Raw genomic sequence first — 57,671 nt, forward strand, 5'->3', positions numbered from 1 at the left:
ACTTCCAATTCAATTTCCTTGTTGCTTAGAAGCTTACGTAGTATTCTATTTTCTTCTTCTGCCTGTTTATGTTCTTTACTTTTAGTATCATAAGTGACTTTTAAGCCGGCTTCTCCTTGGCTCTCATGTTTCTTCTTCCAACTATAAAAAGTACCCGTACTAACTCCGTATTTACGACAGGTTTCTACGATACCTATCGCTTCTGAACTGGAGAGAATTTCTAACTTCTGATCTAAGGTCCATTTCTTATATTTCATATCTCAAATATATTAATTTTGAAATTTAAAATATCACTCCGATCTTATTGGGGGCTAAACTACCAACGATAAAATTTCAATTTACAATTACGATTGTATTCTTTTAGATATTATGTTACCAAATGGAAATGGATTAGATTTACTAGCAAAATTAAAACAGTTGGGAAAATCTGAAAATGTTATTATTATTTCAGCAAAAAACTCTTTAGAAGACAAACTAAATGGTCTTGCAATGGGTGCCGACGATTATTTAACAAAACCATTTCATATTGCAGAGCTTAACGCAAGAATTAATGCGGTATTGCGCCGTAAAAATTTTAATGGTAAAACAAATGTAGAAATTGGTAATTGCGTTATAGACATTCAAGAACGTACATTAACAGTAAACCAAAAGCTTATTCATTTAAACCGGAAGGAGTTTGATATTCTTAATTATTTTTCATCAAATTAAAATAGACTTATCACTAAAACAGCTCTTGCAGAATACGTTTGGGGAGACCATATTGATCAAGCAGATAATTTAGATTTTATTTACTACCAAATTAAAAATTTACGTAAAAAACTAGAAGATTCTAATGCAAATATGGGTATAGAAACCGTATATGGTATTGGTTATAAACTGACTGAAAAATGAAACTTTTAAACCAATCTTTAATATATTTATCGACTACTTTTCTTGTTATTATTGGAGCGTGGTCTATTATCTTTTACATTAATATAAAAGATGAAATACGAGATAGTATAGATGATGGTTTAGAAAACAATAAATTACTAATTATTCAAAAATCAAGAGTAGATTCTACCTTGCTTTCACAACATGAATTTGGTGGTAATAATTTTGAAATTCATCCCATTTCAAAACAAAATACATCGTTTAAAAAAGACGTGTATAAAGATACTTTAATGTATCGACACAACGAAGATGATCTAGAACCTGTACGTATTTTACACTCTGTGTTTAAACATCAGAACACCTATTATCACTTAAAAATAATATCATCTTTAATAGAAGAAGACGATTTAATTGAAGATGCTTCTTATAGTGTTTTTTGGCTTTTTGTTATTTTAATTTCTAGCATCTTTATTATAAACAATATTGTTTTAAGAAAAATATGGCATCCGTTTTACAGCATACTTAATAGACTAAAACACTACAAATTAAACGCCTTAGAATCGCCAATAAATGTAAATACAAAAACAAAAGAATTTATACAGTTACAAGATGCTTCTAATACATTAATACATCATACAAAAAAGGTATTTACAGCACAAAAACAGTTTACAGAAAATGCATCGCATGAGTTACAAACCCCAATTGCTATTATTACAAATAAACTAGAATTACTGTTAGAATCTAAACATCTAAATGCTGATGATGCCAAAATAATAGCCGAAGTGATTAACATGACCGATCGCTTAAAAAAACTAAACAAAACCTTACTCCTACTTACTAAAATTGAAAACAAACAGTTTTTACAGCAAGAAAAAGTGTCTATAAATACCATAATTAAAGACATCGCTAAGGAATATACAGAATATGCGGAGTTTAAAAATATTGAAATTAAAATTGAAGATGTTGGACATTTAGAAGTAGAAATGAATAGATCTTTAGCAGAAACACTAATTTCTAACTTAATTAAAAATGCTATTTTTCATAATATTGAACGTGGAAAAATTACCGTTTTTGTTTCACGTCACACCTTTTCAATCATAAATACAGGTCCTTCTGAATCACTAGATTCTAAAACAATCTTTAATAGATTTACAAAAGACGATTCTAAAACACAAAGCACAGGTCTTGGGCTTGCTGTTTGTCAGGCTATTTGTGATTTATATAATTATAATTTAAGCTACCAGTATATTCAAAATGAACATCACTTTTCTATAAACTTCAAAAATTAGTAGACTTTAGAATAAATTCCAAATTCTTTCCAGATTTACACGCGACATTTGTTTTGTAATTAAAAAAAATGCAATCAAATTATGTTGAAAAAGATGGGCAATACATGTTGCGTCTGCTTTCTCCAGAAATGAAGTTAATAACAATAAAAAAGATTTCAACTATGATCACAAAAATGAAAACAACAGTCGCATCAATTTTCATCGCTTTAATATGTTTCTCGTCATGCAGTAGTGATGATGATAATAATTCTAATGATGTCCTTTTAGAGGAAGATGAAATACCTACAGAAATTACATCTTATGTTTCTACTCATTTTGAAACCAATTCTATATTTAGAGCAGAAAAAGAGACAGAGAATAACAAAGTAAACTACAATATTTATTTAGAAACAAGTTACGAATTAGAATTTAATAGTGATTTTGAAATTATAGAGATTGATGGAATTACACAATTACCAGATTCTGTAATCCCTGAATTAATATTAGATTATGTCACTGAAAATTACCCAGATAATGTAATTACAGATTGGGAATTAGAAACAAATTACCAACAAGTAGAATTAAATAACGGATACGAATTAGAATTCGGCTTAAATGGAGATTTTATTCGATTAGATTTAGACTAAAAAACAGTCTAAAACAGACAACACTTTATATTACTAGTACACACTTTTTTTTTAAGCTTACAATTTCAAATCTTTGAATTGTAAGCTTTTTTTTATGACGATTTTAGAATATCTGTTACTCTTTATTTTATACCTAAAATTATAAAGTGTACCTTTAAGTACTGAAAATGTATTATTTACACTCATATACTATTAATATCATAAAATTAAACCACATTCTGTAATAAGATAAATTCAACTTAGCCCCATTCTAAACAAACTATGTATAACTCGAAAAATCTTATAATTCCTATATTAATCCTTTTAATTAGTTGTTCTAAGAATACATCTGAATCAAAAAAAACAAACCAAGAAAACACAACAGAATGGGTTTTATATAACACCAAAGATTCTATCCCTAGACTAATGATGTTAACATTAAAACAAGCTCTAAAAAATGATTTTAGTATAGCTAATCCAAATGAAGAATTTAACAGAACAGATGTTATAATTAATGATACAATACCAAGAAAACAACTCCGGCTATTGTCTAGAAAAGGCAATTTTTGGAGAATGACATATATACAGGGTGGAATTGGGTTACATTATGTTTATACAGAATGTAAAATAATAAAAGATACGATCTCTGATTTTAAAATTTCTCAAACCAATTTGAAGATAGAAAACAATGATACTATTGATTTCTATTTATATAAAAAAAGATTAAAATTAAATGATGTAAAAATTATTATGAAATAAATACTTCTAAATATCATAGCAAAAAAAACTTTAGTTTATTAATTCCATAAATGATAAAAGTTCTATTAATTACTTTACACATCTCTTATCTTTGACGATTTACAACACAAATAACCAATATGCTATTAGTCAAAAAAATAAAACAAACCACATGTTAAAAAAAACGATCTTTATTCTTATGCTCTTTATCTTTTCTAATGCAACATTTGCACAAGAAGACTTAATAATAAACACCTATAACAGACCGTCTACCTCCTTATCTGGAAACTGGAATTATATTGTAGATCCTTATGAAAATGGTTATTACAACTACCGTCACGAACCCTTCGATTTACAGGCTACACCAAGTAAAAGTGCATTTTTTACAAATTCGAAACAAGAATCTCCATCAGAATTATTAGAGTATGATTTTGACAGTATGGACACTATTGCTGTTCCTGGCGATTGGAATACACAAAAAGAAAAACTCTTTTATTACGAAGGTACTGTATGGTATAAAAAATCGTTTGATTATGTATTTATGGAAAAACAGAATAGATTATTTCTCTATTTTGAAGCCTCTAATTATAAAACAGAAGTCTATTTAAACGGAAAAAAATTAGGAACTCATGTTGGTGGTTTTACACCTTTTAATTTTGAAGTAACTAACCTTATAAAAGACACCAACAATTATCTTGTAGTAAAAGTTGATAATAAAAGATCTAAAGAAGGTGTCCCAACATTAAGTACAGATTGGTGGAATTATGGCGGACTTACCAGAGATGTTAAACTTGTAGAAACAAGTCCTACTTTTGTACAAGATTATTTTATTCAGTTAGACAACTATAATTCTAATAAAATTAAAGGATATGTCACTTTAAATGGAGAAGATAAAGCTACTAAAAACATACAAATTTATATTCCTGAACTAAATATTAGAAAAAACATTGTTACCAATATCAACGGAAAAGCAACTTTCGAAATCATTTCAAAAGACATTAAATTTTGGTCTACAAAAAATCCGTATTTATATACTGTACACATTAAAACAGACGAAGAAAACATAACAGATCAAATTGGGTTTAGAAGTATAAAAACTAAAGGAAAACAAATACTATTAAACAATACTCCAATCTATTTAAAAGGCATATCTATACATGAAGAAAGTCCGATAACTCATGGTCGAGGTTCTACTCTAGAAGATGCAAAAACACTTTTAAATTGGGCTAAAGAATTAGGCTGTAATTATGTACGCCTTGCACATTATCCTCACAACGAACACATGGTGCGCTTAGCAGACAAAATGGGAATATTAGTTTGGGAAGAAAATCCAGTGTATTGGACTATTGCTTGGGATAATGCAAGTACGTATGCAAATGCAGAAAACCAGCTTGCAGAAGTTATTAATAGAGATAAAAACAGGGCCAGCGTTATTATTTGGTCTATGGCTAATGAGACACCTACAAGTCCGTCTAGAAATCAATTTTTAACTAAACTCGCAACATACACAAGAGCAAAAGACCCTACTCGACTTATAAGTGCAGCACTAGAACAAAGCGATTATAATGGTAATAAATTTGTAAGAACTATAAATGATCCCTTTGCAGATGTTGTAGATATTTTAAGTTTTAATCAATACATAGGTTGGTACGACGGATTACCAGAAAAATGCTCGCAAATTAGTTGGGTTATCGAACAAGATAAACCGGTCTTAATATCAGAATTTGGAGCCGGAGCAAAACAAGGTTTTCATGGAGATAAAAACACACGATGGACAGAAGAATTTCAAGAAAATCTATATGTAGAGACCTTAAAAATGTTAGAAAACATAGAGCAACTACAAGGCTTTTCTCCTTGGATATTAGTCGATTTTAGATCTCCAAGAAGAGTTTTACCAAAAATTCAAGATGGATGGAACAGAAAGGGACTAATATCTGAAGATGGTAAAAAGAAAAAAGCTTTTTTTGTACTTCAGAACTTTTACAACAATAAAAATTAAGTAATTCCCTTATAAACATTAATGTGGCGGCCATAGAAAAACCAATTGTACGAAGCAAATTAAGACAAACTTTAGGAAAAGAATACTTTATCTTAAAACGCAAATGGCATTGGTTATTCTCTGATAAGCAATATGCAAAACATCGTTTAAAAACCAATTTTAAACATTCTGTATTCAAACACAAATCGCTTATTTTAAGACCTCTTAAAGATGTAGACATGTATTTGCAAGAGAATAAAAGAACAAATCTAAAACTAGCGATACAACACCTTAATCAAATTGAAATTAAACCCAATGAATACTTCTCACTTTGGAAATTAGTTGGCAGACCAACAAAAGAAAAAGGCTATTTAGAAGGCTTGGTTTTAAATAATGGCAAGATGGATAAGGACATTGGTGGCGGCCTCTGCCAATTGGGAAATTTACTGTTCTGGATTTTTGCACACAGCCCATTAACAATAAAAGAACGCTACAGACATGGTTTTGATGTCTTTCCAGATGTAAAACGAAACGTACCTTTTGGTGCTGGAGCAACATTATCTTACAACTACATAGATTTACAAATTAAAAACGAAACCCAGAATAGTTTTGTTATTAAGTTATGGTTAGACAAGACCCATTTACATGGTGAATTATGCGCTAAAAACGAACTAGAAGAAACTTATAAAATAGAAGAAAGAAATCATCATATAACCCAAGAGTTTTGGGGCGGATATTCTAGACACAACCAGATTGTTAAACTAACCTCTAATACAGATTCTGAAACAGAAACCATACTCGTAGAAAACCATGCTATTATGATGTATAACCCGTTTCTTGAAAGTTAAAACTCTTAAGACTATCTTCTTTAATTTAAGTAAAAAACATTAATAATTTCCCCCTAATCTATTTATATTTCAATATTAAAACAACACATATAAAATGCATAAATTTTTAGTATTCTTAACATTAATTTTGTTTTCCTCTACACTTACTGGACAAATAAGCATGAAAGATTCTACCGTGCAAGTCATTGGATACTGGAATAAACTAGAGACACAATCTTATAATATTTCTTATCAAAAATTAAAGATAAAAAGTAATGACACTATTTCTAGAGAATTAGTGACTTACCAAGTCGATGTTAAAATAATAGACTCTACAGAAAATAGTTATACTATAGAATGGTTTTATAAAAACTACAACATAAATACAGAAAATAAATTAGCTAAAAAGCTGTCTAAAATGTCTAACGATATATCTGTTAAAATAAAAACAGATCAGTTTGGTACTTTTATAGAAGTTGTGAATTGGGAAGATATTAAAACCTATCTAACACAAGTTTCAGACACATTGAAAGTTGAATTAAAAGACATTCCAAACTCAGAAAAAATAATAGACAATGTTATGAGTTTATATGCAACAAAAGAATCTATTGAAGCAAATGCAATTAAAGATGCACTACAATATTATCAATTTAATGGCGTAAAATATAAATTAGGTGAAGAGTTACAAGGCACGATAGAAACTGCAAACAATTTTGGAGGCGCCCCCTTTCAAACCAATGTAAGTTACAGTTTAGATAAAATAAACGAGACAGAAGGAAATGCTGTATTTCGGTCTAATCAAATTATAAATTCACAACAATTAACAGATGAAACCTATAAGTATTTAAAAAATTCAGGAGCTTTTAGTGAAACTTTACCCACTAGAAGTGAGTTTCCAAACTTAACAAATGAAACCAATACAGCATCAATAATTCATGCTGCTAGTGGTTGGGTTATTTATAGTATTGAAAGTAAAAAAATAGCTGCTGCAGATACAACTAATATAGAAGAACGTATTATAGAAATACAATAAAAAGTTTGTTATAAAATAACTGGAATATTAAAAATGAAATCTAATACGGAATTTCATTTTTTCAATAATTCATTAGGAAAATCACGTGAAGTCTACTACTTTTCAATAACAAATAGATTCTTCCTATTTAAAAAGTTATTATCGAACTAAAGCTTATAAAACAAATAGCTAAAGGCAACTAAAAAGCCTTTAAGGAATTATACCTTTTGTATAAAAACAAAGTGTACAATACAGCTTTGGGCTATTTACAAAATATAGAAGAAGCCGAAGAAATTACGCAAGATGTTTTTCTTACCATTTTTAAAAGTGCGAGTACGTTTAAAGGAAAATCAAAAGTAAGTACTTGGGTTTATAGAATTACCATTAACAAGGCGCTTAACCACCACGAAACGATAAACAGTTACCTACAAAAGAAGAGGTACTTGCTAAAATAAAGGCTAACAAAACACCTCAACACATTTCTGAAAACAGTTTTATACTTACAGCTACAGGACAAACAAAAACCTACGATGCCACAGGACAAACAGTGACTAATTTAAAATCTAGTGATTCTTTTTATGGGCAGGATGGAAATTATCAAGCAGGTAAAAAAATGTCTTACACAGATAACGAAGATGGTACTGTTACCGATAATGTAACTGGATTAATGTGGGCACAAGACCAATCAGAGCAAAGTAAAGGTTGGGAAGATGTGCGATAGCCTTAAACTTGGAGGTTATACAGATTGGCGTATGCCAACTATAAAAGAGCTTTGGTCTCTTAGAAATCAATCTAAAGGTTGGCCTTATGTAGATACTAAATATTTTCATTTAGTAAGTAAAGATGGTAAATCACAACGCGAGCAACACACTTGGTCTAGTAATTTTTATTTAGTAAATACAGAACATGCTAAAACACGAGTAGCTTTTCTTGTTAACGATTGGACCGGACATATTAGAGCATTAGATGGTAGCAGATATGTACGTGGAGGCACATACGGTATAAATAATTTTGTAGATAATGGAAATTAAACGATTACAGATAAAGCGACTGGATTAATGTGGTCTAAAAACGATAGCGGAAAAGGCATGAATTGGGAAGCTGCTCTTAAATATGCAGAAACATCTAATTATGCAAGCTATTCCGACTGGCGTTTGCCAAATGTAAAAGAGCTACAAAGTATAGTAGATTATTCTGGAGTATTTCCAGCATTAGATACTAAAATGTTTAATATCTCTGGAATTACTAATGAAGCCGGACATAAAGATTACCCCTATTTTTGGTCAAGTACATCTGCAGGTGGAGAGAAAGCAATGCCTTTTGCAGATTATGTTGCCTTTGGTTATGCCGTAGATCCGAAAGGTGAAGATACACATGGCGCAGGAGCTGTCCGTTTTGATACTAAAATGAAGGATGGTCCTAACAAAGAAAACGAGGAACGTATTAATAATTATGTGAGATTAGTTGGAGATTCAAAATAATATGAGGTAACCAGTTCTAGTTGCCTTAATTAAGGGTAACTAAATATTTTAAACAAAAAAGCGAGACCAAAATTGGTCTCGCTTTTTTTATGATTATTTTAGTAAACTAAACGTTTAATATATTATTTTATAATCTGTTTAATAAATCTGTTTTTTTACTATTAAATTCATTTTCAGTAAGAATACCTTTGTCTTTTAAACCTGCTAATTTTTCAATTTTAGCGAAGATATCTTCTTCTAATTCTGTAGTGTTCGTATTTTGAACATCTTGAACTTGAGGATTCATTTCTATAGGTTGTGACTGATTTTGGATTGGTTCTTGAACTATTGGTGCTTGTTGCTGCTGTGGTTTGTTTTCTCCTCCAGAAACAATAGGTAATGTGCTTAAGTCTACCATACCATATTGACTCGTGAATGTTACCGAGTAATTTCCGCCTTGTTGTTGTCCTACACCTCCAATTTGGTTATCTAATGTATCGAAAACAGTAACTTTACCATTTTCTTGTATTGCTAAACGTCTAATATTTGAAAATATAGCATAGCTCGTTCCGTTTTGGCTACCTGTAGAATTAGGAAAACCTAAATCTCCCCACCAATTTCCAGAAGACATAGAACCATTTTGGTTTTGTATTTTAGGTAAAGGCTTATATTGAATAGCTCCTTGATTAATTAAATTAGATAACTCGTAGCAAAGTCCGTCTACCGTAGATTTTAACTGATTGTTAAACATATCCCCTACCATTGTCATTCCGCCTTGCATCCATTGGCCTCCGCCTCCTAATTCAGGAATATTAAATTGTGCCATTGTACCATTGCTAAGCATTAGTGCATGTGTTAAGTCTGTAACCGCATTAACACTTATACCGTAACGATTTGCTACATTCGTCATGTTTTGAAAACTAGCATCTGTGAATATTGCATTCATAATCTTTTTCTTTTTTTGTTAAAACTTACTTTAGCTAACAATTTTGCTGCAAATGTAATGCTAAGTCTAATCAATAGTTCATTTTTAAGTATAAGTTTTCTTTAATTCTTCAAAATAATTTAGCGTAAAACATTGATTAATAATTATTTTAAAAACGATCCCTCATTATTCTGCTTCATTTATTAAATACATTTCATTCAAATCTAGCAGCCTTATTCCTTATAAAAACAGAAGTCAAATTCAGAAAAAGATGATATAACAATCTATGGTATAAATTATAAATTTTATTCTATAAGCTAGAAATATCAAACTTAAAACGTAATATATAATTAGAAAGGAAAAACACAGTTAATATCTTCTTCTGTATACTAACTGTACTTTATTAGTATTAGGGATAACACAAATTATTATAAAAAAAATCACTCCACAGGTTATAGCAGAGTGATTAAGGGGGATTTAAAAATTAAAAAACGTGTACTAATTATTTTCCACCAGCGGGTAAATTTTCTTTCCAGTATTTTTCCATAGTTTGCCATAAATGATACTGTGTGTTTTCTCTTTCGTGTATAGAATGAGAACGCATCGGGTAAGACATCATAGAGAATAACTTATTATATTTTATTAATCGATCTACTAGCATTTCGTAACTCTGGTAATGTACATTATCGTCTGCAGTACCATGAATAACCATTAAATTTCCTTCTAAATTTTGTGCATAGTTTATTGGAGATCCATCGTGGTATCCTTTTACATTATCTTCTAACAAGCCCATATAACGCTCCTGATAAGTTGCATCGTACAATCTCTGATCGGATACAAAAGACACTGCTAATCCTGATTTATAAATTTCTGGATATCTAAACATACAATTTAAAGTCATTTGGCCTCCACCACTCCATCCCCAAATACCAACACGCTCTGGGTCTAGAAAATTATATGTTTTTAAAATTTCGGTAGCTGCTTTAGATTGATCTTCTGAAGCTAAAATTCCTATTTGTCCGTAAATAGATTTTCTCCAATCACGACCTCTTGGTGTTTTTGTTCCTCTATTATCTAAACTAACCACAACATAGCCTTGCTCTGCCATATAATGATGCCATAAACCACGGCGTTCCCATTTATCTTGCACAGTAGAACCAGCAGGTTCTCCATAAACATAAAAGAAGAGTGGGTATTTTTTAGTTGCATCAAAATCTTTTGGTTTAATCATCCAAGCATCTAAAACATCGTCTCCGATATTCACTTTTATAAATTCTTTATCATTAATAGCTAATGCATCATACTTTTGCTTTAGTTCGCTATTATCTTCTAGTACTCTTACCTCTTTATGGGCAGGTAAACTCACTAACGAATATCTTGATGGTGTCGTTGTATTTTGAAATGTTTGAATCGCCCATTTCGCATCTGAAGAAATCTGATAATTACTTTGCCCCATATTACTTACTGGCGTAATTCGTTCTGCTTTTCCTTTACCATTAATTCTACTTCTATATAAATAACGTTGTGTAAAATTATCTGGAGAAGCTATGTAATACACATAACCTCCTTTAGCATCTATATTATTAATATTTATAACATCAAACTCGCCTTTAGTAATGGGTTGAATCTCTTCACCATTTCTAGACACTTTATATAAATGTAACCAACCATCGCGTTCGCTAGACCAAGTGAAATATTTTTCATGATCTAACCAACGAATATCATCATGTATATCTAGAAAAGCATCATCTGTTTCTGTTAGTATATTGTTTATCTTCATAGACTCAATATCTCCAACCCAAACTTTATTTTGATTTTGCGGACGGTTTAATTGCTGTACCATAACTTCGTTAGAATTTGGAATAAAATCCATACGAGCTAAATAATTATTTCTAGGATCTCCAGGAATATCAAACCATTTTGTTTCTCCTCCTTTTACTGGTAATACACCAACTTTTACTGAAGATAACGTTGTTCCTACTTTTGGATATGGCATAGGAATAGGTTTAGAATAAAGAGAATCTATATTATTAATCATATAAAACGTACCAACACCTTCTGTATTAGATTGCCAATATGCAATATGTTCGCCATCGGGACTCCATCTAAATCCGTCTCTACAACTCAGTTCTTCCTCGTAAACCCAGTCGAAAGTTCCGTTTATAATATGGTCTCCTCCATCTGTAGTTAACTGTTCAACCTTATTTGTTTTTAAGTCTTGAACAAAAATATTCAATTCACTTACAAATGCTACTTTAGATGCATCTGGTGAAAATTTAGCAAACATTAAAGTAGATTCTGGTAAGTCTGCCCCTAATTGTTTTAATTGATTAGTGACTAAATCTAAAACCCAATAGTCTCCTTTAGTATTATATCTCCAAACGCGTTTTGTATTGGTAAATACAAGAAGTTTACTATCGTCTGTGCTCCATTGGTAATCAGATATTTCTAAAGCTTTAGTTTCATCTTTAGGAATTAATTGCGAAGCAGAAACTAAAACGGTTCGTTTACCCGACTTTGCATCGTATTTTACAATATCCTTACCTTCTATTTCTGTATTAGATTCTAATGTAGAATAGCCCCTATTATCTTTCATCCATCTTACTGGACCAAAACCTTTTTGATTATAGGTTTCATTTTTATAAATGTCTTCTAAAGTCAATGTCTTAAGTGTTTGCGATTGTGCCTGATAAGCCACTAAAAAAACGGCAAATAGTGCAACTATATTTTTATTCATGAATTAAGTTAATTTATGTTTAATTTGATATAAAAAAAAATAAGCTCTGTTTATTAGAACTTATCAGTAAGTAAGCCTATTTATAAGCTTATTTACAATAACAATATTAAGATAATATCTACTTTTATTTTTTGAGTATACTAACCAATATTGATACTATATTAACCAAAACACTATAAAGTAAAGTAGAGATAGATAACTTTTATTCGATTTAATTTATAGTTTTTTTACTTAAAACTATTAAAATTTAGCGTTGTAAGATTCACATAAATAGACTAAAAATGAGCCTTTTAAAATGATGAAATTAATGAGGACATTCATTTAAAAGCACTAATAATTTATGATTTAATCTTGAGTCTATTTCATTTAAAGGCTCTTTGCATTATTACGACATCTAATCTTTTAAATAATCATGCTTATTAATTTGATAACGCCTATCTGTACATTGATCCCTTTCATTAAAAAACTCTTTTATAGGTGACATAAATTTTTCTAGAATTTTAATAGAACCTGAATTTGCAATATTAGCATCTGCCATAACTTTATCTACTTGCATCACTTTAAAATAGTAATCTAACATGCCTTTAGTGGTTTCTGTAGCATATCCTTTTCCCCAATACTTTACTCTAAAGCGATATCCTAATTCGTGAGTGTTGTCTGCTTTCATTAAAAATAAACTCAGCCCAATAAGATTTGGATTATGTTTTTCAAAAATTCCGAGAACACATTTTTCATGGTATAATTGACTCACTTTAAGATTCAAGTTTTTATTAAATCTATTTAAGATCTGATTTTCTGTAAATGGGATTTGCGGGATGAGTTTTAAAATTTCAGGATTTGTAAGTAATTCTGTGAAGTATACTTTATCTACAGGTTCTAATCCTTTTATAATTAATCTTTCGGTTTCAAATACTATCATATTTCATTTAATTAGAACTCGTCTCAAAATTAAAACAGCCTTTAGAGTCTTAAATATACAGGATTAAAATGAAGTCTATTCAACAAAAAAAGCATTCATTTAGCCAAGACTAAACAAATGCTTATTAAATATAAATTAGGTTATAAAACTAGATTGCCTTTACAGGACAACCAATAGCTTTTGTAAAATTAGGTTCTGGTTTAGCTCCTTGCTGTAAGGCTTTGATAGCGTCTTCTACATATTTTACTTTTACGTCTGTTGCAGATCTTGCATTGTCGTCTATTGTACCAATATATTGTACTTTTCTATCTTGGTCTAATAAAAATACATGTGGCGTTCTTACTGCACCGTATTGCGGAAATATTTTTTGTCCTTCATCTGCTAAATACACATAAGGGAATTCTTTATCTGATGCTCTTTTTTGCATAGTAGCAAAATTTTCCTTTACGTTATCCTCACTTACATTCGGGTTTATGGCCACAACAGAATAACCTAAAGGCGCGTATGTGTTATGTAATTCTATTAAACGATCTTCATACATTTTTGCAAAAGGACATTCGTTACATGTAAAGACCACAATGTATCCTTTAGCATCTTTTATATCTGATAAAGAGAACATCGTTCCATCTACATTTTTAAGTTTAAAATCTGTTGCAACCTCTCCTATTTTATATCCGCCAGCTTCTTCTAGTGTTTTAGACTGCACAGGACTATGTCCGCCTCCTGGAGGTGGTCCTTTTTTATCTTGAGCATTAGCATTAAAAGGAATTAGTAAACTACTCATTAAAAAGGCAATTGCAAATACAACGTTTTGTGTTTTCATTCTTATCAATTATTATTTGTTATTATTAATAGTGTTATTTATTTCTTGTTCTAAATCTTCTATATTTTGAAAAGCACGCTCGTGAAAGGAACGTTTTTCAGCATTAAAAATGATGGTAAAAGGAATAGCACCCGACCAATTTGGATCTATTTTGTCTATCCAAGAGTTAGCATCTGGGTCGTCTAACATCACAACCTTAGATGTAATGCCTTTTTCTTTTAAAAAAGGTTTAAGGTCTGTTTCTATATTTTCAGGAAAATCCATGCTTACTAATAAAATCTCTACGTTTGGATGTTTAGCTTCGTAAGCTTTAAGTATTGGCAATTCCTTTACACAAGGTGCACACCACATAGCCCAAAAATTTACAATATGAATTTTATCTGAATTGGTATATAATAAAGGTTCTATAGATTCAAAATTATAAACTGTAATATCTTGATCAGATTTTTTAGACTGTCCATATATAAAACCATGACATAACGGAATAAAGAAAATAGCTAATAGTAAGATGTACTTTTGTAACTTCATTTTAAAGCAATATAGTTAAGAGATTATATAAACAACTAGGATAACTAAATGATATAAATGTTTAATTGAAACCTATTCTTTTAAGTAATATTTAACAACACAAAGCTAAAAACCAATATTAGCGTTAATTCTAACAAAACTCTTTTGTTTATGTATTTTCAATAAACATCCATTATTTTACACGTTTTCTTATTAAAACATTGCTTATTTTAATAATTTAATATATTTTAACCCTGTATTTATAAATACACACTTAATAAACATTAAATTAACTAAATACATTAACCATAATGAAACATCTATTTTTTCTACTTTTAATTACTTTAAGTATCACTGCTACGGGGCAAACAATTATTGGACAATGGGAAACCTACGACGATAAAACCAATGAAAAAAAGGCACTTATAGAAATAACTAAAACCGATAATATTTATTCTGCGAAAATAATAGACAAATACATCGGAGAAAAAAACTCGGTTTGTACAGCGTGTGAAGGAGATAAAAAAAACCATCCTATGATTGGTTTAGTTATTATTGAAGATATTAAGAAAGACGATGACGAATATAGCGACGGAACAATTCTAGATCCTGAATCTGGAGATGTTTACAGTTGTTATTTAAAACTGGTAAATAGTAATAAACTTAAAGTAAGAGGTTTTTTAGGCGTTTCTCTTTTTGGAAGAACTCAATATTGGCTTAGAAAAGAATAATAAAGTAACGTTTAATACTAAAGGTTGAAATTAACTTGAGTTGCGATTTTTAAAATCTGTCTTGTTAGTCTCAACCTTTTATATTTTATACTATTAAAAGCCAACAATATTACTTCTTCGCTCTAACAACAAAGTATCTCTCCATAAACCATCAAGTTTTGCTATTTTTTCTCGGCGTCCGATTAATCTAAACTTAAATTTTTCGTGAAGTTTAATGGTACCTTCATTCTCAGGAAATATACTTGAATACAACGTCCAGATCCCATTATCTTCAGAAGATTTTATCACTTTATCCATAAGCAACGAGCCTATTCCTCTATTAAGGTAATTCGCATCTAGATAAACACTAACTTCTGCAACACCTTGATACATTACTCTACTAGATACTGGAGATAAAGCCACCCAACCTAAAACTTTATTATTTTCTTCCCACACAAATCTAGAATGTTCTAGATGTTTTGAATCCCAAGTAGACCAAAGCGGTACATTAATTTCAAAAGTGGCATTCCTAGAATCTAATCCCATTTTATAAATATCAAGAACTCTAGAACTATCTGCTTCAGTCATTTCTCTTATCATATCGTTTCTATTTTATTTATCTATACAGAAATAGAATAGACAAAATTATATGTGATTAAAATTAAGTAAATTACATTAATCCATTTCCTAAAACTTTGATAAAAATAAAAGCACTACATATCCAATCTTTTTATGCTTCTTCCTCTGGGTTCATTACCTTTTTCAAGTACTATTTCTGAATGTAAAAATTTTGCTGCTGCTGCAGAATCTTTTACCTTGGTAGCACTACGTGTAATCATTTCGGTTTCAAAAGCAGTTAATACACTTTTTCTAATTCCTTTTGCTCTCCAGTTTTTTTCGGATCTACATGCACTTGTAATTTCACGAGCTAAAGACAATGCATCTAACAAGGCCTGATTTGCACCTTGCCCTTTAAACGGACTCATGGGATGAGCTGCGTCTCCTATTAATGTAACATGCTCTTCTTGCTCTAGTAATTCTGAAGTTAGCAAAGCACGATCGTATACAGGGTAACCAGAAACTTGAGTTATTTGAGTAGCCGCCATAATCTGAGGAATTGGATCGTGCCATTGTGTTCTGCGACAAGCTTCGTCTTTAAGAGCCTGAGCTCCTTGTAAACTTAATGCTTTAGCATCTGCTTCTTCCATAGGAAAACTGAGTTGCCACATAACTGTATCTGTAGTAAAAGGCATCATATAAATACGTTCTTTACCGTTTGCGGTTTGAAATACAGTAGCTGAATCTAATAAAGGACTTTCTAATCCGTTTAAAGCTTCCAACGGACAAATCCCTAAAATAACAATACAACCTAAATAACGTAATGGCGTAAATGCTTCTCCAATTACACGCTTTCTAACTGCACTACGAATACCATCTGCTCCAACAATAAGATCTGCTTTAGCATGCTTAGCTTCTCCATTTACAAGAAAACGTAAATCTACATCTCCTGCTTTAGATGTTTTAAAATCTATAAATTGATGATTCCATTGTACCTTGTTTTCTCCTCCAAGTTGTTCTAAAAGCTCTAAGCGAAGAGCTTGTCTCGCAATATGTACATTAGTCCGTTTTGAGGTTGAATGTGCTGTTGTTTTTAACCATTTTCTCATGCCCCATTCTCCAATTACAGTTCCATCTGGAGTATGTACAACATGCCGTGTAGAAACCACACCTTCTTTTAACTTAGTAATTCCCAATCCAGAAATGGCTTTACTGGCTTGTTGTAATGTAAGTCCGTAGCCTTGAGATCGGGTATTAAAACCACCATCACGTTCGTAAAGTGTAAACGGAATACCACGATGTAAACATGCAACAGCTAAGGCAACACCTCCAATTCCTCCACCAATAATGGCAATATGCGGATATAGTTCGGTATTAGGTTTAGAGAAATGAGTTGCAGATAATAATCCTGTTCCGTCACATGTTGGACATGAATATAAATCACCTCTAGGTTTTACAGGAACAGGACCTATACTTCCAGATGCTTCAAATTTATCGCAAGCCAATTGATACTGCTGTTTTGCTTTCTTACTTAATTTCCGTCGTTTTTTACCACGACCTTTACAAGCATTGCAAATTGTCCAACACATATCAGATATTTGTTCCTTTTTCAATGGATTTGAATTTTACGAGTGTTCATGTCTTAGAGCATTAATTCGTTTTCATCTTTAAAATCTTTTGCCAAAAGTAAAGAATGACTTTGAATGATAAAAAACAATCCTATTATAGTTATGATAGAACATAAAATTACTAATAAACAATTATACTACTTATAAACATATTCTCATCTTTTACGAATGATACTCAATTTTAGGTAGCTTCTAGAATTTAAACCCATTTACAAAATCATAAATACAAACTAAAATGAATTGTAAATCTTTAATTTTCTTATGCTTTTTTTATCATAAATGTTTATTTAAGTCGGATATACCTTTAAAATCGCGGATTATTTTCATTTATATTATATTTATAAAAAATAAAATCCTAATTAATGAAAAGTACGCTCTCCATCCTATTAATCTGTTTTAGCCTTTTAAGCTACTCACAAAAAAAAGCCCTTGATCAATCCGATATCGGACTCTGGAATACCATAGATAATGAGGAAATTTCGCCAAATGGTGAATATGTAATGTATAATCTAGAACAAGGAGAAAAAGATGTCTTCTTAAAAATTAAAGATGCAAAAGCTAAACTTATTTTCGAGCATGATCGTGCTGAAAAAGGAAAATTCACTACCGACTCTAAATATGCTGTATTTACTATTAATGCATGGAAAGATAGCATTGCAGAATTAAAGCGTAATAAGGTTAAGAAAAAAGACTTACCAAAAGACACATTAGGTATTTATAATTTTGAAACAAAACAGGTTACCAAAATAGCGAATGTAGACAACTACAAATTACCAGAAAAATGGTCAGGATACGTTGCGTATATGCTTGCTGAAGTTAAATCTGATAAGAAGAAAAATAAAGACAGTATTTCTAATGATAAGGAAGGTGATACTTTAACAAAAGGCAAAAAAAATAAAGGGCCTAAAAAAGTAAGTAAAGAAAACGGATACCATCTTGTACTTAGAAATTTAAAAACACAAAAAGAAGACACTATAAAATATGTTACAAACTACACTTTTGCTAAAGAAGGACAGCGTTTTGCATATACTACAACCGGAGAAAAAGATAAATACTCTCCAGGCGCTTATGTCTTAAACTTAGAAAATAATAAAGAAATTCAAGTTTTTGAAAGTCATGATCAAGCCAAATTTTATAAATTACAGTTTAGTGATTCTGGTGAAAAACTAGGATTTATAGCCGATTTAGATTCTACTAAAGTACAAGAACGTCCTAATGAATTATACGTTTGGAAATCTGGAGAATCTAAAGCTTCTCAAATTATAAATAATACAACAGCTCCAAAAGGATATCGTGTATCATCAGACGGCAAAATATCTTTTTCTAAAAATGAATCTAAACTGTATTTTGGTTTAGCAACACCGTCTATTATTAAAGATACCACATTATTAGATGAAGAAATTGTAAATGTAGAAGTTTGGACCTATAACGAGCCTAAATTATATACAGTACAGGAATTAAATGTAGAACGCGATACAAAGAAATCGTATGAAACTGTGCTTCATTTAAACACCAATACAATTATACAATTAGCGACTACAGATTATCCAAATAGTAATATCGGTGATGAAGGTGATGCTGATCAGGTTTTAGTTAGCACATCTTTACCTTATGAGTTATCTCGCCAATGGACAGCATTAAGAACTTCAGATTACGCCCTTGTAGATGCTACAACAGGAAATACAAAACAGATAATAACTAATTTTTCTGGAGGTATGCGTTTAAGCCCTAAAGCGAAATATGTATATGGTTATGATTTGGTAGATAGCACTTGGGTAAGCTATAATATTAGCACCGGAAAGCAATTAAATCTAACTAAAGACAAAGTGTTTTATAACGAACTTAACGACACACCTAATTATCCAAGATCTTACGGGATTGCAGGTTGGACAGAAAATGACGCCGCCTTATTAGTTTACGACAGATACGATGTTTGGTCTATTAATCCAACTACCGGAGAAATGGCTAGACTAACAAAAGGAAGGGAAACTAAAACACAATATAGATATGTAGAACTAGATGATGATGCGCGTTACTTAGACACAGATAAACCTTGGCTATTTACAACTTTTAATGAAGACACCAAACATTCAGGTTACTATAGCTATAATGCTAAACGCAAAAAAGGAGAACAGGAATTAGAAGGACCTTATAAATATTCTAGACCAATACAGGCACAAGATGCTACAGATGTAATTTTTACTAGAGAATCTTTTACAGAATTTCCAGATCTTAGGTATTCTAATTTAAGTTTTAAGAAAGACACTAAAATAAGTGATGCTAATCCGCAACAAAAAGATTACAATTGGGGAACCGTAGAATTGGTAAATTGGACCTCTTTAGATGGTAAACCACTAACAGGAATGTTGGTTAAACCTGAAAATTTCGATCCGAATAAGAAATACCCAATGATAGTGAATTTTTACGAAAAAAATTCAGATGGATTGTATCGTCATAAAGCACCAGTCTATGGTCGTTCAACAATAAATTACAGTTTTTATGCTAGTAGAGGTTATCTTATTTTTAATCCAGATATAGAATATAAAGACGGTTACCCTGGAGAAAGCGCTTACAATTGTTTAATGCCGGGTGTTGCATCGCTAATCGCTGAAGGATTTGTAGATAAAGACAATATTGGTTTACAAGGTCACAGTTGGGGAGGCTACCAAATTGCATATTTAGTAACCAAAACCGATTTATTTAAAGCCGTAGAATCTGGAGCTCCTGTATCTAACATGATTAGTGCTTATGGAGGTATTCGTTGGGGAACTGGGTTAAGCAGACAGTTTCAATACGAACATACACAAAGTAGAATTGGAGGTACACCTTGGGAATACCCAATGCGTTACATAGAAAACTCTCCTATTTTTAGTCTAGACAAAATAAATACACCCGTATTAATTTTACATAACGATGCAGACGGACATGTGCCATGGTACCAAGGTATAGAGTTTTTTGTTGGATTACGTCGTTTAGGAAAACCAGCTTGGTTATTAAACTATAACGGAGAACCGCATTGGCCTTTAAAATATCAAAACCGAAAAGATTTTAATATCAGATTAGCTCAGTATTTTGATTATTACTTAAAAGGTGCTGCTAAACCCATGTGGATGGAACGTGGTGTTCCTGCTATTGAAAAAGGAATTAACCAAGGTTACGAATTAATGGAAAATGAATCTAATTAGTATAGTAGTAAACTAAGAATTAAATAGAAAAGCGATCAATGTACTTTAAACAGTATATTGATCGCTTTATTTTTTTATAATATATAAACACCAAATACCTATTTACAGATTACCCACCTTGACCATGTTCAAGATGTATAGAGCAGTAATAATTTACCATTAGAAATAGAACAAAAACTGCAATGTACATAATAAATGTTTTTTTAGATTTTTCAGTCTTTAGTAGCGACACTATAAAACCTATTAAAAACAGTGTATTTAAACTAAAAAAAACGGGAAACAACATCGATTTATAAAAGGCATCGTATTCGGTAAGATGTCCATCAGGAAATCCAATCATAGATTGGTCATAATAGTAATACAAACCTATTACTGTTGTTGTAAAGACACCAAAGCATGCCCATTTATTTTTAAACCTGTTAATATTCAAAATGGTATCTATTTAATATAAAAGAATAACGAATTTAAAACAATATGTATACTAACGTACATGTTCTGTTTTATATTGTTTTAATCAACAATAAAGACTTCATGATATGATTTATTACGAAGCTTTAAGTCAAATCTAATTTAATGCGATCTTCTGTTGGTCTTAAGAAAAGAAAATACAAAATTATAAATACACCAAAAATCATAAAACCTGGACTTAAAAATAATATTACAAAGGCAGCACCTTCAAGTACAGCCCATCTTAATATTAAAGCGGTTTGATATGCGGGAAATTTCTCTTCTAACTTTAATCTAGAATCTATCTTTTTTATTTGAGAATAAAACAAAAAATGACCAAGCAGTATAGCTATTACAGGAACAAATAAGAATATAATATTTGAAGTATTTACGCTTTTAAAACTAAAATGAGTTAAAGCATTTAAATCTCCAATAATGGCATACACGAGGATTAAACCTACAGATAATGCTAAATGAATTACTTTTAATACTTTTATTTTTTCTTCCATTGTGCTTTATCAAATTGAACTATTACGTTCTAAATTTAGAATAAATTAAAGAATAGTGCATTAATAATTCTAAAGAATAAACATTAAATGGAAATAGACTTTTTAAATTGCTGAGGCGTCATTAATTCCATTTTCTTAAATTGCCTGTTAAAGTAACTTGTATTATTAAATCCAGACTTAAAAGCAATTTCAGACATTCTAAAATCTTTAGATTCTTTAATTAGTTTCTTAGAGAATTTAATCTTTTCAGAATTAATGTAATCTATTGGAGAAACGCCTAACGTATTTTTAAACTGTTTATGAAAATGAGACGAACTCATATATGCAATTTTAGCCAACACATCTACAGTGATGTCTTTATTGGTTAAGTTATTTTTAATGTACTTTATTACAGTGCCCATTCGTGTATCATTAAAAATTTGATTGGGATCGTTAATAATTAACGACTTCGCTTTAGTTTGCAACAACCTAATTATAAGTTCTTGTATCATTAAATCTAACAACACATCTTTAGACTTGTTATTATTGGTAAAGGTGTAAGTTAGGCGCTCTATTAAATGGTTAACATCTATATTATTTATTAAATGAGAAGACGTATCGTCTAACTTCCAATTGCCATTTTCATTTTCAATAGCAACTTGCTGATTAAATTTCTCGACAACTTCATCTATTTTATAAGCATCTATACCTAAAGCCAAACATTGCGTTGGCTCTTGCTTTGTTGCAAGCGGAAAATCGATTATCATTTCTTTATTCTTAGGCATAACTACAGATTCTCCCGGAAAAAAATCGAAAGCTTCAAAACCATCTATATGCATAATCTTCTTTCCGGTAAGCATACTCGCTATTACAGGAAAGTTAAACGTAAGAGACACATTTTCTGCATACGCATGGGTTTCATAAATATTTAGTTCAGCATAATCGGCACTATAAGTCGTTCTATTCTCTACTAAAGTGGTTAGTTTTCTAATATTTCTATGCTGCTCTAAAATGTTTTTCATCTGTTCTTCTTTATAAATTATAATCCAGAAACAATAGATACGTTCTAAATTATGATAAATACGTTCAAGTTATTTCATATTTGATAAAATAACTTTACAATAAATAAATATAACACATTTATTAAATCAAAAAATTACCTAATTAATAATTTAACACTATTTTACATGAATTATTCTAAGCCAGAATTTAAAGAGAAATATGACAATTACATCAATGGAAAATTTATGGCCCCGTTAGGCGGTCAGTATTTCGATAATACATCTCCCATAGATAATAGTTTTATTGCTAAATATCCGCGTTCGCAAAAAGAAGATATCGAATTAGCTTTAGATGCTGCTAATGCTGCAAAACAAGGTTGGGAAAATACATCGGCTGCAGATCGAGCTGCGATGCTAAATAAAGTTGCAGATATTATTGAAGAAAATCTTGAAGCCTTTGCTTTAATTGAAACTTGCGATAATGGAAAACCAATTCGAGAAACTTTAAATGCTGATATTCCTTTAGCAATAGACCATTGGCGCTATTTTGCAGCTTGTATTCGTTCGGAAGAAGGTGGCGCTACAGAATTAGATCAGCATACATTATCCATGAATATAAAGGAACCTTTAGGTGTAGTCGGACAAATTATCCCGTGGAATTTCCCTTTATTAATGTTATCCTGGAAATTACCTCCTGCCCTAGTTACAGGAAATTGCGTGGTTTTAAAACCTGCAGAACAAACACCTGCATCTGCATCTTTTTTAATGGAAAAAATTGCAGATGTATTTCCTCCTGGTGTTGTTAATATTGTTCATGGTTTTGGTCCAGAAGCAGGAAAACCATTAGCTTCTAGTCCTAAAGTAGATAAAGTCGCTTTTACAGGAGAAACTACTACTGGGCAATTAATTATGCAATATGCTTCTAAAAATTTAAATCCTGTAACTATGGAATTAGGAGGAAAATCGCCTAATATATTCTTTAATTCGGTTATGGATGCAGACGATGCGTATTTAGATAAAGCTGTAGAAGGCGCTGTATTATTCGCTTTTAATAAAGGAGAAGTGTGTACATGTCCATCTAGAATTTTAGTACAAGAAGATATTTACGATGCGTTTATGGAACGTGTTGTTGCTAGAACAGAAGCCATTATTCAAGGTAATCCATACGATGTAAATACTATGGTTGGTGCACAAGCGTCTAACGACCAATACGAGAAAATACAATCGTACTTTAAAATAGGAAAAGATGAAGGCGCAAAAGTATTAGCTGGTGGAGAAGCTAATAAATTGGAAGGTAATTTGGCAAATGGTTTTTACATTAAACCTACCATATTTGAAGGCCATAATAAGATGCGCGTATTTCAAGAAGAGATTTTCGGACCTGTAGTTTGTGTTACCAAATTTAAAGATGAGGCTGAAGCTTTAGAGATTGCAAACGATACCATGTACGGACTTGGCGCAGGAGTTTGGACACGAGATGCGCACCAATTATACCAAATACCTAGAGCCATTAAAGCGGGTCGTGTTTGGGTAAATTGTTACCATGCTTATCCTGCACATGCGCCTTTTGGAGGTTATAAAAAATCTGGTTTTGGAAGAGAAAATCATGTCATGATGCTTAATTATTATCGTCAGACTAAAAACATGCTAATCTCTTACGATAAAAATAAACTGGGTTTCTTTTAGACAGAGATATTGATTAATAACAATAAAGGCCATCTTAAAAACATGCTTAACAATTAATAAGTTATTGTTTTAAGGTAGCCTTTTTAATACTTAAAACTTATGGAACGCGTAGCAATTACAGAAGCAGCAACAGAAATATTAGAACAATTAAAAACAAAACATGGAGAATTAATTTTTCATCAAAGTGGTGGCTGTTGCGATGGATCTGCTCCCATGTTATTTGAAAAAGATGAGATGTATTTAGATGAAAGTGATATTCTTTTAGGCACGCTACATGATGTGAATTTTTACATGAATCAAGATCAGTTTGAATATTGGAAACATACGCATTTAACAGTTGATATTACAAAAGGACGCGGAGCTAGTTTTTCGTTAGAAATTCCATTGGGACTTCGATTTTTAATTCATTCTAGACTGTTAACAGATCAAGAAAACGAAATATTAAATACTAAAAATAATTAATTACATCTAAAAAGATCGCCTTTAGCACCATTTCATAAAAAAAAGACCAATACTAAAATTAGCATTGGTCTTTTTTATTATTGTGCAATAATAGTTTACACGTTTTTATTGAACTACATATTCAGAAATATCTGTTAGTGTTTCCATAAATGAGATAATGTCTTTAATCTCTTGTTTCGTTAAATTTAATGGCACATCAGATAAGGTTTGGTTTTTAACATCTAACCCCATTCCTGCTCCGCCACCAAGATTATAAAATTCTAAAACGTCTTCTAAAGTATCAAACGAACCATTATGCATATAAGGTGCAGTTAGAGCAATATTTCTAACAGTAACGGTCTTAAACGAGTTTTTATAATACGTTTGATTGTCTCCACGAAGTCTATTAACCATACGTCCTAAATCTGTATCTAATACAGGATTAATACTATCAAATCCTTGGGTAATTCCTAGAACTTCCGATTCCGAGTCTAAATAAAATGGAGGAATGGTTCCGTTAAACATCGGAGCAAAATGACAACTTCCACAGGCCGCTTTTCCCATAAATAAATTGAATCCGCGTTTAGCATCTTCTGGATATTCATCGGTTTCATTTCTTACATATTTATCAAACGGACTATTAAACGATTTTAATGAATTTACATAAGCTGCAAGTGCATTACTAACCGATCTTTCATTAATATTATTCCTGCTAATTCCGCCATAAGCACCTTTAAATAACTTAACGTACTCTGCATTTTTATTTAATTTTCTAACAATAGTTTCAAAATCTGTATTAAATTCTAAATCATTATCAACTACGTGCATCACTTGTTTTTCAAGATTAAAAGCGCGCATATCTAAAAAATAACGTGTAGAATATCCTGCATTTAAAATGGTTGGAGAATTTCTTGAAGTATAAATACCTGCTTTATTTGATTGGCTTTTAGGTAAACCATCTGTAAATGCTTTCTCTGGATTATGACACGTTAAACATGACATTATATTTTTATTTGAAAGCTGCGGATCGTTAAACAACAATTCACCTAAAGCAATGGTTTTAGGGTCATCTAAAGGCAAGTACACCAACTCTGAAAAGAAATTAGTTTTAAGAAAATTGATGTCGAATATATTCTTTGCCTGGTAATCTTGTGCATGCTTTTTATAAGGTTCTAACTTAATATTATTTAGATGCTGAAACTCTAACAATTCAGCATATAAAGGATTTATCACTTCTTTTAAAAACACCATTCTATCAAAATCATTAAAATTGGTGTGTCCGTTTAGCATTTTTTCGCCTTTCTTAAAAAGTTTTTTAATGCTTTTAAATTTAGGCTTTGCTTCTGGATATACACCACTTTCAAAAAAGAGAAATGCTTTTTCCATACTTTGCATACTTTGGTAACTTTCTTGTAAACCATTAACAGAGCCTGGCGTATCGTAACCCGTAACACCTAAAGTAAAAATACGCACCATACCAGATCGTATACATTCAATAATCTGACTCGATTTTAACTGAATAGGTAAATGTGTTTTTGTTATAAAATCTACTCGCGATTTAAGTCCGTTAACCAACGCTTTTATGTGGTTTAAATTTTCTAAAGAATCCTCTTCAAAAACAGCTTCATCTAAGGCTTGCAAACCACAAGGCGCAATCACTTTATCTTCTTCGAAATACTCACTTATTTTAGGTAAAGGCGCGCCGTTTATAAATGTTCCGTTGTAAGGCGTTTGGTAATAATCAAAAATAAATTCGACTTCTTTATACACCAATCTTGTCTTCTTAACCTGTGTCCTCAGTCTTTCTAAGTCATTTACAGACGTAGATCTATTTGCGAAATCTGCCAATATATTTACTTCATTCTGAAAGGTGTAAAAATTGTCTGTATACCATGCTTTTACCTCTGTAGGAATAGTATTAGCCTGATATGTTACGGGTGTCTTTCTTCCAGCCAACATAAAGAAACAAACAATTACAGATAATGTTAGTAGACTTAATTTTTTCATTTATAATTAGAATTTATTTCAAAATAACAGTAAAACATCAACTAAAATTCAACCTAAGTAGAACCGTGCTGAGGTTTCATTAAATATCGTTAGCAGGAACAGAATATACTTTTATACGATTTATAATAGAGCTATAATGACACAGATATTTAGTTGTTAAGGGAATTTTCTGTGTCTTTTATTTGTTGTTTTAATTCAATTATAGAGTTCATGCTTTTATACTTAGCATCTAATTGTTCTATTGAAATTGTTGCTAGTTTTAAGGATATATTTGCAGCTTCTGGCTTATTATTTTGTATTAAATACAAAGCTTTTTTGTAGTACCAAAATTCTTTTCTTTTATATTGAAGAATGAAATAATCGTATTGTTTTATAACTTTTTCCGACTGATGTGAAGCAATTAAATAATCTAATTTTTTAAGCTGAAGTGATAATGTGTTTGGTCCTAGTTTTTCTAAACCCGATTCTATTGCAACTAATGCATCATTGTAGTTTTTATTATTATCTGCAAGTATAATGTCGGAATACTCTAAAACATCTTCCGGGCGTATGTCCGTCATATTTGTCATCACATAACCATAAGCTGTTAATGCCTTGTTATAAGATTTTAACTGATAATATATTTGAGCCTCTAATTTTTTTGATTTCACATCGGTTTTATCTATTTCTAAACAAGAAGTAATAGCTTTTAAGGCTTCGTTATAATCTTCAGTTAAATAATGAAGCTCGGCCATTCTATATTTTAATGCTTTATTGGTGTTTCCTAAAGATTCAGATTTAAGATAATCGTTATAAGCTTTAGTATATTCTACATGTTGTTGGTAAAGCATTCCGCGTTCAAAATAGAGTTCAGGATTTGTAGGATGTTTCAAAATCTCTGCTGTTTTTTTTTCTATACGCACAGATAAATCACCATGCGAAAATGCAGGAATAGATAATAGTAAACAGATTATTATAGGTAAAACAGACTTAACAACACTTTGTAAATACTTGTTTTTATGACCACCCATTAAGATTGTTTTTATGATTTAATTAAAAAAACAGAAGCTATAAATTAAGAGTTCCCTAAATTTATATACAGCTGCCGTTTATTAATAAGTACTTTAAAAACCCGCTGCCCCTATGCATTTTTATCATGATAAAAATTTATTAACCTAGCTAACATTTAATTAACATTACACCGCACAAACACAACGTAAAAGAAACAATCGAAGCATTTTTTAATCGTCACGCATTCTTTTTTCCGTTTCTAGTAATGTACCATCTATAGTCTAAGACTTAATTATAGTTTGATCTTCGGTATACGTATTGTATCGCTATCGGGTTTAAGCCATGTTACGTAATGGCTAATTAAATCGCCACGTTTAACAAATATTGTTATTAAGGTGTAATTAAGCTTCGTAAAGACTTCAACTTCATATTCAGGAGTTATAACCTGTTCAGAACAATAATCGAAAAACACCAAATCTAGATTTTTACTATTCCCTTTTTGTGCAAAAGAAGTAAAGTGTAAAGTAATTAATAATACAAAAAGTAATACTCTTTTTATAAGCATACTCTCAATATTATATTTTTCTTATAAGATAACAAAATAGATAGTTTTAATAAATTTCTACTAATAATTACTTATTTCATAATTCTTAATAAACCTAAACGTATAATTGTTAACTCTATTAGGGAAATCTTATGTTTTCATATTTTAAAAAGCGAAACATTATGTATCTTTATAAGCACTATTATTCACACCTTAAATAAAAAATATGTTCGGATTATTTAAAAAGAAATCAGAAAAAGAAAAATTGCAAGCGCAATACGAAAAGCTATTAAAGGACGCTCATACTTTATCTACCACAAATAGAACATTAAGCGATCAGAAAGTATTTGAAGCAGACGAGATTATGAAAAAACTTGAAAAACTGACTTAATTTAGTTCTAAAATATGGAGGAAGACAAAAAACCAGATGCTGTTGTTTTTAATCCTGAAACACAAAAATATGATGCCTCAATAAAACCGTATGCAACTTCTGTAGGAGCTCCTGTAATTACAACTACAGATAATATTCCGTGGAAAAACAGAAGTATTAATAAGGTTAACCATAAAGTAAAATCGAAATATTTAGAATTGAAAGCGGAATATGAAAATATGATGCAACAGTTTGAATATAACAAGCTCATTTTTGATGCGAAATTTACTTTTGAACCTATTTTAGGCGAAACATATCATCTCTACAAAAGAGAAAATGGAGAAACATTTCTATCTATTATTGCACCAGAACAATGCCGTTTTGATGCGCTTGGGAGTTTCTATTTAAATGCAGATCAAATTTGGGAAAAAATATAACATCAATATGGCAACAGAAGTAAAAGAATTTACAGAAAGACAACTAGACCGCATTATAGAAATGGCTTGGGAAGATCGCACACCTTTTGAAGCAATTCTATTTCAGTTTAACTTAACAGAAAAAGACGTTATTAAATTAATGCGTGGCAACTTAAAAGCATCTAGTTTTAAACGCTGGCGTAAACGAGTAAATAGTGGTGTAAGTCAGAAACACCTAAAAAAACGTAATCCAGATATTACACGTTTTAAATGTTCTCGCCAAAAGGCTATTTCTGGCAATGCCATAAGTAAACGATAAATACTGTTATCTTAAACAAATTAGCTTAATTATTGAAGAAAGAATCTATAAATATAGTGTGGTTAAAACGTGATATACGTTCTCAAGATCACGAACCTCTTTTTTACGCAGAACAATCGGAACTGCCATACATTATAATATATTTATTTGAGCCTACACTTATTGAATATCCCGATACTAGCCCAAGACATTTAAAATTTATATATCATTCTATAAACGCTTTAAACAAGACTTTAGAGCCGTTTAATAGAACCGTAAACCTATTTTATGGTGAAGCGATTACGATTTTTAAATATTTAAATGAAGCTTATCATATTAAATCTATATTCAGTTTTCGCGAAAGCGGAATTCAACTGACTTGGGAACGCGATAAAAAAGTTCATTCTTTTTGTAAAGAGCATGCTGTTATTTGGAAAGAATCTCAGCGTGACGGCATTTTACGCGGAATTAAAAACAGAGACGATTGGAATAAACAGTGGCATAGAAAAATGCACACGCCAATACTTCAAAACAACTATTCCACTTCTAAAATTGGACCTTTAAATCATCCTTTTTCACTGCCTATTAAACTAGAAACAGAATTAAAAACGTATCCAAAACAGTTTCAGCCCGCAGGAGAATTAAATGCATGGCGGTATTTAAAATCGTTTGCAGACAAGCGAGGTTCTAATTACCAAAAACACATTTCTAAACCTACAGAAAGCAGACTGTCTTGTAGCAGATTATCACCATATTTAGCATGGGGAAATATAAGTATTAAGCAAGCCTTTCAATTTGTAGGAACGCATCCTAACGGTACAAAAAACGATCGGGCTTTTTCTGCAATGCTAACACGATTACATTGGCATTGTCATTTTATTCAGAAGTTTGAAGTAGAATGTAGTTACGAAACAGATTGCATTAATAAAGGTTATGAATTATTAGCACATAACAAAAATGAAGCATTCATTAAAGCATGGAAAACAGGAACAACAGGCTACCCTTTAATTGATGCGTGTATGCGAGCTGTAGCACAAACAGGATGGATTAATTTTAGAATGCGCGCCATGGTTGTTTCGTTTTTAACACTTAATCTAGACCAAGATTGGAGAGATGGGACTTACCATTTAGCAAGACAATTTTTAGATTACGAGCCTGGTATTCATTATCCGCAATTTCAAATGCAAGCCGGAACAACAGGTGTAAATACTGTACGTTTATATAATCCTGTAAAAAACTCGCAGGAACACGCCCCTGAAGGTCTATTTATAAAAAAATGGATTCCAGAACTTACTAATGTTCCAATAGCATATATTCATGAACCTTGGAATATGACAATGATGGAACAAACCTTTTGTGGCGTTATTTTAGGCGAAGATTACCCTTTGCCAATTGTAAATTTACAAGAAAGTGCACGAATGGCTAGAGATAAAATTTGGGGACATAAAAATCATCCGGCTGTACAGCAAGAAAAAAACAGAATATTAAATACGCACGTAAACCAAACAACATAATGATTTACAATAAAGAAGACATAAAAGCACTTGACCGTATTACTAGGTTAAAAATAATAAACTCGGTTTCTGGGATAAAGCCTGCAAACCTTATAGGAACTATAAATAATCAAGGAAAAACTAATCTTGCTATATTTAGTTCTGTAGTACATTTAGGAAGCGACCCTGCCCTATTAGGCTTTATTGCTAGACCACAAACAGCCGATGTTGGCCACACCATTCGCAATATTAAGGAAAACGAAATGTATACAATAAACCATATACATCCAGAATTTATTGAAAAGGCACATTATACATCTGCTAAATTTGAATCTGAAATCTCAGAGTTTGAACGCTGTAAACTAACAGAAGAATATATAACCGATTTTAAAGCGCCTTTTGTTAAAGAAAGTAATTTTAAAATAGGGCTTCGTTTTAAAGAAGCTTTAGATATAAAACTAAATGGCACAACTTTAATTATAGGCGAAATAGAGCATCTTATTATTCCTGATAATGCTCTTTTAAATGGAGATATAGATTTAGAAGCTACAAATAGTATAGGTATTTCTGGACTAAACAGTTATTACACGCTAAAAAAGATTGAGAACCATCCGTATGTTAGAGTAAACGAAGTACCAGAATTTTAATATTAAAAATAAAAGATAACGTATTGTTTTTCTTCATTTAAATGAACTAAAACGGTAAAACAGTATAGCTAATAATCTAGAATTAGAATTTTTACGACGCCTTACTTACAACCGTTTTTTCTTTTTTAAAACTATGCAAAAGCATTCCTACAATAACTAAAACAATGCCTATTATTGAATAAATATCTGGCAAATGACTTTTTAATATTAGTACCTCTCCTAATAAAGCAAAAAGCACTTCGGCAGACTGTGTTGCTTCTACAGAAGCTAATGCTTTTTCGTCGTTTCGCACTTTATCTGTTGCCATAAAAAACAAAATAGTTGCAATTACACCAGAACAAATAGCCACTACTAATGTCTGATATACTTGTGGTTCGCTAGGCAATTCATCTATAGAAATTCCGTAAAGGGATAATAGAATCCAAAATGGTAAACTCGCTATAGTCATTCCCAATGTGCGCTGTATGGCATTAAGTTTACCATTCGAGACTTGCATCATTTTTCTATTTCCTAAAGGATATGCAAAAGCAGCTATTAAAACGGGAATTGTTCCAAACAAGAGTTCCTCAGTAGATATAGATTTTGCTTGACTAATTTGCATGATTAAAATACCCAATAATATAATTAAAGAGAACACAAGAGCCTGAAACGATATGGTATTTTTAAAACTTGTCTTATTTATAATTGGTGAAATTATCATACCTGCAACAATAGTTATTTGCCACGTACTAGCCACTAACCAAGACGGTCCGTAAGCTGCAGCAAAAGTTAGAGGCGCATAAAAGACACCAAATCCTACGGTGCTCCAAAGTATCCATTGCCACGGACTCTGTTTCATTTGTATTAATAATGGCTTTAAGTTTTTTCTTAAAATAACCAGAACTAATAAAAAAGGAACCATCCAAAAGAAACGTAACGAAGAACTCCAAATCCAATGTCCGCCCTGTACAGACATTAGTCTATTAAACACAAAAGTTACTGCAAAAAATAAGGCCGATAATACACCTAAAGAAATGGCAATTGATTTATTTGATTTCATTAAAAAATGATATTATAATTTTTAAAACGTTACGGTTATAGTCAATTCTTTTAAAGAATTATTTTAGAACTTAAATGCAGACTATAAATGTATATAAAATAAGTTCACCTTTATTTATCTAAACTCTTAATTATATTGAATAATATCATATAAAATTTCAAAAAAAATTAGCTTCTAACCGTACACCTCTTAACAAAGCTATATCGTTATAAAAAAGCACATTAGACTAATTTGGCATGTAATTAAATGGTTTTATTTGAAGCCTAAACTTTAGTTTTTGCTATATTTTAGCTTTTACTTGTGTGTTTTTAAACGGAATAATTATACTTTCGCATTTTTAAATTCAAATTTTAATAAACAAGTTATGAAAGAACTTATTGAAAACATCAAAAGCACAACTGAAGCATTTCAAGTTGATGCAGATTTACAATTAGAAAGTGGAAATAAAGCAGCTGGTACTAGAGCAAGAAAATCATCTTTAGCTTTAGAAAAACTTTTAAAAGAATTCCGTAAGGTTTCTGTTGCTGAATCAAAAAAATAAAAAAACATACCTCCTCTTTAGAAATAAAGAGGAGGATTATATTACTCTACTCTTAAAATTTTAAAGCCTTAAATTGGGCAGAAAAACACTAATTATTTACTTTTTAATTATAAGCCGTGCTAAACGGTTTATGTAATTAACTAAAAATAAGAAGTTTAATTTTAAAGCTTAAAAACTTTGAAATTCTAAGGGTAAAAATTAGGATGATTTTATAAAATATCTATATATTTGCATCCGCTTACCAAAATTGCGAGAGTAGCTCAGTTGGTAGAGCGTCAGCCTTCCAAGCTGAATGTCGCCGGTTCGAACCCGGTCTCTCGCTCAAAGAGCTTCATAAAAATATGAAGCTCTTTTTTTTGCGATAAAGAGTATGCCATTACATTCTAAAAGGCACTTCACTATCTATATCATCAAAATTTCTTTGAGACACTAATTTATTTTCCAATGGCTCGTAGATTTCAGATTTCATATTACTACCATTAAATTTAGAGGTCCAATACACCAATTTTTGTAGGTTAAGGCTTCTAAAGTCTTCAGATACTTTTTCAGAGAAATCACAACCACTAATACTTAATACTTCAAGCTGTTTTAATGATGCAAGTTCTACCGGTAAAACAACTTGTTTGAAATTGTTTATTCCTAACACACGTAAGTTTTTAAGATTGGCAATCCAAATCGGAATTTTTTCTTCTTTATGATGTGCGCTGATAAAAAGCGTTTCTAATTTTAACTCAGAAATCGATTCAGGGTATATAGCTCCATTTTCATCTAAACCTTCTAACCAAAGGTGTTTTAAAGAATTCCAACGCGATATCACTTCAATACTTTCATCACTGATGTTATCACAATGGATCAGTTTTACAGCTTTAATAGTTTCAATTTTAAGGTTGTCTATGGTTTTAACAGCTACACTCTGCATTATTAATTTTTTAAGCTGAAGTAAATTTACAGCAGGAAAATCATCAAAACCTCTGGCTTCAAATACATCTAAAAACTCAAGGTTTGGTGTGTGGGCTAATAAACGTTCTAAAGCTTCGGTAGTTCCGTTATAACTATCTATTCTTAATACTTTTAAATTGGGATGATTAAAGGCTGTTAATGCATTGTTATGTTCTGGCTTATTTTTTTTAAACGTAATGGTAAGCTCTTTTAAATTCACGAAGTTTTTTAATAAGCTCTCTAACTGACTCACATCACTGGTAAAATCAAATGATTCAATTTTCTCTGGATGTCTAAAAGTTTCAAAATCTAATACATTATTTACATCATTATTTCTATGTCCTAGATTAAATTTAGCAGCACTAATTATTGCATAAAATTGCTGTAAATTAAGAATTGGTGTGGCTTTAATTTCTAGATGAAACACATCAAATTGTTCTGTTCCTGCATTTATGCCTTTAATTTCAGAAATAGTTAAATTGGTAATTTGTCTAGGTAAATGGTCGGTGTCTACAACTAAAGCACTCGCATTTTTAATAGTTAAGTTTTCTAAATGCTCTATTTTTGAAAACAGTGTAGGAAAAATTCTAACCGCTAATTTTATATCTCTAGTACCTGACTCTTGAAATCTGTATAATTCTACATTTTTAAGTTTTTTACATTGCTCAATTCCTTCAAAAAGCCAATCTAATTTATGTTCTAGTTTATAATGAAGCGTTGCTAAATTTTTAAATGCAGCTAATGCTATTTTATGCGGAATTTCTGGTGCTTCACAATCTACAGTTATCGTCTTTAAATTAGGAAAAAACGCAGCATTATCTAACACAAAGTTCAGAAGTTTAGGCGAATCTATTTCTATAGACTCTCGAAGACTTACTTCCGTCATTGGTGTAATATTAGTTTTGCTATATGTAATTTTTGTTTCTAATTTAGGTCTAGGAATATCTCCAAAACATCTAGAGGCATCTCCAAAAAACAAGGTAGACGATATAGAATCTATCTTAGGAGCACAAAGTTGAAAAAGTTCTAATTTTGGTAAATCATCAAAACCACTTGGTAAGCTAGCTATGCTTTTAGATAAAAGCTCAAACTGTTTTAGTTGCTTTAAATGACTAACATCTTTAGGCAATGCTGTTAATTCATCTAAGCCAAACAATTCTATAATTTTTAAGAATGCAGGAAACTCGACTTGAGACAGGTCTTGAACGCCGATAAAACGTAGTTTCAACTTTTTTAATTCAGTAAATTTTGTAAGCCAATTAAAATCGGTTAGATTTATATTGGAAGTAGATCTTCCTGTCCAATAAGCACCTATAATATTTATCTTTTTTAAGGCTGTTAGCTGAGACATTGTACTTGGAAACTTTTTTAAAGAAGGTGCAACAAGCTTTAGTTTTTTTAAATTTGATAAATTACCAAAATCCTCTGGTAGTTGCTCAAACTCACCCTCTATATCTATTTCTTCTAAAGACGTTAATTTTGATATCTCATTAAGAATACTATCATATTTATTACCAAAATCTTTTAAATGGATTTCTAAACTTTTTATGCCGTTAAATCGGCTTAATATATGAGGATGTTCTAACAAGCTATCTAAAAAATCTGTCGAAGAATGAAAAAGCCATAGTTCTGATGCTCCACCAATTAGGTTATATAATTTAAGAAGGTCTAAGTCTTCAGATAGCAATCCATATTCTAAAATAGAAATCATTCTGGCTACACGCTTTCCTTTTTGTGTTATTCTTTTTCGACTTTTAAAAGCAATTTGTAAAGCTTCTGGGGCTTGTTTTTTTATGATGTTAGCACACTCTGTTCTATTTTTTTTATTAGATGTTGCTTTTGCAATCACAAAAATTTCATAATAAAAATCCTCTGGAAAGTTTTTACACTTTTTAATGTCTTCATAATATTCATCCATTGTATAAAACTTGAAAACAGATGTTTCTGCTAGTTTTGTCATAATAATCGTTAATTTTTAAAGTATAAATTTCTTTTGGAAACAGGTTTTTTAGATTGCGGTACGTTGTAATTTATTTTTTTAGCTACACCCTAAAAGGCGCTTCACTATCTATATCATCAAAATCTCTTTGAGACACTAATTTATTTTCTAATGGCTCATAGATTTCAGATTTCATATTGCTACCATTAAATTTAGAGGTCCAATACACCAATTTTTGCAGGTTAAGGTTTCTAAATTCTTCGGCTACTTTTTCAGAAAATTCACAACCACTAATGCTTAATACTTCAAGCTGTGTTAGTGTTGCTAATTCTACAGGTAAAACCACTTGTTTAAAATTGTTTATTCCTAATACGCGTAGGTTTTTAAGATTGGCAATCCAAGTAGGTATTTTTTCTTCTTTATGATGTGCACTGATAAAAAGCGTTTCTAATTTTAACTCAGAAATCGATTCAGGGTATATAGCTCCATTTTCATCTAAACCTTCTAACCAAAGGTGATTTAAAGAATTCCAACGCGATATCACTTCAATACTTTCATCGTTAATATGATCACAATGTATCAGTTTTACAGCTTCAATAGTTTCAACGTTTAGATTGTCTATGGTTTTAACAGCTACACTCTGCATTATTAATTTTTTAAGATGAGGCAATGTTACCGCAGGAAAAGCATCAAAACCTCTGGCTTCAAATACGTCTAAAAATTCAAGGTTTGGTGTATGTGTTAATAAACGTTCTAAAGCCTCGGTAGTTCCGTTATAACTATCAATTTTTAATACTTTTAAATTTTTATGCTGATGAGCAGTTAATGCATTGTTATGTTCGGGCTTATTTTTTTTAAACGTAATGGTAAGCTCTTTTAAATTCACAAAGTTTTTTAATAAGCTCTCTAACTGACTCACATCACTGGTAAAATCAAATGATTCAATTTTCTCTGGATGTCTAAAAGTTTCAAAATCTAACACATTATTTACATCAACATTTCTATATCCTAAATTAAATTTAGCAGCACTAATTATTGCATAAAATTGCTGTAAATTAAGTATTGGTGTGTCTTTAATTTCCAGATGAAATACATCAAACTGTTCTGTTCCTGCATTTATGCCTTTAATTTCAGAAATCGTCAAATTGGTAATATGCTTAGGTAAATGGTCGGTGTCTACAACTAAAGCACTCGCATTTTTAATCGTCAAGTTTTCTAACTGCTCAATTTTTGAAAATACATTAGGAAAAATTCTAACCGCTAATTTGAAATCTCTAGTACCTGACTCTTGAAACCTGTATAATTCTACATTTTTAAGTTTTGTACATTGCTCAATTCCTTCAAAAAGCCAATCTAATTTATGCTCTAGCTTATAGTTAAGCGTTTTTAGGTTTTTAAATGCTGCTAATGCTATTTTATGTGGAGTTTCTGGTGCTTCACAATCTACTGTAATCGTCTTTAAATTAGGGAAAAACGCAGCATTATCTAAAACAAAATTAAGTAGCTTGGGCGAATCTATTTCTATAGATTCTCGCAAACTTACTTCCGTCATTGGTGAAATATTAGTTTCTTCGCTATATGAAATTTTTGTTTCTAATTTAGGTCTAGGCGTTTCTTCAAAACATCTAGACGCATCTCCAAAAAACAAGGTAGATGATATAGAATCTATCTTAGGCGCATGAAGTTGAAAAAGTTCTAATTTTGGTAAATCATCAAAACCACTTGGTAAGCTATCAATACTTTTAGATAAAAGCTCAAACTCTTTTAGTTGCTTTAAATGGCTAACATCTTTAGGCAATGCTGTTAATTCATCTAAGCAAAAAAATTCTATTTGTTTTAAGGTTGCTGGAAACACAACTTGAGACAAATCTTGAACGCCCACAAAATGAAGTTTCAACTCTTCTAATTCAGTAAGTTTTGTAAGCCAATTAAAATCGGTTAGATTCATATTGTCATTAGTGCTAAGGCTTAAATAATCGCCTTCAATACGTAATTTTTTTAAGGCTATTAATTGAGACATTGTACTTGGAAACCTTTTTAGACAAGGCGCAACAAACTTTAATTTATTTAAATTTAATAAATTACCAAAATCCTCTGGTAGTTGTTCATAATCACCTTCGAGATCTATTTCTTCTAAAGACGTTAATTTTGATATTTCTTTAAGAATACTATCATATTTATTCCCTTGTCCTTTTAGATGAATTTTTAAGCTCTTAATACCGTTAAATCGACTTAATATATGAGGATGTTCTAACAATCGATCTAAAAAATCTGTTGAAAAATGAAAAAATCCAAGTTCTGATTTCCATTCTCTATATGGCCGACTAGTTATTAGGTAATGTAATTTAACAAGGTCTAAGTCTTCAGATAGCAATCCATATTCTAAAATGGAAATCATTCTAGGGCTTGAAGTTATTATATTTCCTTTTTGTGTTATTTTTTTTCGGCTTTTAAAGGCTATTTGTAACGCTTCTGGGGCTTGTTTTTTTATGATGTTAGCACATTCTGTTCTATTTTTTTTATTAGATGTTGATTTTGCTATCACAAAAATTTCATAATAGAAATCTTCTGGAAAGTTTTTAAAGGCCTTAATAACGTCATAAGTTTTGTCAATTTCAAAAAAATCAAAAACAGGGGTTTCTATTAATTTTGTCATAGTAATCGTTAATTTTTAGGGTATAAATTTCTTTTGGAAACAGGTTTTTTAGATACAGTACGTTGTGCTTAAATTTCTTTAACAGTACAGATTATATTTTTCATATCTGTTATCAAAATCCTCTTTTAATAATTTATTTCCAGCTAATGCGTAGTATTTAGAAGATTTCATATTGTTTCCATTAAATTTTGAATACCTGTAAATTAAATCCTCTAAATTCAAATTCTTAAATTTATCAGACACTTGTTCTGAAAAATCACAGCCTCTAATACTCATTATTTTTAATTGGGTTAATTCGGCTAATTCTTCCGGTAATGGGGAACGCCTAAAGTTTTCTATACCTAAAACTCGTAAGGATTTCATTTTTCCTATCCATTTCGGGATTTGTCTCTTAGCGTAACAACCATCAATAAAAAAGGTATCTAAATTTAAGTCTGCAATAGTCTCAGGATAGCTTTCAACATCTTTACTAATGCTTTCTAACCAAAGAAATTTAAGCGTTTTCCAATGCGATGCCGTAACCATAGCATCGTAACCAAAATTGTCACACGATAAAACTTTAAATAGTTCTATGTTGGGCACTGTTAAGTTTTCTATAGACTGTATATCATCGCTATAAAATAATTTCAGTGTTTTTAGTTTGTTTAAAGTAATTTTAGGTAAGTCTGCAAGTCCTACACAATCGTAAATTTCTAAAAATTCTAGATGAGGCGTATGCTCTAATAATAATTTAATAACACTAGTGTTGCCATTAAAATTTTTAATGGTTAAGTTTTTTAAATTATGGTGTGTATAAGCGGTTAAACCATTGTTTTGTTCGGCATTATCTTTATTAAAATCAATGGTTAGTGTTTGTAAATTACAAAGTGCTTTTAATGCCTTATCTAAGCCTTTTACATTAGTATTAAATATGAAATTTTTAATGTTTTCAGGGTCTTTAAAATTATCAAAATCTAAAATCTCATTTTTAACTCTATTTTCATCGCCTAACTTCATTTTTTTAGCACGTATTACCGAATAAAATTTTTGCAATGCGGTAATAGGTGTATCTATTACTTTTATATGATTTACCTCAAAATCTTCAACACCTGGCTCAATGACTTTTATATCTGTAATGGTAAGACTGTCTGTCTTTATAGGTAAATAATCTGTATTTAAAACTAGTGCTTTTGCACGGTGCACGCGTAAGGTTTGCAAATGCTTTACTCTAGAAAATGCTTGAGGGAAATTAGCAACATCAGCATTTGTCATTTTAGCATTAGTCGCATCGTATATTCCGAAAACAAGAACGTCTTCTAGCTTTTTACATTCGTGAATACCCTCTAAAACCCATTCTAAATGATGTGCTAATCTATACTTAAGATTTTTAAGTTTTTTAAATGCAGAAAGCGTATGTGCACTTCTTCTTTTTGGTGCATCACAATTAATTTCTATCTCTTTTAAATTAGTAAAAGACAAGGCATTATCTAATACAAAACTAAGAAGCTCTGGATGGGTAAAAACGATTCTTTTTAGCTTAGTTACAGGTGTTTCACCATAAGGCATAAACTCTGTATGGAAACCCAGTAAACGTTTAATATTTGGTCCAAAAATAAAAGATGCAGGAACTTTTTTTAACTTAGATAAATACACAGCTTCAAAAACCTCTAAGGTTTTGAATTCACTAACAGATGCAGGAAAGTGTTCTAACGATTCCATACCACTTAACCTTAATTTTTTCAATTTAGGTAAGTGACCAAGTGTTTCTGGTAAAGCGGTTAGATTTTCTAACCTAAAAAGCTCTAATTCTTTTAAACTTGCCGGAAGCTCTACACCAGAGAGATCTTGCACTGTAAAAGAACCTATTCTTAAATGCTTTAAACTTGTAAGTTCTGTAAGCCAAGTAAAGTTAACTATGTTAGGGTTAGGATCGTCATCACCAAAACGAAAATCCCCTCTAAACTCCAACTTTTTAAGTGCTTTTAACTTGGTTATTCCTACGGGAACCCATACTAAGTTAGGTGCTTCTAGTATAAACTCTTTTAAGTTAACTAATCGTTCTAGTTCTTCTGGTATGTATTTATAATCAATGTCAAGTTCTAGTTTTTCTAATGAGGTAAGTTGCGTTATGTTGTTTACAACGCTACTAAAACCTTCTTTCTGTCTAGAGGTGCTAATTGATAACTCTTTAATACCATTAAACTGACTTAAAAGACGTGGTGTTTCTATGAAAAATTCAATGATTTCTTTTTTTGCATATTCAAGCGAAAGCGTTAAATGCCCACAAACAAGTGTAAATAGTTTAAAAAGATCTAGATCTTCTGAAAGTACACCGTACTCTAATATAGCAATCAGCTTCTTGTTAAAAGAAGAAGAATCTTCTATCAGCGTTATTTTTTTTCGACTTTTAAAAGCTAACTGTAAAGCTTCTGGTGCCTGTTTTTTTATGATATTGGCACATTCGGTTCTAATCTGCTTGTTTTTAGTAGATTTAGCAAGTACAAAAATCTCGTAATAAAAATCTTCTGGGTAATTGTCACATCCTTTAATTTTTTCAAAAGATGCTTCGTCTTTATAAAAGTTGAAACCAAGTTCGTGTTTAGCAAATATCATAAGGCTGTTTATTTTTGATGATACAAACCTATTTTAAAATCAGATGTTTTTTGTCACTGTTTTCTGTGAAATTTTAAATTCATATGTTGATTTCATAAAGAAAAAGAACAAAAAAAAGCCACCCAAATAGGTGGCTTTTCTAATATATAGTAGAACGATTAAGCTTCTACGCTTTTTCGTTTTTTCATGATTACAAAAAATAAAGCTGTTACAGAACAAGTCAATACTAAACCGATCCAGTTAGATAGCGTTGGACTTAAGTTAAAACCTATGGTTGGATCGTAAAATATATATGAAAAAATAACAGAAGTAATAAAGAAAGCAGGAATTAAAGCCATTAAATAAGGCTTTTTATGCTGATATAAATACACGGCTCCTATCCATAACGCTATAGATGCTGTAACTTGGTTAGACCAAGAAAAATAACGCCATAACAATTGAAAATCCATATTGGTAAGTACAAACGAAATAGCAAATAAAGGAATCGCTACTGCAAATCTATTTTTTAATACTTTCTGATCTATTTTTAAGTAATCTGCAATAATCATTCGTGCAGCTCTAAAAGACGTATCTCCAGAAGTTATAGGCAACACTATAACGCCTATAACAGCAATTGTTCCACCAACAGTACCTAAAAGCACCACTGCTATTTTGTTTACCACAGCCGCAGGTCCGCCATTTGCCAAGAGCTGGCTTAACTCTTCTGCGTTTATTAAACTCATAGCCGCTGCAGCCCAAATCATCGCTATAAAGGCTTCTAGAATCATCATACCGTAAAACACTTTTCTACCATCTTTTTCATTGTCTATAGTACGAGAAATAATAGGCGATTGTGTCGCATGAAACCCAGATAAGGCACCACATGAAATAGTTAAAAATATTACAGGATAATATGGTATATTTTTTGGGTGTAAGTTCTCTAAGGTTAATTCGGGTAACGGGTTTCCGTATATAAACATCCCGATACAAATTCCAACGGCACTAATAATTAATAAAAGCCCTAAAACAGGATAAATTTTACCAATTATTTTATCTATTGGCAATACAGTAGCAACAATGTAATAAATAAAAATACATAAGATTATGATTTTCAATATATAATTATCGCCACTAATTAAATCATTAATCATCTCCGCAGGTGCAGTTACAAAAACAGTACCTACTAATACTAAAAGTAATAAAGTAAATACGTTAACAACATGAGTGAACGATTTTCCTAAAAACCGAGATGCTAAAGCTGGTAAGTGTGCTCCGCCATACCGAATAGAAATCATACCTGTAAGATAATCGTGAACTCCACCAGCAAATATAGATCCAAAAACAATCCATAAAAAAGCAGAAGGCCCATATAATGCTCCTAAAATAGGTCCGAATATTGGACCAACACCTGCAATATTTAAAATTTGAATAAACGCATTTTTATTACTGTTCATTGGCACAAAATCTACACCATCTTCTAAAGTATGTGCTGGTGTTTTTTTGTTTGAATCGGAGTTAAAGGTCTTATCTACAAATTTTCCATAGGTAAAGTAGCCTATTATTAATAGGAAAAAAGCAGTTATAAATGTAATCATAGGGATTTCTTATTGATGTATTGAAATTTGCACTAACCTGATTCTCAAACTATATGATTACTTAAACTTTAACAAATTAACATTGTTAGTGTTTAAAAAATACATATTTCTTAGTTTTTAGAAAAAAATTACGCATAATATGGAGTGACTAATGTACAAAAGTTTATAATTCTAATTTTGTTAAATTATTTTGTCAGTCTTACTTTCTTCAATATTATTCCCAGTCTTAGTCTATGTTTTTATAAAAAATTACACCATTTTTTGAAATTCATTCTATTTAAACGGTATTCAAAATATCAATTAAATGTTAATTAATAAATATCCCTTAATACAGTGAGAAATAGAAGTTACATTACTTTTATCTTGCAATCAATTATTATGCCTTTTAAAATAGGTATGGATAATTAGTATTTACAATAGATATAAAGAATTAAAACATATGATTCCAGCAGAAGAAGCAAAACTATACGTTACTAAAAATTCTAGACCTAAGGTCGATATGTCTGAACTCCTTCAGTTTTCTGAACCTTACCAAGTTTTAGGAAAAGTGTTAGGGAGTTTAGAAAAAGGAAAAAGAGTAAGATACAGTACAAAAGATTTTATTGAAGCATTTGACGATCATCTTACCGTAAACCCGTGGGCTACAGAAGAAGGTATGCTTTTAGGAATGCAATTATATGGTGTTATGCAAGCTCCTTATTTATCACAAATATGGGACTTTATGGATACAATACCTTACCAAAGAGGTTATAACAGACAAGCATTTAGATCTAAACCTAGTATAGAAGTACTAGAAAATAAAATAAATTACTTTACCCAATTTTTATATTTAAGTCGTTTAGGTTTTGGAGGCTTATCACTATACGAACAAATTCAATATAGTATCTACTTCCCCAATTCTAACAGTTATTTTTTAGCAACTGTACTACGTAATTCAGACGATATGTTCGATGAATTACTAAACGATATTATTCAAGCTGAAGATGAAATTGGAGGTATAAGTATAGATATTATTAAAGCCATGCTCCTTTCTGAAGACCAAAAGCATTGGGAAATGATTGCCAAATTATTACTCGCAGCACAACGTCAAGAAGGATTAAGACAAACCATATTAGAAGCTTTAGACCAATGTAGTCTAGGCGCTTTAAAATACATGATTAATGTTGTCTTAGAAAACGACCTTACACGCTTTAGTAGTGTTACTAGAGCTGTTTCTACTTGGTTTAGCTTAAACTGGGAAACACCTAAAAAAACAGTTGTTAATCGTATATTAGAACTGGCACAATCTTTAATTTTAGATACAAAAGAGGCAGATACGTTACTTAAAAGCAAAGATAATATAGAAGTTTTAGTTGCTTTATGGTCTATAGCTATTATAGATGTAGATAAAGCCGTTGAAAAAGCATTGGACATTGTTTATACATCAGAAGATAGAAATAAAAAAATTCTAGCCTTATACTTTGTAGCTAAAACAGATAGAACAAACGATTCTTTAATAGACTATTTCAAAAAAGAAGTAGGAAAAGATTACGCTCTAGATCACTGGATGTCTGTAAACTTACCTCAAAAAACGTTAGACAACGATACCTTTGAGAGCTTACTAACCGTTGCAAAATCTGTAGAGGAAAAAGGTAAAACTTTTGAAAGTAAAATATTCTCTTGGTGGAGCTTTACCCCTACGCCCTATTATTTCTTTCAGTTTCTAATTAATGGTGCTACAGAGCAACAATTAGAGTTAATGGCTAAAGATTTAGACGAGCTGCCAACAGAGTTTAGAGAAAGTTACATCCGTAAAGTTTTTCCAACTCATTACAGTTACTCGTATTATAATTACCAGCAAGATGTAAAGAAAAAAGAAGTCTTAAATTTTGAAGAAAACTATTGGAAAAGAGCCTTAGCCAGAAAAGCCATTTACAACAGAAGTGAGCTTTTAGTAGCAACCGGACTTAATTTATTTAGTAAAATGCATCTTTATGATACCGATTTACAGATTGCAGAAGATTTACTAAAACGTAAAAGCAAAAACTTACGTACAGGTTTAATTCACTTATTGGTAAATTTACCTGACGATGGTGTAAAAGTAAGCACACAAAATTTAGTGAGTTCAAAAAGTGTAGATCAGCGTTTGGCAGGTTTAGAAATACTAACTCTTTTACAAGACGACAAGAGATATCCAGATTTTATTGAAAAACAAATCACGACCTATAACGAACGTCCTAAAATCACTAAAAACGAACAAGTTTATTTAGATAAATTTACTGATAATGCTGAAGAATTTAATTTCAGTAATGGTTTCGGAGCTATTGATTATGATAACTTAACAGCATTATATATACCGAAATCGCGTTTTGAGAAAAAGACTAATTTCTTTGATAAATTAGGAATTACAACATCAGAATCTTCAGGGTTTAAATTCAAAGAATTTGTAGATGCTAATAAAATTATAAAAGCATTTAGCCAGTTAGTGCGTTTTGTAGCAGAAAATGCAAACTACGAATACCAATTAGAAGGTTATCAGGGAGAAGTTGAAACTACTTTTTTAGCAAGAGGACTTCGCTATATTAAAAGATTAGACAAAGAAGCCACACCTGCAGATTACCTACAAAATCTACCTTTGTCTGAATTATGGATAGAATGGTATCAAAAAAGTAAACTTAACGATTTCGAGTTGTTCTATCTTATAAATTATATAGAACATAAAGATACGCCTTTTGGGGTTTACAAAAATTTAGAATCTTTTGCTAAACAATATTACCCAGATTTAACCAGTTTAAATTTAGATAAAGATCAAAATAGTTACACTAAAATAAATACATACTCAACAATCTTAGATTGTTTGTATAATGTTTATGCAGAAATAAAAACAATCCAATCTTTTAAAATAGATGTTTTAGAAGATATGGTTGCTAACTTTCCTGAGAAAGATAAATCTATTCAGTTTCAATCATCAAGATACCGTTACGAAGTAAAAACTTATAATTGGGCCAACGTTGTATTACCGCTTACATTAGGTATTGACAATATAAGTGTAGCGACAACGGAAGAGCTTCAAAGAATTTGGGGTATTTACATGTATTTAATTGCTCAAGATATTAGTTTCCCACAACCTACTACAGACATAAATGTAATTACAAAACAATTCAGCAGACCAGGCGTTGTACCATATCCTAGCATGGCTATTACATTAAGACTTTACAAAAAAGGGGTAATTAATGAGGATGATTTACGTTTTCAAGCTTTAAATTCTCGAGAATTAATGGTTCTTATGGACGGTGGTTATAATTCTAGAATAAATTATAAATGGATAGAAAAAGACAGCGTACCTAAACATGTATTTGCAGACTTAAAAACGAACTTATTAGAAACAGAATTAGAACGTGGCGATTTAGAAACAACAGCAACCGGATACATGAATGGTATTCACAATGTAGAAGGTGTAGATTATGTATTTCGAATTTTAGAACGTTTAGGTAAAGATACTTTTGAGCGTGGTTACAGTTATTATGGCGATAGTAAAAAAACTATATTTAGTGCGCTTCTAAAAAAATCCATACTTAAGGATACTGAAAGTTATGCAGATTTCGCAGCACGTGCAGATGCTTCTAAAGTGACTAAAAAACGATTAATAGAACTAGCATGTTATGCCACACAATGGACAAGTATAATTGGTGAATATTTAGGATTAGAAAAACTAGAAGATGCCGTTTGGTGGTTTCAAGCACACGCTTCAGATTATATGAATTCTGAAAAAGAAACCATTATTTCGCGTTATTCAAACATTCCAAAAGCAGACTTTGCAATTGGAGCTATAGACATAGATTGGTTTAACAAAGTATACAAAAGTATAGGTAAAGCCAATTGGAAACTATTACACGATGCTGCCAAATACATTACAGATGGTAACGGGCACAGACAAGTAAAACTATATTCTAGCGTCATGTTAGGCGAAGTAAAAATCACCGAAACATTAAAGAAAATCAAAGACAAGCGCGATAAAGATTACGTGCGTGCTTTAGGTCTAATTCCGTTAAGTAAAACCATACCAGAAAAAGATTTACTAAAGCGTTACAACCTATTACAAGACTTCTTAAAAGAAAGCAAACAATTTGGTCAGCAAAGACAAGAAAGCGAAGCCATTGCAGTAGGCATAGGATTAGATAACCTATCGCGTAATGCAGGCTATCAAGATCGCGTTCGTTTTAGTTGGGCTATGGAAGCCAAAGCGACACAAACCATAATGAAAAATGCCGTTTTAACCATAGAAGAAACCGTTATAGAACTGGTAATTAACGACCTTGGTAAAACAGACTTTAAGGTTACTAAAGCCGGAAAATCATTAAAAAATATTCCTGCTAAATTAAGTAAAGACAAACAAGTTATTGCTTTAAAAGAAAACAAAGCATACCTGTCTAGACAATATAGCAGAACCCGTTTATCGCTAGAAAACGCCATGGTAAACGAAGATGAATTTGCTGCACAAGAAATTCATAACATGATGCAACATCCTATTGTAAGAGTGATGTTAAGCAAATTAGTGATGTACGTTCCTGAAAAAGAAATTTCAGGATTTTATAACGAAGGAATATTAACAGATGCTACAGGAAAAACACACCAATTAGCAGAAGACGATGTCTTACTTATTGCACACGCATCGCACCTTTACAAAAATGTAGAATGGGATATCTATCAAAAATACTTATTTGCAGAACGCTTAGTACAACCATTTAAACAAGTATTTAGAGAACTGTATTTAATTACCCAAGACGAGCGCGAACACAGTAACCGTTCAGAACGTTACCAAGGACACCAAATTCAGCCTAAAAAAACCGTTGCACTTTTACGTGGTCGTGGTTGGACGGTAAGTATGGAAGAGGGGTTACAGAAAGTATTTCATAAACGCGGTTTTATAGCAACCATGTATGCCATGGCAGATTGGTATTCGCCATCAGAGGCCGAAGCGCCAACGCTAGAAGATGTGTGTTTCCATGCTATAGATACGTACAAAAGAATTCCGCTTACCGAAATTCCATCGGTTGTATTTAGCGAAATTATGCGAGATATAGACCTTGTAGTTAGTGTTGCTCACGTTGGTGGTGTAGATCCAGAAGCAAGTCATAGTACCATGCAAATGCGTGCTGCCTTGGCCGAAGAATCTGCAAGATTATTCAAACTTAAAAACATTACCGTTAAAGAGCGTCACATATTTATAAAAGGTAAATTTGGCGAATACAGCATTCATTTAGGAAGTGGTCAGGTTAGTAAAAACGGACTATCGTTATCTATAATTCCGGTACACAGTCAGCACAGAGGGCATATGTTTTTACCATTTGTAGACGACGATCCAAAATCTGCAGAAATTATTTCTAAAATGAAATTACTTTCTGAAGACAATAAAATTCAAGATCCAACAATTTTAGCACAGATCAATAGCTAATTTTAAAATAACAAGGGCGTTACCTCGCTTAGGCGAGGTCGGGCTTTCTGTTGCAAGTCCTCGTGCTATCGCACTGTGGGCTTTCCACGTCAATCCCTAACGCAAAAAACATCCGTATACAAATGGAACTTACGTTACAACTAAAAAGACTCGGTAAAAAAAAGGTAAAACAAGTCCCTTTTACACTCCAAGAAACCCCTAAAAACTTGGAAGATTTACTAATTGGTTGTGTTAAAAACCAAGTCGAAGCCTTCAATAAAAAACGAACAGAAGTTAATGTGATTGGTTTTCTTAGTCCTGCAGAAATTGAAGAAAAAGCGCAAAGCGGAAAAGTAGAATTTGGTGAGTTAGCAAATAAAGACTTAGCCAATTTGCAAAAAGCAATAGATAATGTATTTCTCGCTTTTAAAGACGGACTATTTGTAGTTTTTATAAACGACGATGAAATAACAGATTTAAAAGCACCACTAGAACTCACTTCAGAAAGTGTAATTGCATTTATAAGAATGACATTTTTAGTGGGTACGTATTGGTAAATTTATAATTCATGACAACCGAAAACATACAAAACCAATTGGCAGAACAAATTTCTAACCATAACAAAACGTGGGGAAATTTATTAGCCAATCTAGATTTTGGCAATGAAGCTTCTAGTTATTGGGATGTTACTTTAAAACCAGTAAATATTTCTGTAAACAACAGCAATAAAACGTTCACTTTTAAAAACGCAGAATTTAGGTTCGATGTTAATTCTGGTATTTCTTATGGCGATGATCATAGTCTATTTACAAAACACGTTTCAGGAAAAGGAGTTTATCAATTTACAGATGACAAAACAATTCATCTTACAGAACTAAAAATTGAAGCGTAGGGTTTAAAAACAGATAGAAAATGAATGGAAAAACAATTTAAAACTAAAACAGGATTTTGTCATATTTTACCAGATAAAATTATACTAACAAGAGATGGAATAATTGGAAATGTAGCAAAAGTGGCTGTTGGAAAAAGCATCACTCGGGTTTTAATAATTTATGGCGGAATGTCTGCTTTCTTACTTTATTCAGCATTTGATAGTTTTCAAACAGGTCAAGTTCCGATATCTATATTTTATTTAATAATTGGTTTATTTCTTTTGTATGGAATATTTACAAGCTTTAATAATTCTGCAACACCGATAATTGAAAGAAAAGATATTACAAGTATCAAATTTAAAAAAGCAATATTCGGAATAACACGTTCTCGATTTGAAATCCTCTTTAAAGACGAAAACGGAAAAATAAAGAAGCGCATAATAATGTTACCTGGTTCAATGCATCAAGGAAAAAAAGCAACCGAAACAGCAAAAAAAATAATGAAAGAAGAAAAGTTATTAAAAGAATAAACATAGAAAAATTCAATCACACATTTAAATAAAGATTTAAAACAGCAAAAAAAATATTACATATTATGAAAAACTACACAAGTGCCATTATTTTTGGAATTGCAATCGTTGCTTCTTCAATTTTCCTAGGAAAAGCCTATACCGATAGAAATAAAGTAGACGGAAAAATTGAAGTTACAGGCTTAGGAAAAACAGATTTTTCATCAGACTTAATTGTTTGGGAAGGAAGTTTTGGTTCTGTAAATACAGACTTAAAACAAGCTTACATCTCTTTAGAACAAAAAAAAGCGACCATAAACGATTATTTAACTAAAAAAGGAATTAAACCAGAAGAGCTTATTTATAGCGCCGTTTCTACAAACCAAAAAACAAAACAACTATACACACCTACTGGCGATTATGCAGGTGAAGAATTTGTAGGTTATGAACTTACACAATCTGTAGAAATCGAATCTAAAGAAGTCGATAAAATAGAGAAAGTATCTCGAGAAATTACAGAATTATTAAATCAAGGGGTTCAGTTTTATTCACAAGCGCCAAGATATTATTATACAAAACTTGCCGATCTTAAAATTGAAATGATTTCTAAAGCGACAGAAGATGCAAGACTACGAGCAGAAAACATTGCTAAATTTTCAGGTGGAAATTTAAGTACTTTAGAATCTGCTAAAATGGGAATTTTTCAAATTACAGGTCAAAACTCAGGAGAAGATTATTCTTGGGGAGGAACATTTAATACCGCTAATAGAGAAAAAACAGCTTCGATTACTATGAAGTTGGTTTATAAAGTAGACTAATATTACATTATATTTTTTAAGTAATTGAAATACAAAAGGGAGGGAAATAGCTTTATTTTCCTCCCTTTTTTAAATTCTGTTTTCTAAAATCTACGGGACGCACATGAGCAACTTGATAAAATACATTGCTAAACGCTCCTATACTGCTGTACCCACAAGCATAGGCAATTTCACTGATAGATTTATTGGTTTCTAGCAGCATCTCCATACTTCGAATAATGCGAGTCATTTTTAAATACTGAAGAAAAGAAATATCAATATGTTCTCTAAACATTCGAGATAAACTTCTAGAACTCATTCCAAATGCTTTTGCAACCAAATTTAGCTTTAAAGGGTCTTCTAAATTATGATGAATATATTTTAATATCGGTTTTAATAATTCATTTTTTGTAGTTGGTAAAGCGATTGGAATTGGAACTCTAGAAACTGCCATCAATACATTTCGAAAAGCAATTAAAAACTCGTGTTGATGGGTTTGTTCTTTTGTGAATCCACCTTTCCATTCTTCGGTAAATAAAATCATTTCCTTGATTAAGTCGGTAACGGGGTAAATCCCCATTGTTCTCAATTTATGATCTTTAGGAAACAAATCTACTGGAAAATATAAATTACGCACCATAATAAAAGGCGAGCGCAACTCTACGTTATGCTCCATCCCTGCTGGCATCCAAACAAAATGTCGGGCTGGTAAAAAATACGAATTGGTTGGCGTATTTAAAAAGGCGACACCACCATCAATATAAGATAATTGATGTTTTTCGTGTTTATGTAAAGGTAACTGCTGTTCAATTTTAGTATGATGTATAAATATGCTGTCTTTTATAGAATCAACATCAGTTAAAAATTGAAAGGGACTCTTATTAATGATCATCTAAATTCTTGTTTGGCTCAAATTAGTAAATATTTGTCTATTTACAAAAAACAAAGCTTTAATAGTCTAAGTAATTTTGCTCAAAAAAAGAAACAGAAATGATAAGCAGTTTAATAAAAAGAATGTTCTTCTTTTTAGCAGTATTTTTTAACACCTTCGGGTATGCTCAAGAAATACCAAAAGATAGTATTTTCTTAAGTTTAGATGATGCTTGGAGTAAAGCAGAAATTTATAGTAAAGCACTAAAAGTACAGCATTTAAAAACGGAAATTGGTAAAGAAAACATTCTCGATGCCAAAAACAAAAGATTACCATCGGTAGACTTTGATGCATCTTATGGAAAATTATCAAATATTCCTGTTTTTGTAAATGGAATTAATAATAATGCAGAATTTATTCATCTAGAAGATCATAGTACGTATGATGCTTCGGTAAGTGCCTATTTTAATATATATGCAGGTGGCTCTAAAAGAACTGCGATTAAATCAGCTGAAGCATCTAAAGCATTTTTAGAACATATTGAAGAAGAAACAAGCGACCAATTGCATTTAGAAGTGATTCAATATTACGTAAGTCTGCAGCGTTCGTATCAATATGAAAATTTAGTGAAGCAAAATATCAAACAAAATGCAGAACGTGTGCGTTTGATTGAGCAATTGTTTAAAAATGGTGTGGTATTAAAAAGTGATTTGCTACGCGCAAAATTACAACTTGCTAAACTACAAACACAGTTGGTTACCATAGAAAACGATCTTGTTATAGTAACGCAATCCCTTAATATTCTATTAGGAAATGAAGACGACACCCTTTTAATTCCGTCTGATACAATTCAGACAAAAGACATCGCTATCGATAAAAATTACGACAGTTTTGTTTCGGAAACGCTTAGTCAATCGCCTTTAGAAAAAATGGCCGAAAAGCAAATTACATTAAGTGAATTAAAAACAGATGCTTTGAAAGCAGATAAACTTCCTAAAATTGGATTTTTCGGGAGTTATACCTATTCGTATCCTCAAATTCAGCTTTACCCTTATGAACAAGCACCGTATTTATTAGGAATAGCAGGTATAAAATTGTCTTACGATATTTCTGCACTGTATCACGACAAGCATAAGGAAAAAGCAGCCGAAATAGAAGTGGAACAACAAAAAATAGCTAAAGAACATGTGGATGATAATTTAAGAAAGCAAGTAAAAACAGCTTATAGTCGTTTTAAAGAAGATGTTATAAAAATTGAAGTTGCGGAAGAAAATATTCAATCTGCACAAGAAAATTATCGCATCGTGAAACAAACTTACTTTAATCAATTATCTCTTTTAACAGATTTGATTGATGCAGATACCCAACAATTAGAGGCCCATTTTGAATTGATTAACAATCAAATAGCAGCCAAAGTACATTATTATCAATTATTAAAAATATCAGGAAAATTATAAATGAGCACAGCATTAAAAAAATACGAAAAGACAGATAGAATACTTGTACGAATTACCTATTTGGTCGCCTTATTTATCTTAATCGGATTAATACTATGGGGTGTGTTCTCTATGATTCATCAATGGAGATATGAAACCACAAATGATGCACAAGTTAAAGAATACATCAACCCAATTTTGAGCCGTACCAATGGCTATGTACAAGACGTAAAGTACAAAGACCACGAACATGTAAAAAAGGGAGATACTTTAGTTGTATTAGATCGAAATGAAGCTTTGGTACAACAAGATATTGCGCAAGCAAAATTAAGAGCAGCCGAAGCACAATTGCATGTTTTAGAAAGTAATCAAAATACGTCTAACGTAAGTTCAGGCATCAATCAATCGCAAATTAATGCGGCAAAAGCACAATTATATCAGCAGCAAAAGGAATATGAACGTTACAAAAATTTATTAGATAATAATGCCGTAACCCCACAACGTTTTGAAGACATCCAGACCAAACTAAAAGTTGCTGAAGCGAATTTTGAATCTGTAAAAAGAAGCTATCAAACATCACTGAGTAAAACGACTGATGTTGGTGCTCAAATAGAAGTTGCAAAAGCAACAATTCAAGAGAAAAAAGCCGATTTAAATAAAATTTTACTCGATTTAAAATATGCAGTAATTACTGCGCCAACCAATGGTTATATGGGTAAAAAGAATTTACAAATAGGACAATTGGTACAAAAAGGACAAACCATTGGTTTTATTGTAGATAAAAATCAAAGTAAATGGATTGAAGCCAATTTTGAAGAAACACAAATTGCAGCGTTGCATGAAGGTCAAAAAGCAACTATTACAATTGATGCCTTTCCTGGAGAAACATTTAAAGGAACTATAGAAGCATTTTCTGCCGCTACAGGATCTCAATTTTCATTATTACCACCAGATAATGCCACTGGAAATTTTGTAAAAATTACACAACGTTTTCCTGTTCGTATTAAACTTACTGACAATGAAAATAGCTTAGAACAACTTCGAGCTGGTATGAATGCCGAGGTAAACGTTCCTAAATAATAAAATTAAATTATGTCTACAACTTATCATCATTCCTTTAAATCTTGGGTTCCAAGATGGCTTATGGTACTTACAATTTTGCTTACACTTGTTCCTATAACTGCTGTTTTAGGGATTTATATTGGCGGAATGGATAGTGCGATGAGTTATTATGCTGCCGATTCTTATGACATTAAATTTTCTATTATAATGTTTTATGTAGGGATAGCGAGTGCCTTTTCTTTAGAAAAAACAATCTCTACTAAGTTTGCTACCAAACCTTATTTCACCATGTCTTGTATCTTATTTATACTCGTAAACTTGATACTTTATAATACCCAAAATTTAACCATATTAATTGTTTTTCGGTTTTTAAACGGAATGTTGACACTTGTTTTTGTAGGGACTTTATTTAATCTGATATTTCAGCAGTTTCATTCCCAAAGAAGTAGAGTATTAAGCTATGCTTTTTTGTACGGAACCATGTTTGGCTCCATACCGCTTTCTTATATTGTTGATGCTGTTCTTTTTTCAAACTACAATTTTAATATCCTTTTTATATTAATTATATTTTCTTGTTTACCTGGTTTTGTATTGCTTTTTGTTTGCTTAAAAAAGGAGGTAGAATTAAGAAAAGAAAAAACACGCATTAAAGACAAAGTAGATTGGGTAAGTTTTGTATTATATGCGGCTGCTTTAACCACGGTGACTTATATATTATGTTACGGGCAATACTACAACTGGTTTAAGAGTTTACATATTATTTTAACAACAATAACCTTTGTTATTTCGTTACTCTTGTTCGTTTTTAGACAATTAAAGTTAGAAACTCCTTATGTGGATCTTAGCATATATAAATATCGAAATTTTAGAATTGGAATGTTAATGCTCGTCGCTTTTTATATTACAAAAGGAGATACTAGCGTGTCGTTTGGTTTCTTTGCCAATGGGCTTAATTTAGATGTATATCACAAAAGTTATGTGATGATAATAAATGGAATTGGAGTTATTTTTGGAGCACTACTAACGGCACGATTTATTTTAGCAGGTGTAAGAATACGATTAATTTGGCTTACAGGATTTGCTTCATTTTTATTTTTTCATATCTATATGATTTTCATATTGGGAAATCAAGCAGAAATACTAGATATTATATTACCCTTATTTTTTCAAGGTTTTGGTAATGGTATCTTAATTGTTTCTATAGTTATTTTTTATGCTACAGGAGTTCCTTCTGAAATAGGTTTTTATGCTTCGGTTACTGGAGTTTCGTATCGTTGTTTTACCTTTACATTAAGTATGGCATTGGTTACTTTTATGGGCTTGCGTCAAGGAAGTATGCATTATAATAATTTTGCAGAGGACATTGTAATTACAAACCCTGCAACTGTTTTACGCTTACAAAACTACAATGAAACCTTACTAAGTCATGGTGCTTCTAAATTACAAGCTTCTGCAGGTGCAAGAAAAATGTTAGGAAAAGCAGTAGGCGTTCAATCTAATCTTTTGTTTGCCCGCGATTATTATATGTATTTAAGTTGCTTTATCATTTTTGTAATGCTTGGTATTGCTTTAATTCCCCATTTTCATTATCAACTTCGAAAAATTTCGGATAAACTAACGCCTATTTAATGATTCTTTAAATATTGATGCTGTTATGAATTTGTAGAAAAAATAAAAGTTATTAATGAGGCTAAATTTTTCTTCGGTATCTATTCTGATGTTCTTTATAATGATGATTATATTCTTTTTACCAAATAAGTTTCAGGATTTATAAAATATCAATCGGTAGATTCTAAAATAATTCAACTTCCAACACTAATTCTAGATAAGGATTTAAACCTTCCAAAGAAATAAAAACATAATTTTACAAAAAAATGTTATTCAAAATAAAAGAGGAAGCTAAATTAAATGGTTGAAATAATAAAAGCAAACGCAACACATTGCGAATTAATTGTAGAAATAGGAAAACAGACTTTTTTTGAATCTCATGGACATAGTGCTTCTAAAGACGCTATTGATCATTATATTTCTAAAACTTATAATAAGGAAACTATCCTTAAAGAATTTGACAACGATAAAGTCCATTATCATCTTATCTATAGCGATGGGATTATTGCTGGGTTTTCAAAAATTGAATTAAATATCTCCAACAAAAACATTGTGGATCTAAACATCACTAAATTAGATCGCATCTATCTTTTAGAAACTTTTCATGGCAAGCAATTGGGATCTAAATTGTTTCATTTTAATATTGAATTATCTAAAAAACAGAAACAAAATGGCATTTGGCTTGCGGTCTGGACAGAAAACCAAAAGGCGATAAATTTTTATCAAAAAATGGGTTTTAAAATAGCAGGAGCTTTTGATTTTAAAATATCTGAGACGCATACCAATCCAAATCATATTATGTATTTAGAGTATTAATATAGTATGTTTTTTTATTAAAAATTAAGAGGTGTTTACAAAATGTGAATGCCTTTTTTTTGTAGACTAGAAATAGAAAACACACGGTAAACAGTGAATTATTAAAGCTCAAAACTGCTGAATTCCGTGATAAAAAATTTTATAAGCTTCTCTAATTTTGTAATAAATAATAAAACACACAACATTATGAGCGGTACAGTTTCAGGAAAAGAAAAATCTCAAGAAGAAATAGAAAAAATCATTGAACAAACACAAAATAGTGATCAAAAAATATATCCTATTTTAAAACCAGGTGATTGGGTTGGATTAAAAGCAGGAGCTTTGAGTTCTACTTTAATTCCGTCTGAAGATGGTGCTGAAGTCGTAATAGGTTACGGTATAGATACACCTGATAACTTTGTGTTTTTAACTAAAAAACACTTAGAAACTATGGACCCTAAACAAATTACACAAGAAGCTTTTCAAAATTTAGAAAACTGCGATACGGGATTAGAATTTGTTGCGTCCTTAGATAATAAAGCAGTTGGTTCTAACGGGAGCGACTTTTCAAGTGAGACCATTCTTTCTAGAACACATATGCTAAAAGCACATGCCATGTTAGACGCTGAAGAATTATTGGTATCTATCCCTAGAAGAACCTGTATGACCATTATTTCAAGAGATGTGGATAAAGATACAATGAATACATTTGCTTACTTGCACAACTATACTTGGGAGGATGATAGTTTTGGAAATGCACCTATTACTAATTCTCTTTTTATTGTAAAAGATGGTAATATTGTAGGACATATCCCTTTATAATTCAATTAAAAGGACCAAATAATTAATGGTATTCTTATATCATTAAAATCACTCAAGGCATTCTTAAAAGAATGCCTTTTTTATGACTGTAACTCTATGTAATTAAACATCATATGTAACTACTTAAATTTTTAACCTTTATGCAGACACGCTTTTTCTATATGCACAAAGAAATTTAAAGACGTGAATACATTTTTTATGAGTTATAAACGGAGAAAGACACTGTAAACAGTGAATCACTGAATCATCGAATTTGGCTGAAAACCGTGACAAAAAAGCTTCTTAGTGTCTTTAATTTTGTCATAAATAATAAAACAAATAACATGAAAGTTAATACACTTAATAGAAACGAAAATTTATCAGAAATTAAAGCCATCGTAGAAAAAGCAAGCCAAGGCGAATATAAAGTTTATCCTATTGTAAAAGCAGGAACTTGGGAAGGTTTAGATGGTGAAATTCTACAAACCACTGCAATAAAAGGCGATAATGAAAATGATCCCTCTAAAATAGTTGCTATTTATGGGATAGATACACCAGATGGTTTTGTGTACTTAACGATGGCTGATTTAGACATCTACGATGGAACAAAACTGCTTGATGATGCGTA

General features: G+C 31.1%; 53 protein-coding genes, 1 tRNA gene and 1 pseudogene (3 of these 55 running past the window's edge). 34 read left to right on the forward strand and 21 right to left on the reverse strand.

Features of this window, described 5'->3' with window-relative positions:
- On the reverse strand, positions 1-9 hold the 5' portion of the coding sequence (locus tag GQR95_RS13240) for an IS3 family transposase (RefSeq protein WP_159024268.1). It extends 951 nt beyond the left edge of the window; the window shows 9 of its 960 coding nt (coding positions 1-9); it begins with the start codon at positions 7-9; its stop codon lies off the left edge, out of view.
- On the reverse strand, positions 1-257 hold the 5' portion of the coding sequence (locus tag GQR95_RS13245) for a transposase (RefSeq protein ID WP_159022877.1). Its footprint begins 55 nt before the window's first position; only the first 257 of its 312 coding nucleotides appear in the window; it begins with the start codon at positions 255-257; the stop codon falls past the left edge of the window. Before GQR95_RS13245 ends, GQR95_RS13240 begins: the two co-directional genes overlap by 64 nt.
- Positions 258-369: 112 nt before the next feature.
- On the opposite strand from GQR95_RS13245, the gene GQR95_RS16855 reads away from it, so the two are divergent.
- The 12 genes and pseudogenes from GQR95_RS16855 (at position 370) to GQR95_RS13300 (ending at position 8,800) form a co-directional block, all read left to right on the forward strand.
- A complete protein-coding gene (locus GQR95_RS16855) occupies positions 370-708 on the forward strand; it encodes a response regulator transcription factor (protein ID WP_233265932.1) in 339 nt (112 codons plus the stop codon).
- Positions 709-717: 9 nt separating this feature from the next.
- Complete coding sequence (locus tag GQR95_RS16860; protein ID WP_255473263.1) at positions 718-891, forward strand: helix-turn-helix domain-containing protein; 174 nt, start codon at positions 718-720, stop codon at positions 889-891.
- The gene (locus tag GQR95_RS13255; protein ID WP_159023609.1) at positions 888-2,159 is read left to right on the forward strand and encodes a cell wall metabolism sensor histidine kinase WalK; all 1,272 of its coding nucleotides are present in this window, start codon (positions 888-890) and stop codon (positions 2,157-2,159) included. Before GQR95_RS16860 ends, GQR95_RS13255 begins: the two co-directional genes overlap by 4 nt.
- 68 nt (positions 2,160-2,227) lie before the next feature.
- Complete coding sequence (locus GQR95_RS13260; protein WP_159023610.1) at positions 2,228-2,785, forward strand: PepSY-like domain-containing protein; 558 nt, start codon at positions 2,228-2,230, stop codon at positions 2,783-2,785.
- Positions 2,786-3,046: 261 nt separating this feature from the next.
- Positions 3,047-3,523, forward strand: coding sequence for a hypothetical protein (locus tag GQR95_RS13265; protein WP_159023611.1), 477 nt, complete (start codon positions 3,047-3,049; stop codon positions 3,521-3,523).
- A 151-nt stretch (positions 3,524-3,674) separates the two neighbouring features.
- Positions 3,675-5,501: a glycoside hydrolase family 2 TIM barrel-domain containing protein gene (locus tag GQR95_RS13270; RefSeq protein WP_159023612.1), complete on the forward strand. Its 1,827-nt coding sequence runs from the start codon at positions 3,675-3,677 to the stop codon at positions 5,499-5,501.
- Positions 5,502-5,524: 23 nt separating this feature from the next.
- A complete protein-coding gene (locus tag GQR95_RS13275; RefSeq protein ID WP_159023613.1) occupies positions 5,525-6,328 on the forward strand; it encodes a VanW family protein in 804 nt (267 codons plus the stop codon).
- Between the two features lie 94 nt (positions 6,329-6,422).
- Positions 6,423-7,340 (forward strand): hypothetical protein, encoded by a 918-nt coding sequence (locus GQR95_RS13280; RefSeq protein WP_159023614.1) that lies wholly within the window; start codon positions 6,423-6,425, stop codon positions 7,338-7,340.
- A gap of 197 nt (positions 7,341-7,537) precedes the next feature.
- Positions 7,538-7,774 (forward strand): annotated as a pseudogene (locus GQR95_RS13285) (RNA polymerase sigma factor); the annotation flags it as partial.
- A 92-nt stretch (positions 7,775-7,866) separates the two neighbouring features.
- The gene (locus GQR95_RS13290) at positions 7,867-8,040 is read left to right on the forward strand and encodes a hypothetical protein (RefSeq protein WP_159023616.1); all 174 of its coding nucleotides are present in this window, start codon (positions 7,867-7,869) and stop codon (positions 8,038-8,040) included.
- The gene (locus GQR95_RS13295; RefSeq protein WP_159023617.1) at positions 8,030-8,350 is read left to right on the forward strand and encodes a DUF1566 domain-containing protein; all 321 of its coding nucleotides are present in this window, start codon (positions 8,030-8,032) and stop codon (positions 8,348-8,350) included. The genes GQR95_RS13290 and GQR95_RS13295 overlap by 11 nt, the downstream gene beginning before the upstream one ends.
- Before the next feature lie 3 nt (positions 8,351-8,353).
- Positions 8,354-8,800: a DUF1566 domain-containing protein gene (locus GQR95_RS13300; protein WP_255473264.1), complete on the forward strand. Its 447-nt coding sequence runs from the start codon at positions 8,354-8,356 to the stop codon at positions 8,798-8,800.
- A 127-nt stretch (positions 8,801-8,927) separates the two neighbouring features.
- Here GQR95_RS13300 and GQR95_RS13305 read toward each other — a convergent pair whose 3' ends face one another.
- The 5 genes from GQR95_RS13305 to GQR95_RS13325 all read right to left on the reverse strand — a co-directional run bounded on the left by GQR95_RS13305 (position 8,928) and on the right by GQR95_RS13325 (position 14,711).
- The gene (locus GQR95_RS13305) at positions 8,928-9,725 is read right to left on the reverse strand and encodes an SHOCT domain-containing protein (RefSeq protein ID WP_159023619.1); all 798 of its coding nucleotides are present in this window, start codon (positions 9,723-9,725) and stop codon (positions 8,928-8,930) included.
- A gap of 481 nt (positions 9,726-10,206) precedes the next feature.
- Entirely contained in the window at positions 10,207-12,441 is a 2,235-nt protein-coding gene (locus GQR95_RS13310; RefSeq protein ID WP_159023620.1) for a S9 family peptidase, read from the reverse strand.
- Between the two features lie 394 nt (positions 12,442-12,835).
- Entirely contained in the window at positions 12,836-13,360 is a 525-nt protein-coding gene (locus GQR95_RS13315) for a GNAT family N-acetyltransferase (protein WP_159023621.1), read from the reverse strand.
- A gap of 148 nt (positions 13,361-13,508) precedes the next feature.
- Positions 13,509-14,183 carry a thioredoxin family protein gene (locus GQR95_RS13320; protein ID WP_233265933.1) on the reverse strand — a complete coding sequence of 225 codons (675 nt, stop codon included), beginning with the start codon at positions 14,181-14,183 and terminating at the stop codon, positions 13,509-13,511.
- Positions 14,184-14,195: 12 nt separating this feature from the next.
- The gene (locus GQR95_RS13325) at positions 14,196-14,711 is read right to left on the reverse strand and encodes a thioredoxin-like domain-containing protein (RefSeq protein ID WP_159023622.1); all 516 of its coding nucleotides are present in this window, start codon (positions 14,709-14,711) and stop codon (positions 14,196-14,198) included.
- Between the two features lie 290 nt (positions 14,712-15,001).
- Between GQR95_RS13325 and GQR95_RS13330 the strand changes: the two genes are divergently transcribed.
- The gene (locus GQR95_RS13330) at positions 15,002-15,421 is read left to right on the forward strand and encodes a DUF2147 domain-containing protein (RefSeq protein WP_159023623.1); all 420 of its coding nucleotides are present in this window, start codon (positions 15,002-15,004) and stop codon (positions 15,419-15,421) included.
- Positions 15,422-15,514: 93 nt separating this feature from the next.
- On the opposite strand, the gene GQR95_RS13335 is transcribed toward GQR95_RS13330, so the two are convergent.
- Complete coding sequence (locus GQR95_RS13335; protein ID WP_159023624.1) at positions 15,515-16,000, reverse strand: GNAT family N-acetyltransferase; 486 nt, start codon at positions 15,998-16,000, stop codon at positions 15,515-15,517.
- A gap of 113 nt (positions 16,001-16,113) precedes the next feature.
- A complete protein-coding gene (locus GQR95_RS13340) occupies positions 16,114-17,571 on the reverse strand; it encodes an FAD-dependent oxidoreductase (protein WP_370514492.1) in 1,458 nt (485 codons plus the stop codon).
- A gap of 377 nt (positions 17,572-17,948) precedes the next feature.
- On the opposite strand from GQR95_RS13340, the gene GQR95_RS13345 reads away from it, so the two are divergent.
- Entirely contained in the window at positions 17,949-20,771 is a 2,823-nt protein-coding gene (locus GQR95_RS13345) for a S9 family peptidase (RefSeq protein WP_159023625.1), read from the forward strand.
- 109 nt (positions 20,772-20,880) lie between these two features.
- Here GQR95_RS13345 and GQR95_RS13350 read toward each other — a convergent pair whose 3' ends face one another.
- The 3 genes from GQR95_RS13350 to GQR95_RS13360 all read right to left on the reverse strand — a co-directional run bounded on the left by GQR95_RS13350 (position 20,881) and on the right by GQR95_RS13360 (position 22,728).
- Entirely contained in the window at positions 20,881-21,201 is a 321-nt protein-coding gene (locus tag GQR95_RS13350; protein WP_159023626.1) for a hypothetical protein, read from the reverse strand.
- 124 nt (positions 21,202-21,325) lie between these two features.
- Complete coding sequence (locus tag GQR95_RS13355; RefSeq protein WP_159023627.1) at positions 21,326-21,727, reverse strand: MFS transporter; 402 nt, start codon at positions 21,725-21,727, stop codon at positions 21,326-21,328.
- 83 nt (positions 21,728-21,810) lie between these two features.
- Complete coding sequence (locus tag GQR95_RS13360) at positions 21,811-22,728, reverse strand: AraC family transcriptional regulator (protein WP_159023628.1); 918 nt, start codon at positions 22,726-22,728, stop codon at positions 21,811-21,813.
- A gap of 165 nt (positions 22,729-22,893) precedes the next feature.
- Here GQR95_RS13360 and GQR95_RS13365 point away from each other — a divergent pair, with 165 nt between their 5' ends.
- Positions 22,894-24,393: an aldehyde dehydrogenase family protein gene (locus GQR95_RS13365; protein WP_159023629.1), complete on the forward strand. Its 1,500-nt coding sequence runs from the start codon at positions 22,894-22,896 to the stop codon at positions 24,391-24,393.
- A 99-nt stretch (positions 24,394-24,492) separates the two neighbouring features.
- The gene (locus GQR95_RS13370) at positions 24,493-24,855 is read left to right on the forward strand and encodes a DUF779 domain-containing protein (RefSeq protein ID WP_159023630.1); all 363 of its coding nucleotides are present in this window, start codon (positions 24,493-24,495) and stop codon (positions 24,853-24,855) included.
- Positions 24,856-24,960: 105 nt separating this feature from the next.
- Here the strand turns inward: GQR95_RS13370 and GQR95_RS13375 are convergent, their stop codons facing one another.
- The 3 genes from GQR95_RS13375 to GQR95_RS13385 all read right to left on the reverse strand — a co-directional run bounded on the left by GQR95_RS13375 (position 24,961) and on the right by GQR95_RS13385 (position 28,396).
- Positions 24,961-26,841, reverse strand: a complete 1,881-nt coding sequence (locus tag GQR95_RS13375) for a cytochrome-c peroxidase (protein ID WP_159023631.1) — start codon at positions 26,839-26,841, stop codon at positions 24,961-24,963.
- Positions 26,842-26,990: 149 nt separating this feature from the next.
- Complete coding sequence (locus GQR95_RS13380) at positions 26,991-27,851, reverse strand: hypothetical protein (protein WP_159023632.1); 861 nt, start codon at positions 27,849-27,851, stop codon at positions 26,991-26,993.
- A 272-nt stretch (positions 27,852-28,123) separates the two neighbouring features.
- Positions 28,124-28,396, reverse strand: a complete 273-nt coding sequence (locus GQR95_RS13385) for a hypothetical protein (RefSeq protein WP_159023633.1) — start codon at positions 28,394-28,396, stop codon at positions 28,124-28,126.
- A 205-nt stretch (positions 28,397-28,601) separates the two neighbouring features.
- Between GQR95_RS13385 and GQR95_RS13390 the strand changes: the two genes are divergently transcribed.
- Genes GQR95_RS13390 through GQR95_RS13410 form a run of 5 tightly spaced genes read left to right on the forward strand, consistent with a single transcriptional unit; the run spans position 28,602 to position 31,599 of the window.
- Entirely contained in the window at positions 28,602-28,766 is a 165-nt protein-coding gene (locus GQR95_RS13390) for a Lacal_2735 family protein (RefSeq protein WP_159023634.1), read from the forward strand.
- A gap of 14 nt (positions 28,767-28,780) precedes the next feature.
- Positions 28,781-29,182: a DUF2452 domain-containing protein gene (locus GQR95_RS13395; protein WP_159023635.1), complete on the forward strand. Its 402-nt coding sequence runs from the start codon at positions 28,781-28,783 to the stop codon at positions 29,180-29,182.
- Positions 29,183-29,189: 7 nt separating this feature from the next.
- Entirely contained in the window at positions 29,190-29,480 is a 291-nt protein-coding gene (locus tag GQR95_RS13400; RefSeq protein WP_159023636.1) for a TIGR03643 family protein, read from the forward strand.
- Between the two features lie 32 nt (positions 29,481-29,512).
- Complete coding sequence (locus GQR95_RS13405; protein ID WP_159023637.1) at positions 29,513-30,973, forward strand: cryptochrome/deoxyribodipyrimidine photo-lyase family protein; 1,461 nt, start codon at positions 29,513-29,515, stop codon at positions 30,971-30,973.
- Positions 30,973-31,599, forward strand: a complete 627-nt coding sequence (locus tag GQR95_RS13410; protein ID WP_159023638.1) for a flavin reductase family protein — start codon at positions 30,973-30,975, stop codon at positions 31,597-31,599. The genes GQR95_RS13405 and GQR95_RS13410 overlap by 1 nt, the downstream gene beginning before the upstream one ends.
- A 91-nt stretch (positions 31,600-31,690) precedes the next feature.
- Here the strand turns inward: GQR95_RS13410 and GQR95_RS13415 are convergent, their stop codons facing one another.
- A complete protein-coding gene (locus tag GQR95_RS13415) occupies positions 31,691-32,638 on the reverse strand; it encodes a multidrug resistance efflux transporter family protein (protein WP_159023639.1) in 948 nt (315 codons plus the stop codon).
- Between the two features lie 364 nt (positions 32,639-33,002).
- Between GQR95_RS13415 and GQR95_RS13420 the strand changes: the two genes are divergently transcribed.
- Positions 33,003-33,179: a histone H1 gene (locus GQR95_RS13420; protein WP_159023640.1), complete on the forward strand. Its 177-nt coding sequence runs from the start codon at positions 33,003-33,005 to the stop codon at positions 33,177-33,179.
- Between the two features lie 249 nt (positions 33,180-33,428).
- Positions 33,429-33,501 (forward strand) — tRNA-Gly (locus GQR95_RS13425).
- A 54-nt stretch (positions 33,502-33,555) separates the two neighbouring features.
- On the opposite strand, the gene GQR95_RS13430 is transcribed toward GQR95_RS13425, so the two are convergent.
- The 4 genes from GQR95_RS13430 to GQR95_RS13445 all read right to left on the reverse strand — a co-directional run bounded on the left by GQR95_RS13430 (position 33,556) and on the right by GQR95_RS13445 (position 42,879).
- Entirely contained in the window at positions 33,556-36,078 is a 2,523-nt protein-coding gene (locus GQR95_RS13430) for a hypothetical protein (RefSeq protein ID WP_159023641.1), read from the reverse strand.
- An 82-nt stretch (positions 36,079-36,160) separates the two neighbouring features.
- Positions 36,161-38,713 (reverse strand): hypothetical protein, encoded by a 2,553-nt coding sequence (locus GQR95_RS13435; protein WP_159023642.1) that lies wholly within the window; start codon positions 38,711-38,713, stop codon positions 36,161-36,163.
- Between the two features lie 78 nt (positions 38,714-38,791).
- A complete protein-coding gene (locus tag GQR95_RS13440) occupies positions 38,792-41,305 on the reverse strand; it encodes a hypothetical protein (protein WP_159023643.1) in 2,514 nt (837 codons plus the stop codon).
- 158 nt (positions 41,306-41,463) lie between these two features.
- Positions 41,464-42,879: a carbon starvation protein A gene (locus tag GQR95_RS13445; protein WP_159023644.1), complete on the reverse strand. Its 1,416-nt coding sequence runs from the start codon at positions 42,877-42,879 to the stop codon at positions 41,464-41,466.
- A 439-nt stretch (positions 42,880-43,318) separates the two neighbouring features.
- Here GQR95_RS13445 and GQR95_RS13450 point away from each other — a divergent pair, with 439 nt between their 5' ends.
- The 5 genes from GQR95_RS13450 to GQR95_RS13470 all read left to right on the forward strand — a co-directional run bounded on the left by GQR95_RS13450 (position 43,319) and on the right by GQR95_RS13470 (position 50,491).
- Positions 43,319-48,313 (forward strand): DUF4132 domain-containing protein, encoded by a 4,995-nt coding sequence (locus GQR95_RS13450; RefSeq protein WP_159023645.1) that lies wholly within the window; start codon positions 43,319-43,321, stop codon positions 48,311-48,313.
- Between the two features lie 122 nt (positions 48,314-48,435).
- On the forward strand, positions 48,436-48,849 hold the full coding sequence (locus tag GQR95_RS13455) for a hypothetical protein (RefSeq protein ID WP_159023646.1): 414 nt from the start codon (positions 48,436-48,438) through the stop codon (positions 48,847-48,849).
- Positions 48,850-48,860: 11 nt separating this feature from the next.
- Positions 48,861-49,184 carry a hypothetical protein gene (locus GQR95_RS13460; RefSeq protein ID WP_159023647.1) on the forward strand — a complete coding sequence of 108 codons (324 nt, stop codon included), beginning with the start codon at positions 48,861-48,863 and terminating at the stop codon, positions 49,182-49,184.
- A gap of 24 nt (positions 49,185-49,208) precedes the next feature.
- Positions 49,209-49,694, forward strand: a complete 486-nt coding sequence (locus GQR95_RS13465) for a phosphoribosylaminoimidazolesuccinocarboxamide synthase (protein ID WP_159023648.1) — start codon at positions 49,209-49,211, stop codon at positions 49,692-49,694.
- A gap of 65 nt (positions 49,695-49,759) precedes the next feature.
- Positions 49,760-50,491 carry an SIMPL domain-containing protein gene (locus tag GQR95_RS13470; protein ID WP_159023649.1) on the forward strand — a complete coding sequence of 244 codons (732 nt, stop codon included), beginning with the start codon at positions 49,760-49,762 and terminating at the stop codon, positions 50,489-50,491.
- A gap of 52 nt (positions 50,492-50,543) precedes the next feature.
- Here the strand turns inward: GQR95_RS13470 and GQR95_RS13475 are convergent, their stop codons facing one another.
- Positions 50,544-51,362 carry an AraC family transcriptional regulator gene (locus tag GQR95_RS13475; RefSeq protein ID WP_159023650.1) on the reverse strand — a complete coding sequence of 273 codons (819 nt, stop codon included), beginning with the start codon at positions 51,360-51,362 and terminating at the stop codon, positions 50,544-50,546.
- Positions 51,363-51,460: 98 nt separating this feature from the next.
- Here GQR95_RS13475 and GQR95_RS13480 point away from each other — a divergent pair, with 98 nt between their 5' ends.
- From GQR95_RS13480 to GQR95_RS13505, 6 genes are all read left to right on the forward strand, one after another.
- Entirely contained in the window at positions 51,461-52,798 is a 1,338-nt protein-coding gene (locus tag GQR95_RS13480; RefSeq protein ID WP_233265934.1) for a TolC family protein, read from the forward strand.
- Positions 52,799-53,857 carry an HlyD family secretion protein gene (locus GQR95_RS13485; protein ID WP_159023651.1) on the forward strand — a complete coding sequence of 353 codons (1,059 nt, stop codon included), beginning with the start codon at positions 52,799-52,801 and terminating at the stop codon, positions 53,855-53,857.
- A 12-nt stretch (positions 53,858-53,869) separates the two neighbouring features.
- Positions 53,870-55,468: an MFS transporter gene (locus GQR95_RS13490; RefSeq protein WP_159023652.1), complete on the forward strand. Its 1,599-nt coding sequence runs from the start codon at positions 53,870-53,872 to the stop codon at positions 55,466-55,468.
- 279 nt (positions 55,469-55,747) lie between these two features.
- Entirely contained in the window at positions 55,748-56,263 is a 516-nt protein-coding gene (locus tag GQR95_RS13495; protein WP_159023653.1) for a GNAT family N-acetyltransferase, read from the forward strand.
- A 186-nt stretch (positions 56,264-56,449) separates the two neighbouring features.
- On the forward strand, positions 56,450-57,064 hold the full coding sequence (locus GQR95_RS13500; RefSeq protein ID WP_159023654.1) for a DUF1444 family protein: 615 nt from the start codon (positions 56,450-56,452) through the stop codon (positions 57,062-57,064).
- Positions 57,065-57,387: 323 nt separating this feature from the next.
- Positions 57,388-57,671, forward strand: the beginning of a protein-coding gene (locus GQR95_RS13505) for a hypothetical protein (protein WP_159023655.1). Its footprint extends 340 nt past the window's final position; 284 of the gene's 624 nt are visible here — the first part of the coding sequence; it begins with the start codon at positions 57,388-57,390; the stop codon falls past the right edge of the window.

This window comes from Formosa sp. L2A11 (assembly GCF_009796865.1).
Lineage (GTDB): Bacteria > Bacteroidota > Bacteroidia > Flavobacteriales > Flavobacteriaceae > Formosa.

Coding starts and splice junctions, on each gene's coding strand:
- GQR95_RS16855 (WP_233265932.1), top strand. CDS start 370: ATGTTACCAAATGGAAATGGATTAGATTTACTAGCAAAATTAAAACAG.
- GQR95_RS13255 (WP_159023609.1), top strand. CDS start 888: ATGAAACTTTTAAACCAATCTTTAATATATTTATCGACTACTTTTCTT.
- GQR95_RS13260 (WP_159023610.1), top strand. CDS start 2,228: ATGCAATCAAATTATGTTGAAAAAGATGGGCAATACATGTTGCGTCTG.
- GQR95_RS13265 (WP_159023611.1), top strand. CDS start 3,047: ATGTATAACTCGAAAAATCTTATAATTCCTATATTAATCCTTTTAATT.
- GQR95_RS13270 (WP_159023612.1), top strand. CDS start 3,675: ATGTTAAAAAAAACGATCTTTATTCTTATGCTCTTTATCTTTTCTAAT.
- GQR95_RS13280 (WP_159023614.1), top strand. CDS start 6,423: ATGCATAAATTTTTAGTATTCTTAACATTAATTTTGTTTTCCTCTACA.
- GQR95_RS13295 (WP_159023617.1), top strand. CDS start 8,030: ATGTGCGATAGCCTTAAACTTGGAGGTTATACAGATTGGCGTATGCCA.
- GQR95_RS13305 (WP_159023619.1), bottom strand. CDS start 9,725: ATGAATGCAATATTCACAGATGCTAGTTTTCAAAACATGACGAATGTA.
- GQR95_RS13310 (WP_159023620.1), bottom strand. CDS start 12,441: ATGAATAAAAATATAGTTGCACTATTTGCCGTTTTTTTAGTGGCTTAT.
- GQR95_RS13315 (WP_159023621.1), bottom strand. CDS start 13,360: ATGATAGTATTTGAAACCGAAAGATTAATTATAAAAGGATTAGAACCT.
- GQR95_RS13320 (WP_233265933.1), bottom strand. CDS start 14,183: ATGAAAACACAAAACGTTGTATTTGCAATTGCCTTTTTAATGAGTAGT.
- GQR95_RS13325 (WP_159023622.1), bottom strand. CDS start 14,711: ATGAAGTTACAAAAGTACATCTTACTATTAGCTATTTTCTTTATTCCG.
- GQR95_RS13330 (WP_159023623.1), top strand. CDS start 15,002: ATGAAACATCTATTTTTTCTACTTTTAATTACTTTAAGTATCACTGCT.
- GQR95_RS13335 (WP_159023624.1), bottom strand. CDS start 16,000: ATGATAAGAGAAATGACTGAAGCAGATAGTTCTAGAGTTCTTGATATT.
- GQR95_RS13345 (WP_159023625.1), top strand. CDS start 17,949: ATGAAAAGTACGCTCTCCATCCTATTAATCTGTTTTAGCCTTTTAAGC.
- GQR95_RS13355 (WP_159023627.1), bottom strand. CDS start 21,727: ATGGAAGAAAAAATAAAAGTATTAAAAGTAATTCATTTAGCATTATCT.
- GQR95_RS13360 (WP_159023628.1), bottom strand. CDS start 22,728: ATGAAAAACATTTTAGAGCAGCATAGAAATATTAGAAAACTAACCACT.
- GQR95_RS13365 (WP_159023629.1), top strand. CDS start 22,894: ATGAATTATTCTAAGCCAGAATTTAAAGAGAAATATGACAATTACATC.
- GQR95_RS13370 (WP_159023630.1), top strand. CDS start 24,493: ATGGAACGCGTAGCAATTACAGAAGCAGCAACAGAAATATTAGAACAA.
- GQR95_RS13375 (WP_159023631.1), bottom strand. CDS start 26,841: ATGAAAAAATTAAGTCTACTAACATTATCTGTAATTGTTTGTTTCTTT.
- GQR95_RS13380 (WP_159023632.1), bottom strand. CDS start 27,851: ATGGGTGGTCATAAAAACAAGTATTTACAAAGTGTTGTTAAGTCTGTT.
- GQR95_RS13385 (WP_159023633.1), bottom strand. CDS start 28,396: ATGCTTATAAAAAGAGTATTACTTTTTGTATTATTAATTACTTTACAC.
- GQR95_RS13390 (WP_159023634.1), top strand. CDS start 28,602: ATGTTCGGATTATTTAAAAAGAAATCAGAAAAAGAAAAATTGCAAGCG.
- GQR95_RS13395 (WP_159023635.1), top strand. CDS start 28,781: ATGGAGGAAGACAAAAAACCAGATGCTGTTGTTTTTAATCCTGAAACA.
- GQR95_RS13400 (WP_159023636.1), top strand. CDS start 29,190: ATGGCAACAGAAGTAAAAGAATTTACAGAAAGACAACTAGACCGCATT.
- GQR95_RS13410 (WP_159023638.1), top strand. CDS start 30,973: ATGATTTACAATAAAGAAGACATAAAAGCACTTGACCGTATTACTAGG.
- GQR95_RS13415 (WP_159023639.1), bottom strand. CDS start 32,638: ATGAAATCAAATAAATCAATTGCCATTTCTTTAGGTGTATTATCGGCC.
- GQR95_RS13420 (WP_159023640.1), top strand. CDS start 33,003: ATGAAAGAACTTATTGAAAACATCAAAAGCACAACTGAAGCATTTCAA.
- GQR95_RS13430 (WP_159023641.1), bottom strand. CDS start 36,078: ATGACAAAACTAGCAGAAACATCTGTTTTCAAGTTTTATACAATGGAT.
- GQR95_RS13435 (WP_159023642.1), bottom strand. CDS start 38,713: ATGACAAAATTAATAGAAACCCCTGTTTTTGATTTTTTTGAAATTGAC.
- GQR95_RS13440 (WP_159023643.1), bottom strand. CDS start 41,305: ATGATATTTGCTAAACACGAACTTGGTTTCAACTTTTATAAAGACGAA.
- GQR95_RS13445 (WP_159023644.1), bottom strand. CDS start 42,879: ATGATTACATTTATAACTGCTTTTTTCCTATTAATAATAGGCTACTTT.
- GQR95_RS13450 (WP_159023645.1), top strand. CDS start 43,319: ATGATTCCAGCAGAAGAAGCAAAACTATACGTTACTAAAAATTCTAGA.
- GQR95_RS13455 (WP_159023646.1), top strand. CDS start 48,436: ATGGAACTTACGTTACAACTAAAAAGACTCGGTAAAAAAAAGGTAAAA.
- GQR95_RS13460 (WP_159023647.1), top strand. CDS start 48,861: ATGACAACCGAAAACATACAAAACCAATTGGCAGAACAAATTTCTAAC.
- GQR95_RS13465 (WP_159023648.1), top strand. CDS start 49,209: ATGGAAAAACAATTTAAAACTAAAACAGGATTTTGTCATATTTTACCA.
- GQR95_RS13470 (WP_159023649.1), top strand. CDS start 49,760: ATGAAAAACTACACAAGTGCCATTATTTTTGGAATTGCAATCGTTGCT.
- GQR95_RS13475 (WP_159023650.1), bottom strand. CDS start 51,362: ATGATCATTAATAAGAGTCCCTTTCAATTTTTAACTGATGTTGATTCT.
- GQR95_RS13480 (WP_233265934.1), top strand. CDS start 51,461: ATGATAAGCAGTTTAATAAAAAGAATGTTCTTCTTTTTAGCAGTATTT.
- GQR95_RS13485 (WP_159023651.1), top strand. CDS start 52,799: ATGAGCACAGCATTAAAAAAATACGAAAAGACAGATAGAATACTTGTA.
- GQR95_RS13490 (WP_159023652.1), top strand. CDS start 53,870: ATGTCTACAACTTATCATCATTCCTTTAAATCTTGGGTTCCAAGATGG.
- GQR95_RS13495 (WP_159023653.1), top strand. CDS start 55,748: ATGGTTGAAATAATAAAAGCAAACGCAACACATTGCGAATTAATTGTA.
- GQR95_RS13500 (WP_159023654.1), top strand. CDS start 56,450: ATGAGCGGTACAGTTTCAGGAAAAGAAAAATCTCAAGAAGAAATAGAA.